At 40.7% G+C, this 57671-nt stretch carries 50 protein-coding genes and 2 pseudogenes; 19 read left to right on the top strand and 33 right to left on the bottom strand.

Annotated features, from left to right (window positions below; all coding sequences use genetic code 11):
* Positions 1-49: 49 nt before the first annotated feature.
* Positions 50-310: pseudogene (locus DC487_RS15965) on the bottom strand (transposase); the annotation flags it as partial.
* Positions 311-690: 380 nt separating this feature from the next.
* On the opposite strand from DC487_RS15965, the gene DC487_RS15970 reads away from it, so the two are divergent.
* From DC487_RS15970 to DC487_RS15990, 6 genes are all read left to right on the top strand, one after another.
* On the top strand, positions 691-1353 hold the full coding sequence (locus DC487_RS15970; protein ID WP_116776980.1) for a WD40 repeat domain-containing protein: 663 nt from the start codon (positions 691-693) through the stop codon (positions 1351-1353).
* A 43-nt stretch (positions 1354-1396) separates the two neighbouring features.
* Positions 1397-1957 carry a hypothetical protein gene (locus DC487_RS15975; protein ID WP_262508164.1) on the top strand — a complete coding sequence of 187 codons (561 nt, stop codon included), beginning with the start codon at positions 1397-1399 and terminating at the stop codon, positions 1955-1957.
* A gap of 161 nt (positions 1958-2118) precedes the next feature.
* Positions 2119-3051 carry a hypothetical protein gene (locus tag DC487_RS15980; RefSeq protein WP_116776982.1) on the top strand — a complete coding sequence of 311 codons (933 nt, stop codon included), beginning with the start codon at positions 2119-2121 and terminating at the stop codon, positions 3049-3051.
* A 3-nt stretch (positions 3052-3054) separates the two neighbouring features.
* The gene (locus tag DC487_RS15985) at positions 3055-3801 is read left to right on the top strand and encodes a hypothetical protein (RefSeq protein WP_116776983.1); all 747 of its coding nucleotides are present in this window, start codon (positions 3055-3057) and stop codon (positions 3799-3801) included.
* Positions 3802-3895: 94 nt separating this feature from the next.
* On the top strand, positions 3896-4024 hold the full coding sequence (locus DC487_RS17445; protein ID WP_394341844.1) for a DUF6713 family protein: 129 nt from the start codon (positions 3896-3898) through the stop codon (positions 4022-4024).
* 115 nt (positions 4025-4139) lie between these two features.
* Positions 4140-4895 (top strand): hypothetical protein, encoded by a 756-nt coding sequence (locus DC487_RS15990; RefSeq protein ID WP_116776984.1) that lies wholly within the window; start codon positions 4140-4142, stop codon positions 4893-4895.
* A 188-nt stretch (positions 4896-5083) separates the two neighbouring features.
* On the opposite strand, the gene DC487_RS15995 is transcribed toward DC487_RS15990, so the two are convergent.
* Together DC487_RS15995 and DC487_RS17380 are read right to left on the bottom strand one after the other, a co-directional pair.
* On the bottom strand, positions 5084-6850 hold the full coding sequence (locus DC487_RS15995; RefSeq protein ID WP_165799117.1) for a hypothetical protein: 1767 nt from the start codon (positions 6848-6850) through the stop codon (positions 5084-5086).
* Between the two features lie 31 nt (positions 6851-6881).
* Positions 6882-7004, bottom strand: a complete 123-nt coding sequence (locus tag DC487_RS17380; RefSeq protein ID WP_262508163.1) for a hypothetical protein — start codon at positions 7002-7004, stop codon at positions 6882-6884.
* A 930-nt stretch (positions 7005-7934) separates the two neighbouring features.
* Here DC487_RS17380 and DC487_RS16005 point away from each other — a divergent pair.
* The 4 genes from DC487_RS16005 to DC487_RS16020 all read left to right on the top strand — a co-directional run bounded on the left by DC487_RS16005 (position 7935) and on the right by DC487_RS16020 (position 12950).
* Positions 7935-8399, top strand: coding sequence for a 2-dehydro-3-deoxyphosphooctonate aldolase (locus DC487_RS16005; protein WP_116776987.1), 465 nt, complete (start codon positions 7935-7937; stop codon positions 8397-8399).
* Positions 8400-8497: 98 nt separating this feature from the next.
* Positions 8498-9568: a hypothetical protein gene (locus DC487_RS16010; protein ID WP_133228667.1), complete on the top strand. Its 1071-nt coding sequence runs from the start codon at positions 8498-8500 to the stop codon at positions 9566-9568.
* A gap of 101 nt (positions 9569-9669) precedes the next feature.
* Positions 9670-10632, top strand: a complete 963-nt coding sequence (locus DC487_RS16015) for an SRPBCC family protein (RefSeq protein ID WP_116776989.1) — start codon at positions 9670-9672, stop codon at positions 10630-10632.
* 113 nt (positions 10633-10745) lie between these two features.
* Entirely contained in the window at positions 10746-12950 is a 2205-nt protein-coding gene (locus tag DC487_RS16020) for a S41 family peptidase (protein ID WP_116776990.1), read from the top strand.
* Positions 12951-13034: 84 nt separating this feature from the next.
* On the opposite strand, the gene DC487_RS16025 is transcribed toward DC487_RS16020, so the two are convergent.
* The gene (locus tag DC487_RS16025) at positions 13035-14969 is read right to left on the bottom strand and encodes a DUF4153 domain-containing protein (protein ID WP_116776991.1); all 1935 of its coding nucleotides are present in this window, start codon (positions 14967-14969) and stop codon (positions 13035-13037) included.
* 369 nt (positions 14970-15338) lie between these two features.
* Between DC487_RS16025 and DC487_RS16030 the strand changes: the two genes are divergently transcribed.
* The 6 genes and pseudogenes from DC487_RS16030 (at position 15339) to DC487_RS16055 (ending at position 19371) form a co-directional block, all read left to right on the top strand.
* Entirely contained in the window at positions 15339-15797 is a 459-nt protein-coding gene (locus DC487_RS16030) for an acyltransferase family protein (RefSeq protein WP_116776992.1), read from the top strand.
* 18 nt (positions 15798-15815) lie between these two features.
* Positions 15816-16565, top strand: a complete 750-nt coding sequence (locus DC487_RS16035; protein WP_116776993.1) for a DeoR/GlpR family DNA-binding transcription regulator — start codon at positions 15816-15818, stop codon at positions 16563-16565.
* A 130-nt stretch (positions 16566-16695) separates the two neighbouring features.
* A pseudogene (locus DC487_RS16040) lies at positions 16696-16857 on the top strand (hypothetical protein); the annotation flags it as partial.
* Between the two features lie 57 nt (positions 16858-16914).
* Complete coding sequence (locus DC487_RS16045; RefSeq protein WP_116776994.1) at positions 16915-17109, top strand: hypothetical protein; 195 nt, start codon at positions 16915-16917, stop codon at positions 17107-17109.
* A gap of 37 nt (positions 17110-17146) precedes the next feature.
* Entirely contained in the window at positions 17147-17803 is a 657-nt protein-coding gene (locus tag DC487_RS16050) for a DNA alkylation repair protein (protein ID WP_116776995.1), read from the top strand.
* A 50-nt stretch (positions 17804-17853) separates the two neighbouring features.
* Positions 17854-19371 carry a glycosyltransferase family 39 protein gene (locus DC487_RS16055; RefSeq protein WP_116776996.1) on the top strand — a complete coding sequence of 506 codons (1518 nt, stop codon included), beginning with the start codon at positions 17854-17856 and terminating at the stop codon, positions 19369-19371.
* A 43-nt stretch (positions 19372-19414) separates the two neighbouring features.
* Here the strand turns inward: DC487_RS16055 and DC487_RS16060 are convergent, their stop codons facing one another.
* Positions 19415-20023, bottom strand: coding sequence for a hypothetical protein (locus DC487_RS16060; RefSeq protein ID WP_116776997.1), 609 nt, complete (start codon positions 20021-20023; stop codon positions 19415-19417).
* A gap of 91 nt (positions 20024-20114) precedes the next feature.
* Positions 20115-21467 (bottom strand): amidohydrolase, encoded by a 1353-nt coding sequence (locus DC487_RS16065; protein ID WP_239016407.1) that lies wholly within the window; start codon positions 21465-21467, stop codon positions 20115-20117.
* 298 nt (positions 21468-21765) lie between these two features.
* On the opposite strand from DC487_RS16065, the gene DC487_RS16070 reads away from it, so the two are divergent.
* Entirely contained in the window at positions 21766-22617 is an 852-nt protein-coding gene (locus DC487_RS16070; RefSeq protein ID WP_116776998.1) for an AraC family transcriptional regulator, read from the top strand.
* A gap of 8 nt (positions 22618-22625) precedes the next feature.
* On the opposite strand, the gene DC487_RS16075 is transcribed toward DC487_RS16070, so the two are convergent.
* The 16 genes from DC487_RS16075 to DC487_RS16150 all read right to left on the bottom strand — a co-directional run bounded on the left by DC487_RS16075 (position 22626) and on the right by DC487_RS16150 (position 43766).
* Positions 22626-23474, bottom strand: a complete 849-nt coding sequence (locus DC487_RS16075) for an alpha/beta hydrolase (RefSeq protein WP_116776999.1) — start codon at positions 23472-23474, stop codon at positions 22626-22628.
* A gap of 151 nt (positions 23475-23625) precedes the next feature.
* The gene (locus DC487_RS16080) at positions 23626-24753 is read right to left on the bottom strand and encodes a clostripain-related cysteine peptidase (RefSeq protein ID WP_116777000.1); all 1128 of its coding nucleotides are present in this window, start codon (positions 24751-24753) and stop codon (positions 23626-23628) included.
* Between the two features lie 15 nt (positions 24754-24768).
* Entirely contained in the window at positions 24769-25746 is a 978-nt protein-coding gene (locus tag DC487_RS16085) for an endonuclease/exonuclease/phosphatase family protein (protein ID WP_239016408.1), read from the bottom strand.
* A gap of 77 nt (positions 25747-25823) precedes the next feature.
* Complete coding sequence (locus DC487_RS16090; protein ID WP_207774446.1) at positions 25824-27197, bottom strand: DUF5689 domain-containing protein; 1374 nt, start codon at positions 27195-27197, stop codon at positions 25824-25826.
* A gap of 12 nt (positions 27198-27209) precedes the next feature.
* Complete coding sequence (locus tag DC487_RS16095) at positions 27210-29960, bottom strand: TonB-dependent receptor (RefSeq protein ID WP_116777002.1); 2751 nt, start codon at positions 29958-29960, stop codon at positions 27210-27212.
* 86 nt (positions 29961-30046) lie between these two features.
* Complete coding sequence (locus DC487_RS16100; protein ID WP_116777003.1) at positions 30047-31492, bottom strand: fimbrillin family protein; 1446 nt, start codon at positions 31490-31492, stop codon at positions 30047-30049.
* Positions 31493-31540: 48 nt separating this feature from the next.
* Complete coding sequence (locus DC487_RS16105) at positions 31541-33136, bottom strand: DNA/RNA non-specific endonuclease (RefSeq protein ID WP_239016409.1); 1596 nt, start codon at positions 33134-33136, stop codon at positions 31541-31543.
* Between the two features lie 638 nt (positions 33137-33774).
* The gene (locus tag DC487_RS16110; RefSeq protein WP_116777004.1) at positions 33775-34401 is read right to left on the bottom strand and encodes a response regulator transcription factor; all 627 of its coding nucleotides are present in this window, start codon (positions 34399-34401) and stop codon (positions 33775-33777) included.
* A gap of 923 nt (positions 34402-35324) precedes the next feature.
* On the bottom strand, positions 35325-36770 hold the full coding sequence (locus DC487_RS16115; protein WP_116777005.1) for a TolC family protein: 1446 nt from the start codon (positions 36768-36770) through the stop codon (positions 35325-35327).
* A gap of 11 nt (positions 36771-36781) precedes the next feature.
* Complete coding sequence (locus DC487_RS16120) at positions 36782-38143, bottom strand: HlyD family secretion protein (protein ID WP_116777006.1); 1362 nt, start codon at positions 38141-38143, stop codon at positions 36782-36784.
* On the bottom strand, positions 38133-39134 hold the full coding sequence (locus DC487_RS16125; protein WP_116777007.1) for an ABC transporter transmembrane domain-containing protein: 1002 nt from the start codon (positions 39132-39134) through the stop codon (positions 38133-38135). The genes DC487_RS16120 and DC487_RS16125 overlap by 11 nt, the downstream gene beginning before the upstream one ends.
* A 208-nt stretch (positions 39135-39342) precedes the next feature.
* Positions 39343-40203 carry an alpha/beta hydrolase gene (locus DC487_RS16130; RefSeq protein ID WP_116777008.1) on the bottom strand — a complete coding sequence of 287 codons (861 nt, stop codon included), beginning with the start codon at positions 40201-40203 and terminating at the stop codon, positions 39343-39345.
* A gap of 192 nt (positions 40204-40395) precedes the next feature.
* Positions 40396-41220 carry an AMP nucleosidase gene (locus tag DC487_RS16135; protein WP_116777009.1) on the bottom strand — a complete coding sequence of 275 codons (825 nt, stop codon included), beginning with the start codon at positions 41218-41220 and terminating at the stop codon, positions 40396-40398.
* A gap of 68 nt (positions 41221-41288) precedes the next feature.
* The gene (gene clpX, locus DC487_RS16140; RefSeq protein WP_116777010.1) at positions 41289-42539 is read right to left on the bottom strand and encodes an ATP-dependent Clp protease ATP-binding subunit ClpX; all 1251 of its coding nucleotides are present in this window, start codon (positions 42537-42539) and stop codon (positions 41289-41291) included.
* Between the two features lie 4 nt (positions 42540-42543).
* Complete coding sequence (clpP, locus tag DC487_RS16145; protein ID WP_116777011.1) at positions 42544-43242, bottom strand: ATP-dependent Clp endopeptidase proteolytic subunit ClpP; 699 nt, start codon at positions 43240-43242, stop codon at positions 42544-42546.
* 53 nt (positions 43243-43295) lie between these two features.
* Complete coding sequence (locus tag DC487_RS16150) at positions 43296-43766, bottom strand: type I restriction enzyme HsdR N-terminal domain-containing protein (RefSeq protein ID WP_116777012.1); 471 nt, start codon at positions 43764-43766, stop codon at positions 43296-43298.
* 83 nt (positions 43767-43849) lie between these two features.
* On the opposite strand from DC487_RS16150, the gene holA reads away from it, so the two are divergent.
* Positions 43850-44857 (top strand): DNA polymerase III subunit delta, encoded by a 1008-nt coding sequence (holA, locus tag DC487_RS16155; protein ID WP_116777013.1) that lies wholly within the window; start codon positions 43850-43852, stop codon positions 44855-44857.
* Between the two features lie 245 nt (positions 44858-45102).
* On the opposite strand, the gene DC487_RS16160 is transcribed toward holA, so the two are convergent.
* The 11 genes from DC487_RS16160 to DC487_RS16210 all read right to left on the bottom strand — a co-directional run bounded on the left by DC487_RS16160 (position 45103) and on the right by DC487_RS16210 (position 56022).
* A complete protein-coding gene (locus DC487_RS16160) occupies positions 45103-48273 on the bottom strand; it encodes an efflux RND transporter permease subunit (protein ID WP_116777014.1) in 3171 nt (1056 codons plus the stop codon).
* A gap of 25 nt (positions 48274-48298) precedes the next feature.
* The gene (locus DC487_RS16165) at positions 48299-49402 is read right to left on the bottom strand and encodes an efflux RND transporter periplasmic adaptor subunit (RefSeq protein ID WP_116777015.1); all 1104 of its coding nucleotides are present in this window, start codon (positions 49400-49402) and stop codon (positions 48299-48301) included.
* Positions 49403-49413: 11 nt separating this feature from the next.
* A complete protein-coding gene (locus DC487_RS16170) occupies positions 49414-50742 on the bottom strand; it encodes a TolC family protein (protein WP_116777016.1) in 1329 nt (442 codons plus the stop codon).
* Positions 50739-51332 (bottom strand): TetR/AcrR family transcriptional regulator, encoded by a 594-nt coding sequence (locus DC487_RS16175; RefSeq protein WP_116777017.1) that lies wholly within the window; start codon positions 51330-51332, stop codon positions 50739-50741. Before DC487_RS16175 ends, DC487_RS16170 begins: the two co-directional genes overlap by 4 nt.
* A gap of 118 nt (positions 51333-51450) precedes the next feature.
* Positions 51451-51888 carry a c-type cytochrome gene (locus DC487_RS16180; protein WP_116777018.1) on the bottom strand — a complete coding sequence of 146 codons (438 nt, stop codon included), beginning with the start codon at positions 51886-51888 and terminating at the stop codon, positions 51451-51453.
* Entirely contained in the window at positions 51888-52556 is a 669-nt protein-coding gene (locus DC487_RS16185; protein ID WP_116777019.1) for an SCO family protein, read from the bottom strand. Before DC487_RS16185 ends, DC487_RS16180 begins: the two co-directional genes overlap by 1 nt.
* Entirely contained in the window at positions 52546-52998 is a 453-nt protein-coding gene (locus DC487_RS16190; protein ID WP_133228670.1) for a transposase, read from the bottom strand. The genes DC487_RS16185 and DC487_RS16190 overlap by 11 nt, the downstream gene beginning before the upstream one ends.
* 10 nt (positions 52999-53008) lie before the next feature.
* Positions 53009-53506: a DUF4442 domain-containing protein gene (locus DC487_RS16195; RefSeq protein WP_116777021.1), complete on the bottom strand. Its 498-nt coding sequence runs from the start codon at positions 53504-53506 to the stop codon at positions 53009-53011.
* Positions 53507-53756: 250 nt separating this feature from the next.
* Positions 53757-54392, bottom strand: a complete 636-nt coding sequence (locus DC487_RS16200) for a uridine kinase family protein (protein ID WP_116777022.1) — start codon at positions 54390-54392, stop codon at positions 53757-53759.
* Between the two features lie 4 nt (positions 54393-54396).
* Entirely contained in the window at positions 54397-55260 is an 864-nt protein-coding gene (locus tag DC487_RS16205) for a LysM peptidoglycan-binding domain-containing protein (RefSeq protein WP_116777023.1), read from the bottom strand.
* A gap of 9 nt (positions 55261-55269) precedes the next feature.
* Positions 55270-56022: a hypothetical protein gene (locus tag DC487_RS16210; RefSeq protein WP_133228673.1), complete on the bottom strand. Its 753-nt coding sequence runs from the start codon at positions 56020-56022 to the stop codon at positions 55270-55272.
* Positions 56023-56061: 39 nt separating this feature from the next.
* On the opposite strand from DC487_RS16210, the gene DC487_RS16215 reads away from it, so the two are divergent.
* Positions 56062-57417: an NfeD family protein gene (locus tag DC487_RS16215; protein WP_116777025.1), complete on the top strand. Its 1356-nt coding sequence runs from the start codon at positions 56062-56064 to the stop codon at positions 57415-57417.
* The last annotated feature ends 254 nt before the right edge of the window (positions 57418-57671 follow it).

A 57671-nucleotide genomic window follows, 5' to 3' on the forward strand; every position in this document is an offset into this window, starting at 1 on the left:
TCCAAGATTAGTTCCTGGGTTAACTGTTTTTGTTCCCGGAGCCCCAGCCTTTTTTTGTGATGACCTCCTTTAAAATCTCATGATTAACGCTCAAATCAGCAAACATCCTTTTAAGACGAGAATTCTCTTCCTCCAGTTCTTTTAAACGCTGCACATCCGATACTTCCATGCCTCCGTAGCGGCTTTTCCAGTTGTAAAAAGTGCCCTTGCTAATGCCTAGTTCCCGACAGATATCTTCTGCTCTACGTCCTTCTTCACCCTCTTTAAGGGCACGGACAATCTGGGTTTCTGTAAAACGTGTCTTCTTCATTTTCAACTTAAATTTAAACATTGTAGTTCAGTTTTAAGCTGTCTGTTTTTTGGGGACACTTACAAAACTAATCGAACAGCTATAATAAACTTCAGAAAGCAAATTGTTTCTGTGATGTCTGAAAATAAGTATTATTCAAACTCATTCGAAAAACTCAACAAACAATATGGGAAAATTGAAAAGTATGAATTGTTTTATAGTCATCTTGTGTTAAGTAATTTTAGACAATTGACAGGAACGCAATGGTTAACGAAGATCTAAAATAATCACATGACATAAAAGCACGATGGCCTAACAAGGTATTGCCAAAAGTGGAGGATCAGTGCTCCGCATCAACATTATTGGCGAAATCCCCACCTTCGCCAGATCCCCAAAACCTTATGAAAACCACCGTTGCCGACAAAATATCTCTTTTCTTATTTTCAGTTGTCATTTTGATAGTTGGGTATATGTGCTATGCAGGCATAACTGGACAATTTGAAAAACACAAATCTTGGGTTTTACCCATGGACAGTAATAAGCAGGGCATTGTTGTAAGTGCAAGCGAAAACGAATTATTCCTTTGGAATAAACGAAAGTGTACGAACAAATTCGTTGGACATACCGACGCTATTAAGACCGTAGCTTTTTCGCATAGCGGTCAACAAATTGCTAGTGGCAGTATTGACAAATCAGTTAAAGTCTGGTCATCAACAGACAAAAATGCAATTAAAACCCTAAATGGTCATACAAAAGGCGTAAATAAAGTTGCATTCAGTAATATAGACAAATACATAATTAGTGCTGGCTATGACAACAAAATGTTTATTTGGGATTGGACGAAAAATAAAGTCATAAAGGAACTTAACGTAGACCATACCCACTTTTCAATTAACAATCAAGATGTTTTAGCGTACGTAGATAGCGCTTGTTCACTCACACTTTTTGACTTAAAATCATTGTCAGAGATAAAAGTACTTGGACATTTTTGTGGTGTACCCCTTTTTAGCCCACAAAAAAACGTTATTGCAACAGAGGATAGTGTTTTTACTTTTATAGATTGATGGTGGTGATATTGAAATATGGGATTGGCAGAAAAAACAAATCATACGAACACTGCAAGGACACATTATGAACTCTGTTGATGATTTATCATTTGATAAGACAAATCAACTAATTAGTGCTTCAGGCGATGGGTCTTTAAAATATTGGGACTTGAATACGGGTGATTTAAAAATGATTGTAGGGAATGGATTATTTCAATCAAAATTAAATGGGCTTTTATCAATCGCTGTTCTCCTGAATTTAATTGTAGGATTTTGTGCGTTAGCAGAAAGCATAGAGAATAAGTTTTCCTCTTATATCTTACTTTCGATCTTGACAGTTTGGAGTTTAGGATTGGGCTTGGTTTTATATTTCTTCAGGAAAGCGCTATTTAAATTGGCTATGCCAATTGTCTGGACGACAACTATATTTTCAGGAATATTCTTTTTGTCTGCTTATACCAGCTGGCTTAGTTTTTATACCGTTCCAGTTTCTTTGCTTTTTTGTCTCATCAAGATGACAAGCAGTAATGACAGGGAAAATATATATTTGCCTTTAATTGCCAACCTAGTAATTTGCGGAATACTTTGTTCATTTGTATTATCGGCAGGGCTCTTGAAATAATAATAGGGTATTACCAAACCGAGCTTGCGAGCTCAACGAAGTTAACGCAGGGTTGAACGCCTTTGATTGAACTTTTGTGTAAAAATGTCCTCCCAAACCGCCAAACCCAAACTTGATGTGCCATTTTAGGAGCATCGCTATAAAGACAATAACCGAAAATAATGAAAGGACTTGCCGACAAATTAAGGCTTATTTACAAACCGTTTTTGCTAATAACAATCGGTTTCATGGTGACATATACCTTTTTGCATTGGGTATTATTTATAAAAGCAGGAATACCACTCAAAGAGAATATCTTAAAATTTTGGTTCCCATTTACACTGCCATTTATTCCAGTTTATATTTGGCTACGTCCAAGACTAAAGTTGTTGCAATTCAAAGATGACAAAGGATCTTTTGGTTATCAGTTTTTAGCGTGTATGGCTATGGCAGTTCCGACCATCATTGCGCAAGAATATTTAGCAACAGCAACAGGCAAATTAACGGAACTTGAAAACATTGCTCAAATTTCGCAACACGACAGAACAAAATACTATTCTCTAAAAAAATATTACATTGACAAGCAGCATTTTGCTGTTCAAAATAAGCTATCTGTTACAGGTAGACATAACGAAAACCTCAATATGTTCATCTATGTGATCATGCCACTTTTAGAAAGTCAAGATAACCCATTCTTTTCCAGTAATAAATATTGGCTTGGACAAAAATATCAACGACAAATTAGTAACAGGCTTTCAAATCAGGAAAAGGACGACAGATACAAAGCATTTGCTGAACAAGCACAAAAGGAATTTTATAAAACGAACTTTGAGAATTTCACTTACTTAGAAGTCATTGGAAATACGGATGACCGTGAGGAGTTTAATAAAGCCAAAAGAAGATTAGGGCAGAAATCAACCGCTGAAAATATTATTTTTAAGGCAAACACAGAGCCATTTGAAGCGAGAAACGGGAATAAACTTCCGTGGGTTTTTGGTTCATTGGGGATTGGACTTCTAGCGTATTTGGTCTTTTTATTATTCCCTAAACTTAAAGGAGAAGAAGAACATCATCAATTCACAAGTGGAGATTCGTCAGGCATTTCAAAGTTATAAACCGTGGACAAAAGAGCAAAGAATATACTATTTAAAACTTACTGGACGTCGGCAGGTTGGCTACGGGAAGAAAACCGTAAAATTGAAGAAGCGGACTTTAATTATGCCAAAGAAAAAGGCGTGATGTTTGACCCTTTGACAATCACAAAAGCGGCGTTAATTTCAAAACTTGACAATGTAATCCAGACAATTTCGAAGAAAATGATTACTGACGCATTTCTTTGTAGCTTAAGTAGTAGACGACTGGACTGGCGTTCTGGGCTAGGAAGTTATGCAAATGCCAACCGAGTTTTGACAGGAAAGGATTTACACGACTGTTACTACGGAAATGGAGATCACGAAGATTTGAATGTCCTCAATTTTGAAAGGATAAAATGGGGTGGCGTAAGACATCATAGCGGACTATACAACTGGCTTGACTTGAGCTTACTTGAAAAAGAAAATATTGCGACACCAACAAAAGATGACATGGACATCTTTAGAAATATTCTCAAAGTCATAGACGATTCAGAATATGGTGAAACCCCGAGTAAACTTCGGGAAAGATTACGTACAGCATTTAAGGGTTCGAAAAATGAACGACACATTTTATTGGAAATACTTGGATGTGCAGACATTCTAAAACCTTTACGTTTTGACAGAAAAGAACCTGGAAAACACGACTGGACTTTTGTGCTACATTGGCGTGGAGAAGACAAATATGATAGACAAAAAGTAAAAGAATATTTTGGAGAATATGGTATTGAATAGAGGGCAAATGCTTTATGGATCGGGTTTACTTTTGATGCTACTTGGCGATGGTTGCGCTAGACTGGCTGCTGAGCTATAACCTTAAGTGAGCATTATGGCAGGACATGTTTTCTTTTATTTAGGGCTGTCACTTTTGATAATGCACGAAATGGACGCTATACGTTGCAGAGAATGGCGGATTTTTCCGGGGCTATTTAAGCTTGAAGCCATATTGGCGAGCTAGTAGTCTTTATGATCAGTACTTTAAATAAATTATACTGAATAGATGTTTGTGCTTTACAGTCCGTTCGTCTGAGAAGCCTTCAAATACTTTAATTTTTCTATCCAACCAATCAAAAATGAAGAGAATTTTCGCCTTTTTATTCTTAATAATTGCGCTAAATTCCCTTGCGCAAAATGCTGATACCATTAGGCTTTCCGACTTTCAATTTTGTGAATTAACTCTTGAGGGCTTAAAGCAAAAAGATCCAAGCATAAAGAAGGTCAAAGTCGAAGAGATGGATCTATGTCCTGATGGATTTGTGGAAGACGGTAGGTTTGAAAATCGAGTTGGTTATATAAGTAAATTATATCCTGGGGTAATATTTCAAAAGTATCAATCTGACGTAGATATGATTGCAAAAATACATTTGACTAAGGCCTTCAAAGGATATTTGCCGAACGGAAACTATATAGATATGAGTGCGCTAAAAGCGGTTGACATTTTAACAAGGCAAGCCGGTTTGAATGCTTGGACTTCGCGAGGATGTTCTGATTACTGGGGGATAAAGGAAGGTGAACAGATCTATTACTACGTTAAAATCAATAAAGATAAAAAACCTCAATATCCAGTTGATGAAAAGTACTATTCAGAACAACCAATAGTAGGAATAGATATTATCGCAGATTGTTATTCGTATTATGAAGATGATTCACAAAGAAATAAACCATTGTTCATTTTAGATGGTAAAGAAGTGAGCGAGGCAGCAATGCAATCTATCAAACCAGATGATGTAGACTCTATCAATGTGATCAAAGACAAAAATGCAACTGATAAGTATGGCGAAAAAGGGAAAAATGGTGTAATTGAGATTTTTCTAAAAAAGAAGAGATAACACAGAAGTTTTGTGCTTCGAGATTAGCTTATTTACTGAGCCTCAAGCCATGGATAGTATTTGTAAACGGACAACAATGAATCTAAAATGAAATGCATCAAAAAACTCGAACAGTTATTAGTTTGTTCGAGTTTTTATCAATCTTGAATATCAGAAAACAATCGACCCATTTCAAGATCGACCCCAGACTAGTAGTCTGCAGCAGGAAGAGCTGGTATAGCGGCGGGCGTCCAGCTGTTGTTGTGTACACATCTCACGTTAAAACCATTCATCGTGTTCTGTGCGACTAAAGTGACGGTTCCATTATTTGCATTTGGAAAGTTTCCCATCATTCTTAATGCCATTGCGTTTGTGCCATTAGCGGTTGAAGTCCAATGGTAACTGTATGCTGGGTTTAGTGACGAGTTGTTAAACTCGGATATCTCATAATTGCCTTGGTTTCTTCTACCATAACTTAGAAAGGTGATCCAATTCATTATGTAGGGATCGTTAGGGATGTTATCACCTGTGATATAGGCGGTATAGCGGATTGTCTCTGTATCTGAGCTTTGTCTCTCAAAGCGACGTCTGGGGTAGCCTGATGTTGCATTCACATTTGCCAATAATTGAGCCTCTGCTTGTGTAGGCATTTTCCATCTACCTCGGGGATATACCTCATTGCATGGATCTATTTGGTTTGGAGTATCATTAAATAATGCTGTTCTCGCGCGCCAATTGAAAAACTCTCCATTATCAGCGGAAGTAGTCAACGGATTACCGCCGACTGTTCCATAGAAATGAGAACTATTGTGTCTAAATCTATAGCCACCATCTGATGGGCGGTAAAACAGATTTGCTCTTGCCCAATTCACGTTGTTTATGTTTTTAGCGCTCGTTATCAATGTGATAGTAATTCGGTATCGTTTTCCCAATTGCGGTGATATAGTAGTGCCAGTCGAAAATGTAAGTTCACTAAAGTTTCTCGTGCCGCCAAAATCAAGATCAATATTTGCGTTGGTGAGGATGATTTGAAGATTTTGTATTGGGCTTTGCGAGTCTGTTGTGTAGATTTGAGCGCGCTTTACGGAATCCAATAGATTGACATTGTATCGAACGAAACTAGCATTACTGACCGTGTTGTCTGAACTATTGGCGTGACCTACATATTGACCTGTATTTAGATCAAATGTTCCAGTTTTTAGAGCGTTGGTACTATTTGTTCTTGCATTTATATTATTTATTGTGCTAAACAACCCTCGCGCATCGACAACAATTTCAATGGCCGCGACTTTCCGCTGAAAAATAATATTCAACTGATTGTCTCCATTTGCGACATTGCTAGTTGTAAAAACTCCGGACGCATAAAGTAGGCCATTTTCGGTCGGTGATACTGTAATTTGTGGGTTTCCAACATTAAACTCTCCCATATAGGGCATTGTTACATGTTGTGAATAAGCAAACCAGCGATAATTTGTGTTCCTGTTTGCTTCTGTAAAAGTGAAAGAAGTGCCAGATATTGCACTTATAGTAGCTACATAAGCACCAGTTGTGTTGTTAAACAGAACCAATCGATATGCTATCCCTTTAGGAATATCTCCGAGAGTAGCCGCTCTAGATGATATGCCATTATTTGTTGCGTTTTTCGCAGAATTTTGTGTTAAATTTAGGGGAGTATTGGAGATTTCTGAAAATCTTACTACGGCTTCTGTCCCATCTTCCAGCTCAACCTTCTGTTCTTCAAGCAGTATGTCTGAATCTACAGTAGCACTAGTGGTCGGTTTCTTATCACCATTTTTAGTAATATTTGCCTTACTAAGACTTGGGGCTTCATCCATAACGGTATCATCCACCCCTATCAAATTGAGTGTGATGCGTGTTCCGTCTCCTTGGACAGTGAGTTCTGTGGACGCTTTTTTACAGCTAACTAAGAAGAGCGATAAGACAGTGAAATATATCACTAAGTGAGATGCTGTCATGTATTTCGAAGTATATCCGAATAGTCGTTCGTTACGCATCGATTGTGCCATTTATACCACCAATATTTTCCCAGTTTTCTACCTGCGGCTGAAAATCAGAATTTGCTCCACCGGGAGTTATTCTTGAGGAGCCTGCTGCGAAAGTTGACTCCATTATGATGTGTCTAACAGATATGACAGGCGACAAATAGAGTTCCTTCTTTAATGTTTTGGTAATGTTTATTTTTTTTGTGTTTAAATCCATGTCGTAATTAAATTAATTGTGAAAAAACAAATGGAGGATCATTATATTTCCAAATTCCGTTTGCTTTCATGCAGTGTCAAGAATCGTGTTTTATTAAAATATTAATAGTTTAAAAATTTTCAATATCATTACATTATTTGTTTGCAAATATCTGTAGTTTGATGATAATATTTATCGATTTGGGGATGTGTAATTTCAAATTGTAGGGCTCGAGCTACATCGTAAAAACACTTATTAAATGTGTTTAAACGTGTAAAAGTCGATTCTCTAATATGTGAAAAAATAAAATTTTTATAATTTGATATATTTAAATTTTCTAATATATGTATCAATACTATGCGTTTATTAAAATGAAATAGCCTTAATTATATTCTGTACCTAAAATTAATGGCGAAGTTGTTATTCATAAAAATCTCAAACATGGGTTTATTTCTTGAAATTTAACTGTTATTAGCATTATGTATTTTAAAGAATTTCGAGATAATACTTTTGTGTAATTAAATGTTGTCGAGAAGAGTTTTTTACAAAATTGTGTTAAAAAGGTGTTTTTAAAATTATAGTCAAAATGACAATTATTTCATTTTAATTAAGTTTCGCGCTGCGGGGATCGGCCTTGATAACGATGGTGGCGTAGTAATTAGTAACCAAATTTATTGATGAAATACCGACTACAATCTAACTTGGTGGCAAGCTAGTTTTTTTACAATTTCTTCTTACATGTGTGAATTATGTGGGATTTTTTAGTAGTTTGGTTCTGTGAAAAATGCTTGCCTAAAAATATTTTAAACACATTTCCGAATAACTTTTAAAAGACTTTATCTCCAATCCAAACCCAATACAATGAAAAAAGTACTATTTGTAGTTGCATCATTATGCATGTTTTCCTGCTCAACGAAAAAGCAAGTGACACAACAAGAAACATACGAAACACCGCAAGAGGTAATCAAGGTAAGTTTGAAAGATGATAATACCTTCGTGTTGCATGAGATTTCAAGTGATGCTACATATGGATTATCTGAAAAAAATCCAATACAGGTAGGCGGTGTCTCCACGAACGAAGGACCAAAAAACGAACGCAGATTTTTAAATGCTTTAGCGGGTCCAAACGGAGAAAAAGTTACGTATCATAGAGCAGGCAGCTGTTGTGCGATCAAGAGCAAAAATGATCCGTTGGGCACTGGCAGAGTAATGCTAGACAACTATCGCGTCACATGGGAAGGTTCTAAAGATACTACGTCAATCTATATCAATATGTATGATGCTGGGCCATTAAAAGCACCAAAAGGATTTACGATAAAAGACTAGTTCTTCAAGAAGAATGAAATCTCAAGCTGTTTTTCACAATGATGAAGAATTAGTGCCGTGTGTTTACTGATTGACTAATTAACAATCTTCTAGAAGCTATGAAACACCTTATATTAATCGCCATATTGACGAATATAACTTTAAATATGTTTGCTCAACACAGGGTACTTAGTCCTCAAAATAACCAAGATATTGCAGGGCAATACGGTAGTAGTGATGGTGTTTTACTGTTTGAAAATGGACGTTTTGCACTCTATGGATATGCTACGTTTGTGCTAGGAAGTTATGCGATTACAAAAAATGGAATTGATTTTACGCCAGATGTTCCGCCATTATTTGCTGTCTACGGATTCCATAATCCAGCATTGGGCGATGGGGTGCAAATGATGTTTCAAGGCTTTGAAGAAGGCGGTACGTATGTGATGTTTGATGATGAAAAGCCACAACCAATCTTCAATCAAGATGCAAACTGTTTTGATTGGCCATTTGTCTATCATCGAGAAAATAAACCTCATAGTATCACATTTAATCTTAACAAGGATGAATATGACGATGCTTTTGGAGATTTAACTATTGATAACCATTGGCAGTTTGCCAATGATCAATACAACGATTTTATTTTCGTGTTCAACAAACCTACTCGTTACTATTTACCATTTAAAGGACTACTGCAAGAAACAACAGAAGAAGTTAAATTTTTGCAAGTATCCGCCAATTTTGGAGACCGTCTTTTGCCATTTACACCAAAAGAAGAAGTGAATGAATGGGCGGAAATTGTACAAATGGAAAATAGGTCTGATATTTCCGCACAAGATCAAGAGGCCGTTTATGCCAATGAAAGATACAATATGGTTGGTTTAGAGTCAGAAAATTATGCGTGGGATGAGAATTCAAACCTGCTTGTAGATACATTGAATACGGAAGAAGAAAGTGAATTTCGCGCAACAACTTATCACGACACACGCTTTCTCAAAAAATACGTGAGTATAAAGGCAACACGTAAAACCAATTTGGATATCAGTAGTCTGCAGCCCAGCACCAACAGTATTTTCTTTACTAGCTGTGAAGAATCTGAGAAATCGTATAAAAATCCTTACAATCAAGTAGAAGCCGAAGAAAATACCCAATTAGATACTATACCACCCATTCCTGTACCAGATAAGAAATAAAAGAAGTGTCAATTTTAAAACCTTATTTTGAAGGTTTTTAGACGAAACTATCAAAACTCCTTGCGTATTATAGCGTTTAGGTTTTCGACCACCAACCAGCTATGAATAAAAAAAAACTACTAACCACGTTAAAAATCATCACGATTCCGATAATTTACGCCTTATTATTACGCTTTGTTTTCGGTGTGTCCACGTGGGAAAACGTGTTTACAATGATGTCTACAACATTCTTGTTTTTATTGCCATTTATTGTTGGCGCATTAACTGTGTATCTCTCTGATCGAGAAAAAGTGCAGAAGTTTTCCTATCGCTTTTTTGCTCCTTGGTTACCGATTTTTGGGTTCTTAGTCATCACCTTCATCTTTGCAATTGAAGGGTGGCCTTGCTTATTGATGATCTTGCCTATTTTCTTACTCGCATCATCCATTGGTGGATTGATCGGTGGATATTTCAAGCTCAGGAAAAAAGATACTAAAGTATACCTCTCTATTTTGGCGCTTTTGCCATTCGTTATTTCGCCGTTGGAGAATTACATCGGAGCCCATACCTCTGCATATAAAGCATACACCTATATCGATATTGATGCACCGGCAGACAAAATCTGGGATAATGTAACGCGTGTGAAAGAGATTCCCAAAGAACAGGATAAAGGTTGGTTGACCAATATGTTGCATTTCCCAAGACCTGTAAAAGCGGAACTAAACTATGAAGGCGTAGGAGCATACCGAGAAGCCATATTTACCAATGGTTTGGTATTCCATGAGACGGTTACGGAGTATGTGGATAATCAGAAAATGTCGTTCACCATACAAGCATTGCCACACGAAATCCCATTAACCACGATGGATGAGCATTTGGTGGTTGGTGGTAAGTATTTTGATGTGCTCAATGGTACTTACGAGCTCGAAGCGTTAAACGATAAAACCTATAGATTGCACTTGTGGAGTAATTTTAAATTGACCACCACTTTTAATCTTTATGCGAGCTGGTGGGCCAATAGTATAATGAAAGACATTCAAAATAATATCTTGCAGGTTCAAAAGCTACGCGCAGAAAGTGATTAGCTTTTTCTTGTTCAATAGAAATTTGTATTTTAGGAGATGTTTGGTGAACTCACTAATAGCTGCGCCTTACCAACATAAAACCATCTTCTGAAAATTACAAACTAAACCAACTAATGAACAAGTTAGTATTAATCTGCCTCACCATTTTTTCTCTAGGCTGTAAAGCCCAAACAACCGAAAAGTACAACCTTGGATTTGAGCAGCACAAAGACGACAAAGCACTTTCTGACGGATGGTTTAAATGGGGTGATTATGTGCTGACGATAGATAGTTTGGTTCATTCGGGCGCAAAATCTGGAAAGATCACATCAGACAGTTCTGGCAATTCATTTGGAAGTATTGCTTATAGCATTCCAGCCAATTATAAAGGCAAGACGATTAAGCTGGAAGGTTTTATGAAAATCACGAATGTAGAGAATGGATTCGCGGGTCTGATGCTGCGTATAGATGGTGCCGCAGGTACGCTTGCTTTTGACAATATGCAAAGCCAACAAATAACTGGGACGAGAGATTGGCAGGAGTATAATATCACGCTTCCCTATCCTGAGGGAGCAAAGAATATTTTGATAGCGGGAATCCTTGCTGGAAAGGGAGAAGCTTGGTTTGATGATTTTACGGTTTCTATTGATGGCAAAGATGTTCAAACCTTAGCAGAAGAAAAAATCATATTACCAAAGGCGCAAACTGACTCCGTGTTTGATAAAGGTTCTGGGATAGCGTTGGAGAGTTTATCTAACGAACAGATCACCAATCTTGAATTATTGGGTAGAGTTTGGGGGTTTCTGAAATACTATCATCCTCAAATTGCCCAAGGGAATTATAATTGGGATTACGAACTATTTCGGTTTTTACCAAAATACGTGAACGTGAAAACGGCGCAAGATAGAGAACAGTTGCTGGTTGATTGGATCAGTTCATTGGGTGACGTCGCTGTTTGTCAGTCCTGCCAACCAACTCATAAAGATGCTAAGCTGAAACCCGATTTAGCGTGGGTGGATAAGCAAAGTGCTAGCTTGAAGGATAAGTTGCTCTATATTTATAGTAATCGCAGCCAAGGCGATCACTATTATTTAGATATGGTTGCGGGAGTTGGGAATCCAGTGTTTAAAAACGAGAATGCCTATTCGAAAATGAGCTATCCAGATGCAGGTTTTAGATTGCTATCTCTTTACCGATATTGGAATATGATCCAGTATTTTTTTCCGTACAAGAAGTTAATGGATGAAGATTGGAATAAGAAGCTAGCAGAGTATATACCGGTATTTGTGCAGGCGAAAGATGAACTGAGTTATGAATTGGTCGCCTTGCAGATTATCGGGGATATTCAAGATACGCACGCTAACCTTTGGAGTGGAGGCGATAAAATCGAAGCTTGGAAGGGTACGAATTATGCTCCGATACGCGTGGGCTTTGTAGAAGATCAATTGGTGGTGACCGATTATTACAAAGATGATTTAAAAAGTGACTTAGGTATAAAAATTGGTGACGTGATCACCGAGATTAATGGTCAATCTATTGAAGCTATTATTAAAGAAAAGTCCAAATATTATCCAGCATCCAATAAGCCTACACGATTACGAAATCTATCTGCAGATCTTTTACGTTCTACTATTGATCAAATGACAATAGAATATAGAACCGATCGCAACGACAATGGGACGAAAACAATTCAATTGTATCCCCGAGATAGCCTGAGTATGTATGGTTCGTATAAACCGAGCAAAGAAAAGTCGTACAAAATGCTTGAGGATAATATAGGGTATGTGACATTGCAAACCATTCAGGATGCCGATGTTCCACAAATCAAGCGTGAATTTGAAAATACGAAAGGGATCATTATTGACATTCGCAACTATCCGTCGGCTTTCGTGCCCTTTAGTTTGGGTTCTTATTTTGTAGCTCTTAAAACACCATTTGTGCGATTCACTGCTGGGAATATAAATAACCCAGGAGAATTTACCGTAAGCCAAAGTGCTTTCATAGATCGGCAAGGCCAAACTTATACCGGAAAGCTCATTGTGCTAGTGAATGAGCTGACGCAAAGTCAAGCCGAGTATACAGCCATGGCTTTTAGAGCTGGGAAAAATACAACCATAATTGGCAGCACTACAGCAGGAGCGGACGGAAATGTATCCATCATTGACTTGCCAGGCGGTCTCAGAACGATGATCTCGGGAATAGGTGTCTATTATCCAGACGGTACAGAAACGCAGCGCGTTGGTATTGTGCCTGATATCGAAGTGAAGCCAACCATCAATGGGATAAAAGCAGGAAGAGACGAATTGCTCGAAAAAGCTATTGAATTGATTAAGAACTAGAATTGCTTCGTTTTTGCACCACTCGCCTACAATCACACGATAGCTCTTTCAGATGCTTAAATACATAGATTCAACAACATGCAATTAGTTGACGTCTCCGTTAAATTTGAGCAGGTATGCGCCACGTGCCGAATGAATGGTGATTTCTTTGTTCTTCTTGTAATCAAAAGAAATGTCTTGAAGTTGCAGCATTACTTCCAACTGGCCAATCTTCTGGCTTAGCCTAAGTGATGAGCTAGGAATAGCATATTGCTTAGTAAAACCTTGGTCAGGTGTGCTAATTTCATAACTCTTCAACTGATCCGGCTGTTTTTCGACAATCTGGCGGATAAATTCTGCGACAACAAACTTATAATCCACGCCTCCTACACGAAGTGTTACTGTAGAAGCTTGGGCATCTTTGCTTTGGCGGTACGGCAAATTATTTACCGTGTCGATTTGTGTGGAGTCGGGGTAGGGGCGTTGCTCTATTACATATTGAAAATCACGGATGTCTATCGTGGATGATGATGATTTGAAGTGGTAACTCATCGTTAGCAAATCGGAATCATCTTGATTGAATCTTCCGTAATAAGCAAACTTGTCCAGATGGAGATCGCGTTTTATCTGGTTGTTTAGCTCATACCTTGCGTTGCGGTAAGTGTTCGTATTATTTGCAGCTAGTACCTGATCTTTGCTGATCCGATCTCGTTGTTTTTCCAGATCGATTGGCAAAATGGATTGTAGTACCTCCGGATGATAATTATCTAGAATATACATGAGTGAGCTGGCCATGCGCACGGCTGTAGGTACTGCAATGCTGTCTTCAGCAACTGGTTGCAAAAATCCATCGCTCACTAATCCTTCGCTTTCAAAAAGGCGCAATAAAATCTTTTTTTGCGATGCTAAGCTGACGGACATGGCGCTTTGCGGACCATAATTGATCAAAAGTGCCAACAGAAACAATGATATCGGAATGGCTTTGATGGTAGCACGCTTGTAAGCTAGGAAATAAATAATCTGGAACAGCAGCCAAGCAGCAATGGCTAGCAAAAGATAGCGTTGGTAGGTAATCCCATACGTGCTTACTCGTTTCAGTACGGCTAGCATTAAAAGCACGAATAGTGGGGTCAAAAACACGTAAAAGTATGTGCTGTAAGATCTGATCCATGCATTTTCATGGTTATTTCTGATCGGATAGATCAATAGTAAGCTTAAAATGCCGATGCCAGAATAGCCTAATATCAACGCTGAAACCATTCCGTCTGGTAGTTGCCATTGTACGAGAATTTTGAATTCGTATACCAATAAAATCATCAAATACACGAATGCCAACGGGATCAGGACATATTGGCTAAAGTATTTGAGTCCTCGTGGGTAATGCTGTATCAACAGCGAAGCATCAAATCGTTTTGGTACACCTGAAAGAAAATATAATGGGAAAAATACGGTGAAAATAAACACCCACATGTAGCGTAGGTATACCCAATCCATTTCAATGAGTAGCTTATCGACAGTAGCAAATGCCGCGCTCAAACCTGCCCCTAATACCACGCTGTAAAGTGCGCCAGTAAGCAGCCGAATAATTAGAATTTTGTTGAAATGCCACCACGCTAGTGTATCGCCATCCTGAAGATATGCTGCAAATGAAACGAGCAAAACGACTGCAATAAATAGCAACCAGAAATGCACGAAATCCTGTGGATACGATTCGGGATCTAATACAAAAAAGAAAACGATGCTCCCCATGGCGATGAGCGACTTTATTATCCAAAACTGTCCTAGCGAACACGTTTTTCTTCTGGCGAGTAGCAGGGAAATAGAAAGGTTTAGGGGAAATGCTATGGCAGCTAGCATAAGTAAACGAATCCAATAAATGCCATTGCCAGAGTCCAATACATCATCTCTGACTAATTGTAGTGCCGCAAATGCGCCGATCAAAGCATAGACACATTCGGCAGGAAAGCGTTTTGTACTTATCATCAATTCAGTGAAGATGCTGCTGATACTGGGAAGCCTATTTTTTAAAGTCAGTTTCATGCGGATTCGAATCTAGAGGTGCTTATTGGTTTAGCTCATTGAAGATGAGGTATTTGTTTGTGGCAATATAAATGAAATTTGCGGTAACCTAGCAATAAAAAATCGAATTACTTCCCTGTAGTGTCAAGGACGTAATTCGATCCGAAATAGCTGTAAAAACAAAAGCTACAGCGGCTTGATTTTTAGGTTTCTGAAAGAAACACCTCGCGTCCAATCTTGTAAGCCGATTTTGCCTTTTCTGTTTTTACCATAATCCGCAAAACCTTTCGTGAAATGGCTGCTTGCCAACATATCCGACCACTCATTCGAGTTGTAGTCTATTTCTGCCGTTTTCTTTTTATGAAAAATTGAAGTGTATCGCCATTCTGTATGATGATCGACTCATTCCATTCGTCGGCTGGTCTATTCACTACCTCATTTTGTTGCGGTAGTTTGCTGTTGTTGGTCCTTTTGTTTGTGCCTAGATTAGGAGGTGATGACGCAATTTGGATGAATGGAGTTTATGAAACCTTTGTAATCACCGTCATGTTTCCGCTCATCATCTACATCGGTGCCAGTGCGGTCTCAGCAGAAAATGTGCTAAGTACCGTTTGTAAGTTTCTGGGCGATCTATCGTACCCAATCTACATCACACACTTTCCTATTATCTATTTGTATAGTGCTTGGATCAGTGACCATCGTGGGGAGAGTGATTTCCAGTTGTGGACGGTAGTGTACGGATTGCTGACGTTCGGCTTGTCTATCGCATTGGGTTACGCAGCCTTAAAATGCTATGATGAACCGGTGCGAAAATATATTAGGAGAAAAATCTTTGTAAGCAATCAATAAAAACGCTTGTTTTGACATATGCTAAGAGAACGGAGATTTGAATATATCATTAAAGGTCTGGAAACAAAAGATCTTTTGACCTACGAGGATATGGCTTTGGGAACAGGCGTTTCTGAAGATACCATTCGTCGGGATGTAGACTTACTTCATAAAAATGGCCTCTTATCTAAAGTACGCGGCGGAGCGATGAAAAGATCCAAAAACCCGCTTACTTTCCAAGATCGGAATACCCATCTTAAAGATGAAAAAAGAATCATAGCCCTGAAATCCCAGCAGTTCATCCATGATGGTATGACCATTTTCATGGATGGTGGTACTACGATCTGTGCTATTGTCAATTATTTGCCGATCAACTCCAGATTGCGCATCGTCACGAGTAATGTGATGCTGGTGCCAATATTGGCCAATTATCCGAATGTAGAATTGGTATTGCTGGGCGGACAATTGAATAAAGAAACAGCAAGTACAGTCGGCGCAGCCGCTGCTGCTCAAGTCGAAGACTATGTGGCCGATTTGTATCTGATGGGTACTTGTGGCGTAGATACCGCCTTCGGTGTATCTGCCGTCGTGGCAGAAGATGCGGTGGTAAAGCGAGCCATGGTCAAATCTGCAAAGCTAATCGTGGCACTGGCCAATCAAGAACGATTAGGACTAGGCGAACCCTTCAAAATTTGTCCGCTCGATAAGGTGGATGTACTTATTACCAATTTGGATACGACCGACGAGATACTCGATCCCTTTCGTAATCAATCCCTTACCCTAATATAAAGGCAAGATATCAACCTCATTCTGGAGAGATACATGGCTGCCTCCGTGTAACACCTTGCTTTCCTATTGTACAAATACTTGCACAATAAAATCATTATGTGCAAATTGAAAAGATAATGTTTATGACGCTATCGTCATAGGGTCGGGTATTAGCGGCGGTTGGGCTGCGAAAGAGCTGACCGAGAAAGGTTTAAAAACCATCATGCTCGAGCGTGGGAGAAATATCGAGCACGTAAAAGATTATAAATCAACTGCTTTAGAGCCGCATCTTATGAATGTCTTTGGAAAACTTTTGTATATTCGTTTCATGTAACTATTTATAAGCAAATCATCTAGCTATTCAAATATTATGACACAATCTGAAATGGAAGAGGCTGTTACTAAAGTAGGCGGCGTAGGCGGTATGACAGTTAACGAAAGGTTATATATTACCGGATTGATGGATGAATATGATAATGCAATCAAAAGAGACAAGCACAAAGCGAAGACCATATTAACACTTCTAGGCGTGGATAGAGATTCTGTCGATGAAATAGTAACTTAAGTTGCCAATAAGGCCATTAACCAATACCGATATCACTATGAAACGATCCTCAAAAGCTGAAAATATCCTAACGCAGATTGCCGCCAAGCATACCAAACTCGGTGATTTGCGCGCTATCGCCAAAGAGGTGAAGAAAGATCATGCTTTAGCGTTAGAGCTTTGGGCATCGAAAAATGCACACGCTCGGCAATTGGCTATTTTGATCATGGACAAAAAGCTTCTGACGGAAGAGTTGGTAGATAGTTTGATCGATGATATGGCTGAAAATAGTGCTAGCGAACAAATTCATCTCATCGATTGGCTGTTTGCCAATCAACTGGCGAAAGACAAGAAGACTATTGCCATGATCGAAAGTTGGCAGCATAGCAAATCCTCCTTAAAAAGGCGAACATACTATTATTACCAAGCGCGTTTGCGCTGGGTTGGCCAGACACCACCGCCCAACAGCGAAGCATTGCTTTCCACCATTGAAAAAGATATCGAGAAGGAAGTTGGGGAAGTACAATGGATCATGAATTTCCTGGCCGGACAAATCGGAATTTTTGAAGAGAAATATAGAGCACGCTGCATCGATCTCGGAGAACGTACGGGGTTGTATAAAGATGAGATGGTAGCAAAAAATTGTACACCCAATTACTTGCCTCAATTAATAGCCATTCAAGTTGAAAAGGAAAAGCAGCGGAAGCGATTGTAAACGCGATCTCTAAAAATAAGACTATCCAATCTCAATAAATCATTAAAAACATGCGTAATAATCTTATTCTGATTGGATTCATCCTACTGAAATTCATTATTCAGTATACGCTGATCGGATCAGAATACGAATTGCAGCGTGATGAATTTCTACATCTTGATCAAGCGAATCACTTGGCTTGGGGATATACTTCAGTTCCGCCTGTTACTTCTTGGATTTCTTATTTGGTTCAGTTGCTTGGCAATTCAGTGTTTTGGATCAAATTTTTTCCAACACTTTTTGGCGCACTTACCATTTTGGTCGTGGGTCGAACTATTGAAGCATTAAAAGGTAACCTTTTAGCCCTGCTGCTCGGGGCGGGTTGTATCACCTTTTCAGTTTTATTTCGGCTAAATATCCTTTATCAGCCCAACTCTTTAGATGTGCTATGCTGGACGGCAAGCTATTTTTTCTTTATCAAATACTTGCAGCATCACCAGGGGAAATGGCTCTACGCACTAGCAGTCACATTTGCCATCGGTTTTCTAAATAAGTATAACATCGCCTTTCTACTTTTGGGTATTCTACCAGCTATCATAGCAAGCCGGGATTGGAAAATATTTACCGATCGCAGGTTGTATTACAGCGCGGCGATTGCTTTTGTATTGATCCTTCCTAATCTCATTTGGCAGTATACACATGAGTTTCCGGTGTTTCAGCATATGAAGGAGCTTGCTGAGACGCATCTTGTTCATGTGAATAGGTGGAATTTCATGCGTTCACAGTTTTTATTCTTCCCAGCAACTTTTCCCATCATCTTAGTAGGTTTATACGCGTTAATGAGGTATGTTCCTTTTCGAAAATATCGCTCACTCTTTTGCTCATTTATTTTCACGCTGATCATCTTTCTCTTTTTTAGAGCCAAGGACTATTACGCGATTGGACTTTATCCTATTTATTTCGCCTTTGGATCTGTCTATATATCATCACTACTTAGCAGTAGAGTTGGTCGCCTGATTCAAATAAGCTTGATCGTGCTTGCTGCGGTTTGCTTCTTACCTATCTATGATGTCGCTTTTCCCAACAAAAGTCCGGAGTACATCGTGCACAATCCAGAAAAGTATAGCAGGTTTGGCTTATTGACTTGGGAAGATGGCAAAGAGCATTCTCTTCCCCAAGATTTTGCAGACATGCTGGGTTGGAAAGAATTAGCTAGCAAAGTCGATAGCATTTACAGTATTATTCCAAACGCAAGCAATAGCTTGATTCTCTGTGATAATTATGGACAGGCGGGAGCAATTAATTACTATTCTGAACTGGGCATTCGTGCGGTATCTTTCAATGCTGATTATCTATACTGGTTTGATTTTTCCACGCCATATTACAACTATATTCGCGTAAAAAGTGGTTGGGAAGCTAAAGAAGAGTTAGAAAAAACTGCGCCTTACTTTGAGCAATCCATCGAAGTTGGCTCTGTCACCAATGTGCATTCCAGAGAATTTGGAACGACGATCTTGTGCTTTATCGACGCTAAAATTGATCTTAATCAGCAAATCAAGAAGGAAGTGGAAGAGCATAAAAGGCGCTGATAACAAGTTCTGTAATGTAACTATTTGTTAGGCGACTATTGCATTATCTTGGTTTAATGTCAATAATGTGTATGCCGAAGAAACAATCGTCCATACATCCTTCTGGAACGAAGCCGACAGAAGAGATTATACCATTATTTTTTGTTTCAAAAGAAAAATTGGCATCCTTGCGTTTCGCTAGCCATTGATTTTTTGCAAGCTCATATACGTCATCCATAGTGATTAGTTCCGCCGCAGGACTAATTTCATGGATACCTAATTCATGATCTTTTTCTGTCCAGCGTAATTTACTAAGCAATTCTTCTGGCGTTTGCGAATTGAAGATTGCTTGACCAGTAAGCGAATCGACAATCTCGGTTGCTTCCTTTATCGTCCATCCGCCAGTGGGTATTTCAAAACTATTGAATACGAGATAATGAAAATCCCTGCTGACGATGCGACCTTGATCTACTGAGATGCTAGTCTGCCAAGACGAACCTGTCCAAGTGCTATTACGCACGGTATAGGAGTAGGAGTTATTGTTGCTCTGCTTGAAGTCTTGCCAGGCTCGGTAACTACGCTCATAAGCAGCTTGATACTCGAATTCGCTTTTCGAACAGGCGCTTAAACCTATTAATAAGGATAATAAGAGGGTGTAAGTCGTCATTTTCATGTTTCAAGCTTCAGTTGGTTCTCTGACAGAACGACAATAAGCCAAAGAAAGCTACTTTTATTATTATTTTTGGTTTACATTTTAATCGATTTTAGTAAACAATAGTACCTTGATGGATCAGCGATTCCACAGGAGAAATACGCGAAACGGCTTCTGCGGAACAACTAGCATCTACAAGCACGATATTGGCAGGATCACCCACTTTTGGCCATTGCTGCATGCCATTATCATCTAATGGAAGTACGTTGCCTGTCGCGAGTTTGAGGCTTCGGGATAGTAGAAATTCTGTAGAATAGCCGTAGAGTTGTGCCATTACATTGGCTTTCTGCAACACACTACCGCTTCCAAATGTGTTCCAATGATCAATAATACTATCATTTCCGGTTAATACGGTCACGTTGTGCTTGTACAAAGTTGGGATCGGCATGATCAATTTTCCAAAAGGAATGGTTGATACTATACCTATTTGCGCCGCACCGAGCTGTTCTGCAATAGCTTCTTGCTTAGAAGCCTCGATATTGGCCAACACAAAACAATGACTTAGATAAGTTTTATTTTTTAATACTGGATTTTCATTTACTTTTTGGATCAGGTATTCCACAGTCTTCAATCCCGACTCTCCCGATTCATGCAGATGGATGTCGATACCTTTTTTGTTATCCAGTGCCAATTGTACGGTAAAGTCCATTGTTTTTTCGATGGCGCCATCAAGTGAATAGGGATCTACACCACCAATAAAATCAATGTCCATCTGTGCGGCTTCCTTCATATACGGAACAGAGTTGGTATAGAAAACGCCGTGTTGGGGAAATGCCACCAATTCGGCTCCGAAACCACTTGCTTTGTTTTCCAACGCTTGTTGTAGGTTGATGAGCGACTGTAATTTAGAAGTTGGCTCGATGTTCACATGACTTCTTGCAAAGCTGGTGCCCTGTGATTGGAGTAGTTCTATTAGCTTTTCGGCACGCTGTGTCGATGTCGCTAACATCTCTGGTAAGATTTGCTGCTCCAGGTCGATCATGCCCTTAACACCGCCTGTTCTTTTTCGGACGGCTTGCCACTCGCCACCGTAAAAAGTTTTATCCAGATGAATGTGCATATCCTTGAAAGCAGGAAGCATTAGAAATCCTTTTGCATCTATGGCAGTGGTGGTATTAGGTTCATTGGCTGCAATGTTAGTGATCTTACCATCAGTAATCGTTACACAGAATAATTCGGTCTTGGTATGAGCAACCTCTTTGTCATCATACTCAAAACCTGTTTCCAATAATACATTTTTCAGTGTGTAACTGCTTTGGTTAGAGCGTCCCGATTTATTTTCTATTGCATGGCTTATTGTTGCAGTAGAACTCAATAGTTCAGGTGTGATTGACATCCCCATAAGTCCTAAACTGGATTTTTTCAAAAAATCCATGCGTGATATATCAAAGTGCTTCATTTCCATTAAATCTAATTATACAAAGATATTTTTTCTAAAGCTGTGCGTTGTGTAAAAATCATTCCATCACTTGTAATATTGATAATTTTGGCATAATAGCATGCTCAAAGAAGAGGTCGTACAAAAAATAGTGAAACTATTAGCGAAGTAAGGTTTAAGACCATTCTTTGTCTACACAAATTATAAATCCGAGCAGACGTATTATTAAGAAGCATATCTTGGTTTCATCATATTTAGGTGCAAAATATTATATCATCTTTGCTTATATTGCTAAGGATAAGCAATTGTACTACAGCGAATAAAGATGAGTTCTGAAAGTAAATCTGTACCTATACTTGGTATACAAGAGTTCAGAAATGGACAGGCTGCTGGCCGCAAGGGATTGCTATATAATGAATTGCATGGTGAAAGGCACATTCTCAAACCGCATAAGCACGATTTCTTTATCATTATTTTGTTCGATCAGGCTAAGGGAGTTCATACGATCGATTTTCAGGAATATGCTATTGGCGATCGACAAATACATGTTCTCTTTCCCAATCAAGTGCACACTTGGCGTATTGAGCCAGATACGACTGGGTATCAATTAATGATTGATAAACTGTTTTTCGAACGGTTTTCACCGTATTTACGTTTTTCACCTTCCAATTACATCAATCATCCAGTCATTCCATTGTCCCAAGAAAATTTTGATTTGCTGCAGTATGAGTTTGATGCGATTAAACAGGAGTTGAGAGCGACGTATTCACTGCAAGATGTGATTAGCGCACGAGCAGCGGTAATTGCGGCAATTGTCAGTAAGGCCGCCGAATCCCTTTTTACAGAAGCGAAGGTTTATCAAGCTAACCCGAGATTAGTTCAATTCTCGATGCTTATTGATCAACATTTTAAAGAAGAAAAACAGGTTTCTTATTATGCTTCGCGACTGAATATATCAGCTAATTATCTCAATGTCCTTTGCAAGAAAAGTCTCCACATATCTGCTACGCAGCTGATTCAACAACGAATCTTGCTCGAGGCAAAACGCCTATTACAGGCTACGGATCTTTCTATCAAAGAAATTGCTTTTGAGCTGGGATTTGTAGACCACGCTTATTTTTCAAATTTTTTTAAAAATCAAACAAATCTAACCCCTAGATCGTTTAGAGAGCACTAAATTGGCTACTATGTTTTCGAGAAGACTTCTTCGATAGCTGCTGGACTTTTCAAAATGTTATAATGACCTACCTCGTCTAAAAGACGAACATCTCTTTCTAAGTCTAATCGCCATTCTTTCGCTAGCGATAAAATAGCATCGGTCGTGATGACGTCGTCATTTTTGCCGTGTATTAATGTTAAGTTAGCCAAATGGTCTGGAATTGATTTCTTGCGCCAATTGTCTGCACTAAAATCGAGCTTGATTTTGTTTTTGACAAAGGAGTCTATCTTTGATGCGTCTTGAGCAGATACATTCATCAGTGTGATATAATCATCAAAGATCTTTCTTAGATCCGACGGAGCTGCCAATGAAAACAGATGTTCTACCTTGATTTCTGGAGATTCCATAATAGCCAACGTTGCTGCTGCTGCGCCTAGCGAATGTCCAACAACGATGATTTGCTCGTAATCTTTAACCTCGTTCAAGCAGTATTTGACCGTGTCTTTAAATTCGAGGATATGTGTCCTCTTGCCTGTGGAAGCGCCGTGTGCTGGCGCGTCGTATCCTATCATGCTGAGGCCCCGATCAAGCGCTGGCTGAAAGAAGTACTTGTAGTTTTGCATGCTTCCACCCCAGCCATGCGCAAAAATAATAACCGAACGTGAAGCCAACTTTTTATACATGGTAAAACGGGTTTCTTTGGCATATTCTTCCAACTTTACACTAGTTGCGTCGAAGGTTATATCGGAAGCCGGCGGCAAAGTTTTACTTTTGGGTGGTGTAGAAAATATATTCAATAAGAAGTCGTAGTAGGCTTTTTTGTTAACTATACGTATTGCTTTCCCAATAAACTGAGCTGTTTTGATTCGGTTCATATGTCTATCGTATCAAGGTAGCAAAATCTAATCTACTACACCACCAATATTTCTTGTAAATATAATGAACATAATTTTCTTTGTTGGAAATAATTGTTTGATATGATTGATTGAACGTAAATGAAGGCATTATGAAAATGCTACAATAGTTCTACTTCAACAACTGCTCATAGCCCGCTGCGCTGACCCATTCTAAGCTGGAGTAGAAGGGGAAAAGTTGTGCTTCTTCGGTAACTGGAATATAAGTCGAAAGACCAGAAAATGCGCGAATAGGCTGCCCTAAGAAGTTTTGAGTATGCGCTTTGTACAAGACAGCACGATTAATCGCGGATTCTAATTTTGATAAGTCAAAGGCTTGTCCTTGCTGTTGTTGGAACATATCTAGAAAATCGAATGCCATCACAGGACTACTACGGTCCAAATCTAGTCGCTGTACACCACTGCGGCTGAATCGAAGATTTGGGTGCGTCAATAATATTTCTTTGGTCACTTCTGCCAAGACTGAAAGCGCTTTGGTGTCGATCAGAGAAAATGTGGCCGACTGCTCCAAGCCCGATTTCTGATTATAATAGTCGATGTAGCTTCGTGCAATCTCCTGCAATCCGAATTTGACATCAGGATAATACAACATTTGGTTGATCTCGTGATAAGGCATGCCTACGCTGAGCACTTCGGTTGGTGAAGCCAAAATATAAGGAGCAATATGCCGTAGCTCGTACAGCACTTCGACAGAAGCCATGGAACAGGCATCAAAAATCAAGAAATCTAAGTTGATTGGCAAAGCTTTCTTCAAAGCCTGCACATCCATACTTCGGAAGTTGTCGTCGCCGAAAGATCGGGTCACGATGGTCGCTTTGCGCGGCAGCTCGGCAGGTGCCCAATTCGTGGCGTGCGACCAAAGGATCGCGCCGTAAGAATGCGCAGGTGCCAGGCTTTGCATATCGGTAAATACCATGCGCATAATATCCGGATCAGAAGAATCGTGATCTGCATATGTTTTTAGCACACGACTCCTAATCTCTGTACTGGTATCGTGTACGATCTGGTAAATTTTGGGCTGCTGTCCGAAGATGCGTGCGTATACAATCATTTCGCCATCAATCCCGGTAAAACCTGCTTCCATCTGATTCAGGTTATTATAGGCATCAGCTGCCAACGAATTGTTGGCCGCCATATACACCATCACCGTCCGCGTAGCAGGAAGCACCTCGTCTGTCGCCTTTTGGCAAGCAAACAAGGTGCTTAATACAAGTAGGATATATCGGTGCCGTAGCATCATTCGCTTTAAGTGGTATTACTTTAAATCTTTTACCAAATAAATCAAGGTCGGAAAGTGATCCGAATAACCATTTTGAAATACATTTCCCGCAAAAGTACGGAAAGGATATCCTTTGTAACGCCCTTCTTGTGTGATCAAAAACTCTTGATTGAAGATCTCGGATTTCCAATAGGAAAGGTTGGCGCGATCTTCGGATAACAATGGTTTTGAGATGATGATTTGATCGAAAAGATTCCATTTACCTTGATAACCTAGTGAACCTACACCACGATCATAATGTTGCCACATGGTATTGTACAATCCACCTTCACTTACTTGATCAGGATATTTTTTTGCATCTAGTACAACGCGCACGCTCTTATCAATCGGATCATCGTTCAAATCGCCCATGATAATGATCTTGGCAGTTGGCTTTTGCGCGTATAAAGAATCCACGGCAGATTTTACTATTGAGGCAGCGTGCTCACGTAATTCCGATGATTTGCCACCATAACGCGAAGGCCAGTGATTCACCAATACATGAATCTCTTCACCCGCAAGCTCACCGGTGACCAACAATATATCGCGCGTGGTATAATCTGGTAAGCGCTCCAAATGATATGGCAGCACTTTGCTGTGCAATACCTTAAACACTTTCGGGTTATACAAAAGCGCCACATCCACACCGCGACGATCGGGTGAATCATGGTGTACGATACCGTAATTGCGATTTGCGATTGCCGGCTGTTCTACTAGATCTTGCAAGACTTGGCGATTTTCCAGCTCGCATAGGCCGATAAGTGCTGGCCCTTCCGGACAGTATTTTTTGCCCAATCGCGAAAGCACTTTGGCCATGTTTTGCTGTTTCTTCTGGTATTTGCCCGGCGTCCATCGGTTCGCCCCGCGAGGCGTAAATTCCACATCGTTGATACTGGTATCCTGCACCGTGTCAAAGAGGTTTTCTAAGTTATAGAATGCCAATGCGTAGACCTGATATTGTTTTTGTTGCGCCATCGACAAAGTCGATAGCACAACAAAAAAGTAAACCAATGAAATGCTTCTTATATTCTTCCAATTCATACTTGTAGCCCTTAGTTAGGTTTTACAATGATTGGCTGGCCATTGCCACCGGTGTTGCCACCCGAAGATGAACCGTTACTGCCGCTCAATTCGATATTGTCCAATCGGAATCCAGCGGTGTTGACTGCTGCGGACGAAACAAACTCGATGGTCAAGTTTTCCGACGCAACAATGTTTGGAATCGTGACAGTATAAAATTTACCATTATCACCAGCGGCATTGGTTACCACCTGCGATGGTACAGTTACCGAAGTGCCATTTACTTTCAGCTGAATCTGGTTGAGGTTGGCCGAAGTACCTGCGTCAAATAAGTTGGCCGCTAGCTGATAGGTCAACGTCACCGTGCCTTTGTTGGCGGAGTTGATGCCTGTAATCTTCAAGCCCGATTCGCGGTTGGCTGGCAACCAGATATGCGCGCCATTGTCGCCAGATACACTGCGAATATCTGCCCATGCTTCTGCCGTAAGATCTGCATAAACGATCGGAGCTTTCATGTCAAAATCGGTAAATGCTGCTATTTTTGGGCGATTTCCAGAAGGATACGTTCCCGATCCGAAAGTTTCTTTAAAGAATGATCCGACTTGTGGTTGCTCTGGTTGTGGCTCTTGGCCGTCAAATTCTTTCACATCCGCTTTGGTGCGTAATAATAATTGCCAACCACCATTAAAGCGGCCTAATATCCCGACAATCGACCCTTTGCCTACAGGCAACATATCTTTAGCAAACGTAGAGAAATTGCTCGAGCGCACATCCAACACATTGCCACTCGCATTTTTGATTTGTTCATTGGTTGTTGCGTCACCGGTGGTGAATGCTTTCTTGCCGCCATTTGTGAAGGTGATATCTTTGATCTCGACTAGGCGATGCACCATATCTGCTGTCAAGGCATTCAATTCGACCACCTCAGGTACCACATTCGTAGCATTTGGCCAAGAATTTAAAAAGGCTTTCGCCTGAAACATTTCCCAGCTGATGCGGTTGGCGTTGGTAGATCCCATACCGATCTGAAGCTCGCCACCGTATTTCACGACAAAAAGATCTTTCAACTGGATGAAGACTTCTTGTCCGACTTGGTACGTGCCGAAGATGGCATTTTGGTCTACACCCAAATTGATGGCGCCTGAGGCGTCCTGCACATAAATCTGTTTGTAGATATTGCCCGATTCATCATTGCCCGTCACCATACCTCGAATAATCAGATTATCTTCGATAAGCTGAGGTGTAGTGATATCGGCATAACGTTGTTTCAATTGCGCAATCGTAATATTGTCCAAATTACCCTCGTACTTCGGTTCGCCGAGGGGAGGAGCAGCATATTCGCGTTCACAACCTATATTCAATAGCAGCATACATAATGCTAGCACGGTATATTTAATGGTATTCATAGTACTCATATTTTAAAAACGGTAACTGACGTTAAGAAAGACATTGGCGCCTTGCATGTAGAAATACCGCGACGCGAAACGATTTGGATACGTGGTGTCAAGACGTCCTTGTTCAAAACCACCTGTCCGGATATTTTTATTATTTAAGAGGTTGATGACAGAAAAATTTAGATTGATCGAACGACGATCTTTCAGGTAAAATAGTTTCCCGATCGACGCATCCAAAGTCACCACATCATCCAAACGTTCTTGACTGGTCAAAGTCTTATAAGCGTCAAATTGTGCCTCGTCATAAGGATTTATGCCCGCATAGTTTGATGCTTGACGACGTAACGGTGCTGCTGTCAGGTAATTACGACCAATTGCATTGGCCGAAACTTCGAAAAACCAGTAATCGTAGAAATAGCGTGCAGCTAATACACCCGCAAATTGCGGTGTGCCAGATACATAAAGATCTTTCATGTACACGGTTTCTTCGACATCGACCAGCTTGCCATTTTCCGAGTTCATGATGCCCAATGGATTGTTGGCATAGTAATATTCGGCCATCGTACCGATGAAATCAAAATTCCAGTTGTCGTCTAAGCGATAGGTAAGCGCTGCTTCTATACCGCGGTGCACTTTATTCACGCCTGTTAGATTATGGAATACGAAGGTTCTTTCAGAATCGTGGTAATACGCCATACGCTCCAGTTGGTCGTAGAAATTGGTCTGGAAAGCCGAAATTCGTCCAGCCAAGCGCGGCATGGAAAACGTGTAATTGATGTCGGATGCGAATATTTTGCTGCTGGTTAAGCCTTTCACCACCTGATCGGATACACGTGACATAGCATAAGCGCGATCTGGAATCGGTGCTTCAGTAATGTAACCGGTATTGGCAGAAAGGTAATGTCTTCCATCGAATTTATACGTGACACCACCTTTCAGCGTGTAATCAAAGAAATGATGTTTGACACCTCTGCCAAAAGAATTATTCGGGAAGCGACCATTCTTCATGTTTCCGTTTCGCTGGAAATCGGTGTAGGTTAGTTTGGTGCCGTAAAAGAAATCGACATTGCCAGTTTGGTGCGTATTGGTTACCCAAGCATTCACCGATTGTACATCGATATCAAAGTCATAGCCAAAGATATCACCCACATATGCACGACGATTCGGGAAGTTCAAATCATTCTGATTGATGATGCTATTGCCCCGGTTATCGCGCTCTGCAAACTTGTCAATGTCCAATACGAAGTCTGATCCAAGTAGATCATCGACTGTTTTATATTGGAAAGAACGGGTTTTGCGCGCTTCTACGCCTGCGGTCAACCGAACATTATTGTCATACAACTTGTTGAATGTACTGTTGATGGTCGCTTCCAATAAATCAGAATGCCGTTTTTCGACCATATACAGGGCTGCACCCAGATTCTTGCGACGGTGCTCTGGATCCATATTCTGGCGGTACATTTCTGCCCAATTTACCTGTGTGATCGCCGGATTGTTGGACATCCAAAGATCACGGTAATAGTCGTACGTCGTCTGATCGGTGTTGGCTGGATCCATCGCAAAGTACGATGGCAGGTAGCGATAATAATCTGGTCGTGGATCCGACGCATCGTACCAGTTGAGTGCCGAGCTGGAATAACGTCCGTAGTGCAATAATCCACCCGATGTCAACGAAGTTTTCTCATCGATCTTCCAGATGTGCGATAGTACGGCCGTCGGGTCGAATGCGTTGACCATGCGTGAATTTCGGGCTTTGCCATCTTGAAAACCCCAGTTTGGGTTGTACAGATTGTTGCCCACTAGATCGTATACTTCTTGGAAGGAAGAACCTTGCTGTCCGCGAACCACGGGCGAACCGTAGGTGACTAAGGAAATAGAATGATCACCTTCAGCCCATTGTTTCTCCAAAGACAAGGCGTAGGAAAAGTTATTGTACGAAGTACCTTGTATAAATCCCTTGTCGGCATAGCGACCGCCGATCGCTCCGGTAACTGCCCAACCATTGTCCATCAATCCGGTGGAATAGCTGAACATGCCGCGCGCATAATAATTACGATTGGTATAAGAACCGGTTACTTTGCCACCTTTGGCATAAGAACTGGCTCGCATATTGATATTTTCGGCACCACCAATGGAACCGAAACTGAAGTTGCCAGCGTTGTTGTAGTTGATGACATCCCCGTTACGCGTCAAATCATTCAAAGCGCCGATAGAGGCAAAGTTGAATACGCGGCGGTATTGATCATTGGCCAATACACCGTTGACATAGGTTTGCTCAAAAAATAAGTCGTATCCCCGTACGCGGAACCGAAATGGAGATAACTTGAATCCCACCTTATTGAGGTAAAGATCGTTGGATAAGATGACCGATGTGCGGATATCCTGTCCGTGGAGGTCGCCATCTTCACTCAATACATCATCGTCGATTACGCCCAGAATGGTTTGTACATCAATTTGATTTTCTTGTATTAGTGCGATAGCTGGTAAAGATTTTGATTCGCCGGAGGCAATGGAAATCGGTAGGCGAACGCTGCGAATTCCGGCAGATTGAATCACTAAAAAGTCGTCACCTGCTTCGAGGTTGACAAAGATGAATGCACCTTCTGCATCGGTCGTAGCGGTCTGCTTATTGTTCTCAAGCGACAGAACTACTCCAGCAATAGGTGTTTTATTTTTCTCGTCGATCAGTGTACCACTGAGCTGTGCTTTTTCTTGCGCAAAAAGCGCCTGATAGCAGCCGAGGAAAATAAATAACACGTATAACGTATTACGCATAGTAGGGGATGAGTTTATTGGAAATAAGCAAGAGGAGGATTACCTCCTCTTGCCTGTTGTAAGGTTGGTTTGGTTTGTTCGGATAATTATTTTGTGCCGACAAGTTTTACGTCGTCTAAACGAAATCCTGCTGTATTAGTACCCGTCGTTTTAAATAAGATCGAAGTAGTAGCTGATGCAGTTACGCCCGTTAGTGTCAACTCGATAGGGTGTACTTCGTCTCTACTTGAGGAAGCCTTGCTTGGTACAGCGAATTTTTGTCCGTTGACGTATACTTCAAATACATTAAGATTGATTACATCGTTTGCTACTAAGTTGAATGATAATTTAAGGTCGCTATATCCTTCTGTATTAATTCCAGCAATGGTCAATGTAGCATCTGTTCCGATATTACCACCTGTAGCAGCTGCCGCTGGAAACCATATGTTGTTACTTCCGGTAGCGCCTGTACCTCTTACATCTGAACGAGTCGTAGCGTCGGAGTATTGTAAACTTGGGTTGTCCCAGCCAGTGAAAGATGCAATTTTGGTGTTAGATGTTACTTTTGTTGCACCAAAAGTCTCCAAGAAAATAGTAGATTCTTCGCCAGTTCCAGGTACTTCTGGCTCTTCGCCACCACCTTGCTCATCTAGACCTAAGTTTACCGATCCACCCGGTACAGTAGTCCAGTCTTCTATAGTTGCCGCTCCAGTAACTACCACTTCGTTACCGCCAGCTTCTGTTTGCAATACGATATCGTACGTGTACTTTTTACCTGCCTCAAACTGAAGACTTGCTGGCAATGTCCAAGTGAATGAAGAACCAGCTACGGTAAATGCTACTTGTTTAGCACCGTAGTTTCCTGGGATCACAATCGCTTCTACCAATTGAGATGCTGTAGCTGTTTGAGCAGTTGTTTTTGCCGTAAGATTTTGAGATCCTGCAGCAATAGTCATCGCGCCAGTTGATAAATCAAAAGTAGCTGTCGTGTTTACGCTATTATATGCTACTGATAATCCAGAAACAGAAGGAATGCCAGTTCCAGCTTTTACGTTAAGCTCTACTTTTGCTAATTGGTGCTTGAACGCCAAGTTAGCAGTACCCGAAGTTTTTGATAATCCAGTTGCGTTATTAGAGTACAAGATGTCAATCGCCGCTTGATTGGATTGATCCGCCACGTTGACAGGCAATGTCGTGCCTGTTAAGCCTGCTGCATAAGGATAGTAAGCAATGAAATCTACACTACCTGTCTCTGGGTAGTTGATGATATCTGCACCTTCTGCACTGAAATTACCGTTTCCGGCAGTGGTGTATTTCTTATTCATCGCTAATGCGCTGCCTAAGTTTGCACCTTGTTTCATGAAAACGCCGATCGCATCGTTGTTGTCCCATTTGTTGCCTGTAACGCGTGTGCTCACGTCGCCACCAATGCTGGAGGTAAATTGTACCTGTCCATTGCCTTCTGGCACTAAGTCACGGTACGCATCATTCTTACACGAATGACCGAAAACTAGCAGAGCTACTGCTGCTCCTAATAATTGATTTTTTTTCACGGTAATTTAATTAAAATGGTTTTTTTAGATAGTATTTATGAATAGGTATTAACGCCATATTTGGGTGTTGATGGTGGATTTCACTGCATCTGGCAAAGCTGGGAAGAATGTGAAACCTGTTTCTTTTTCTAGTTCAGCTACGGAAGCCGTATAGTTCATGTAGTTGACATTGCTGGCATGGGCGACGTTGTTAAATCGGAATCCGATCGTGTAGTAGGTGGTACCGCGCTTCATAGCCAATACTTTGTAATAATACTTTGGCTTAACTACATTTCTACCCGAGTTATCGCTTACATATTCCAGTGTTGTGTTGCTAGCGGAAGTGGCCATCCCGCCCGTCACGACATAGACGGTATCTACTCCGGATTCGGTTGCCCAGCTACGCACTTTATCTTCCAGCCTAGCCCACACATTTTGGTTTAGTGTTTTTGCCTGCGGTGTCATGTTCGTGTAGTAGAACGTTTGCTCGTTTTCGCTGCGATTTGCTGTACGATCACCACTTGGTAATTGATGTCCACGATCAATACCTAAAGAAGCGTTGTTAGGATATCCACTTGATAAATCGGCTTGAAACAGACGTTGGATTTTTGGATCAGGATCATAAGCCCAGCGATCTGTACGGCTCAGGCCGCCCAGGTAAGCATCGCATAATGGATAAGCTACCCATTCCGCTAGTTTGTAATCGTTGTTGTATAGCATGGAATAATTACGACGGCCAGATCCCATTTTGAGACTGTATACTTCATTCGCGCCAGCGGCTATAATCGGTAACTCCATGTAGCTAGCTGTCGGCGTAGGCGTCACTTCACCGCCCGTGCCCAAGGTCAAATCGTACTGATAGCGATGTCCTTTGGCAAATTCAATGTTTGGCGTGATGTTCCAAGTGTACGCGTTGCCATTGGCTTTAGTAAAAACAATTTTTTGTGGAGCGGTGCTTTGTCCGGGAAATATAGTCCAGCTGATAACCGTTTCGTTTAGCTCATTTTTGGTGATATGAGCAGGCACATTGATCGGCGTTTGTGCGGCTTCAAAGGTGCTAGACGCCAAGTTAAATACAGCGGAAGAGGCTAAGCCGATCCATTCGGCACGGATACCGTTTAGGTCACTGCCCGCCACTTTAAATTCGAGTTTGGCCATCTGTCTTTCGAAGGAAAGTACCACAGGCGCACCTGAAATCGGCGATGTTCCTGTACGAGCGCTCACCATAAAATCAAGTGCTTCAGGCTTGCTTTGGTCCGCAATGTCTACCAAAGGCGCTACATTATTTAATCGGCGATAAGGATAGTAAGCCAGAAAATCTACCTCTGTGCCGCTTGGCATGATGAGTCTGTCTGCGGCTTGCTTCGCCACGAAATTACCATTGCCATTAGTTTGGTAAGCTTTGTTGAAACCTTCATTGACGATGCTACTACCATCTAATGTAGCTCCTTTGCGGTACATGAAAATACCGATGCTATCCTGCGCATCCCACTGTGTGCCTTGGGCACGGGTACGCGGTAGTCCTGAAATTTCGCTCGAAAAATAAATGGTTTCATCTTGCTGCCCTTGCAGCACATTGGATTCCTTTTTACAGGAAGAAAAGAATAGGACACTCACAAATCCTAGGCATACCCATCCTCGGGTATCTGCTTTAAAAATCTTCAATCGCTCTAGTTTTTTTTACACACTTGCTAATAAAAGGAAGGAAGTCGTTTGGTTACTTCCAGCATTTCATTAAGTAGATTAACAGGACAAAACTATGGTTGTTATAACACCTAAAAATTACCGGTTTGTGAACTTTTTGTTAACAATTCAAAAGGTGAATAGCTTCAGGTTTTGATTTAAAAGTGAATTTAAATCTGTTTAAAGGAAGATTTGCATTTGTTGAGAGGATGAAATGTTAATGGCAGTTGATGCTTAGAAGGGAGGAGCTTGCTAAGGACTTTAGGACTTTGGTGTACAGGTTTTTGAGAGGGATTTGTGGTTCTTTGTTGACACCTTTAAACTAATAGTTCCGATTGCATAAACAGAAGTCCTAAAATGTAAAAAGACATTCTGATTAATTGTGGTAAAATTGCTACCAAACATGAGAAATACGGTTTTTGTGAAAGTTTTTGATTGCTAACTCACTTAATACACTAATGACGCAATCGTTCTATAGGACGATTTGTTTTAGATTACCAAGTACATTTTGGCAGACTATCTTGCTAAGTCTTTCAGTGAAGATTGGCTTCAGTTGCCATGTACTTGGCGATAGATTAATAAAAAGATATAGTTGTACCGTAGTATCGAATTAGTCAAGATTAGCTCGCCATACTCATTAGATCGGTCAATTCTCTTTGATTTACCACACCTAATTTTGTGTAAATTCTATTTTTGTATGTGGAAACCGTAGACGGCTTGATCGATAGTAATCTTGCAATTTCAATTAGTGGAAGACCATTACGAAGAAAAGTTAAAACGGTACGTTCGCGTTCTGAAAACTTCTCAAAAAGCCATTGTCCAGAAGCATGATCTGGATAACTTGCTAACGGCCTACTGCTTTCTAATGCGGGTGGAGACGATTTGCTTTCCGCAAAAAACTTTACCAGCACCTCCTTCATATGATCTAATTTTGAGCATGCATTTATAAATGCATCCGCTCCCGCGTCTAGTAAGCGAGCTGCAAATGCCCGCTCTGTGTAGTGCGAAAAAAGCAATATTCTAATTTCAGGGCGAATACTTCTAAACTTCGCAATCGCAGAGATCGAATGATCTCCACACATGTCTGTATTTAGTATTAATACATCAATATTTTCATTTCGAAGGATAGTACAAGTCTGATGGTGATTGCTAGCTTCAAAGATTCGAATCTCTGGTTTAATGCTCTTAACAAGATGTATTGATCCAAAACGTACGACTCCTTGACTATCGGCAAATAATGTGTTCATAGTGATGTTGGTTAAGTTGCTATATTGAAGAAAATATAATCTTTTCCTTTTCTGCTCAGCGTATTGCTGCAGTAGAAAATTTCCTATTTAATTCATTAGCGATCATGTTTTGTAATTGTAGGTTGGTTTACTAGCTAAAATAAATGGTGTTTCCTTTTCTATGCATCTAATATCACATGATAATAAGAACTTTGGTATAATCCGTCACAATTATCCTTATCGGCAGATTCCAATAGCGACCTTCATAATCGCAGCTTTTGTGTAGGTAATACTGATTTATCATATTCTAATCTTATAATCACATATTTGTTAATAAATCGACCCTAAAACGAGTGTAAATTATTTGATTAATTCCTTTGGTGAAGAATAAAATTGTCCGTACCCCAGTTCGAAGTGGGGTAAGTTACTTAATTCGCAGGACGTCAAATTCTTGTGCACTTTCATTTTGGACATTGTGATTTGGTTGTAACGTCTCATCGGTATGATGTTAGCTTAATTTCTAATGTAATATTACTGTCTTTAAGACAGTTATTTGCCATAGATCGAATTCATAATTTTTTTTTGTAGACGAAACACTACAAGCGTTTTGCTCTTATTATTTTTGCGATATTTTATTAAAATGACACTAAATAATATTTTTTAAATAAAATATTGAATCATTTATTAGTATTAATGCAATTTAGTTGCGTGCGCGACATGAGAAAAAAAGCTGAACAACCGTAGAGTTTGATTTCGCACGTCAAGATATACACTGCAACGCCTCCGGCTACCTTAACGTAGGATCGGAAAGTTTGTAAATTTTGATGGCAATGGTAAAGTTTTACTTTGTTCTGAACTATGACGGTAAGTGCACAATTGTATCAAAAATACCCAAAACATGTATCATGCAATGGGTTAAGCAAAGAATAGATAAATAAAAAAGATTAAAACTCTGTGGTGCGCGTGCCAGCTTTGTAGTACAACCCAGCTAGTGCTTTTTGATATGCAGCAATGAGATTTTCGCGCTGGCGCTGCATATCTATCAAAGTTGTCTCTCGATTATTGATGATGAATAAGGTGCTTTCTCCAAGTTCGAATTTTTGCAATTCGCCTGCCAATAATATCTCCTGATTGGCAATGCTTTTTACCTGTAGTCTCAGTTGCTGTGTATAGGCTGTGAGATCGTTATAGGTAGTATTAATATCATTACGGATATTTCGTCCTACAATTACTTGATCGTACCGGAGTTGATCTTGCTTAATGCGAACTTCCCGCAATTTTCCACGCTCACCACGTAAGAAAAGTGGAAAAGCAAAGGACATTCCTAACTTATAATTGCCCCAATTAAAGTCATAAATTGATGGTATGGATTCGCCGAAGTTGCGCCGGCTCGATATCAGGGTACCCGAAATATCCAATCGAGGCTTTAACATTTCGCGCCTGTATCGCTCTTCAATACTGAGCTGTAGTCCCTTACTTTCTAACATTAGTAATTCTGGGTGTTGCTGTTCAGCCACTTCCAACAAATGCGATAAAAGTTGGGCATCGGCTGTTAAATCACTGATGTTTATGGCAGAAGGTCTTGCGCGATCTGGTAACTCCACTGGTAACTCTTCTGCATTCCAAAGATGATTGGACAAGATCAATTTTCTGTTGCGAAATTCGATGGCGTATTTCGCTAATTGCATCTCTCGCTCTTGTAGTGTAATGGCCGCTTCTACCGAGTCAATCGGAGGCCGATCGCCAAGAACAGTTTGTGCGCTAATTGCTCGAAATCGTGTGTCGGCTAGGCGAACTCCTTCTTCAAGCAATCGAAATTGCCGGTAAGCATAATACCAATCCCAATAATCTGATACCGCTTGATACCAAAGACCATTAATCTGCTTTACCTGGTCTGCCTCGGCATATTCTACCATGGCGCGCGCTTGCTTTAACGTGTTTCTGCGACTATCAATTAACAATCCTTGCCCCAGTGGGATGCTAAGACCGATGCCAGAAAGACCAGTATTAGGTGTGCGACTTTGTGGATTGGTAAACATACCCACATTACGATCATAACCTACCTTCAAGTCGGCGCCCGCTAACCATAGTGGTACTTTTAGTTCGCTGCTCCAGTCATTGTAATAGTCTGTTTCCCCAAAATATTTGCTTTGAAAATCAGCGTACAATGCGGGGTCAAATTTCCCTAATGCTTGCGTTACCGAAGCACGTGCAGACTCGCTTAATAAGTTAATTTGCTTTAAAACCGGGTGATTGCTGAATAAGAAATCTTCCAAGTCTTGCAATGAAAATTCTTCCGTCAACGATGCGGTTGTATCTGTCTGGCCATAGGCCGCAAAGCGAGCAGATGACGATAAGCCAATAAGGATGAGTAGTATTAGTCTAATCATGATTATTGAAATTAATCTAAAGCGTGTCCGCCTTGCTCTTGTTCCAAACTAGGTGGGAAACCATTCAATTGTCTCCAGATCTCATACCATAGTGGCACCGGGCCTAGGATAATTCGTGCATATACACCAGAGCCTACACGTAACTGTATTGGCCAATCATCATCCCCATTTGGGACAGGATTAGCTGGACGAATGAGTACTCTGTACTTACCATTTGTACTGCTGACTTTGTCAATGACTGTTACGCTTCCTGCAAACGTACCTACAGCTACCGAAGGCCATCCGGAAAACTGAATGGAAGGCCAACCGTCAAATTGTAGACGCGTATCATTTTCTAGGCCAATAAGTGGTACATCCATCGCATTGACATAGATCTCCGCAGCCAAGAGTGGTTTCTTCGATTGCAATGTAGCAACCGATTCACCTTCTTTTATTGTCTCTCCGATACCCGCTTTCAATGTTTTGACAATGAAACCATCTTGCGGTGCGCGTACCACATACAATCCGCGGCGTACATCAATATTGGCGATCTCATTTCTTAATTTTGATATATCACCTTGCGCAGATGCCTTAGTTGATAAGGCAGAACCTAAATCCGACTGCGCTTTTGCCAGAGATTCGTTGTATCGAGCGCGAATATTGTTTAGTTCAATCTTGGCATTAATATAAGCTTGCCGAGAGTTGGATAATTTATTCTCTGCACTTATCACTTTAGCGCGATCGTTCTGTAGATTCAATCGACGCGTCTCGATATCCGTTAGCGAAAACAATCCATCGCGATAGCCTTGTTCATAGCGTTCCAGTCGTGCTACACTGGTTTCTAGAAAACTCTTAGTAGCTACAAGATCTGCACTATCAATTTTCACGACATTTCGGGCCTGCTCAACGGAGTTGGTTGCCGACTCTAATTGATATTGAAGTCCATTTCTCAATGCCGCAATTTGCGCTTCTGTTGCGATCATTTTCTGATCGGCAGCATCTTCGCTGCTGCGTTTGGCTTCGAGTTGCTCGTCTAAGCGAAGTGGCAATTCGGGGTCGAAATACATTTGTGCAATCTCGGAAACTACTAACAACGTATCTCCCTTTTTAACTTCATCGCCGTCTTTTACAGCCCAATGCTCAATTCTGCCACCAATTTGGTTTTGAATCGTCTGAGGGCGATCTTCCGGCCGTAGCGCAGAAATGGTTCCTCGCCCAGGAATCGTTTGCCGCCAAGGCAAGAACAATAGGGCCAAGAATATAACACCTGCGACCATGAGTACGCGTCCTATAAATATAGGGCCACGGTTCGGGATCAGCTTCTCTTCGCTTTCTCTGGTTAAATCGTGCCAGTTGACCACTTCAGGATCTACAGGTCTGAATCTAGTAGCCATAAGGTACAGCGTCCTCCTCTAACGCCAAATCAGTTACCGCACCTAGCTTTACACTACCAGTAAGCATATCGAAAATAGTATTTAGATTGGTGAAAAGTTTCTCTATAGCATAGCCCACCTGTACGATCAGGACTTCGGCGGCGACAAACTGTCCGAAAGTCATTTGTCGCTCTACGACAAAATACGATCCTAACAATAGCATCGATCCGAACAATAAAGTTCTCAGTATGAGCGAAGCACTAAAGAAACGTTTTAGGATTCGAAAATGTAAATTTCGGGCAGTAAGATACTTACCCGTAATTATATCTGTGTCGGTAATGATTTCCTGCATTTTTGCTTTATCTCCTCGATATTGTTCGATGTTAGCGGCGACATTTTCTAGATAAGCTACCGTTTCATACTTGTGCTCAGACTCTTGGATACTCGCATTAAGTCCGTTACGATAGTAGATGGCGATTACGATAGCAATAAGTGCGATAACGACCACACTGAGCACGATAAACAACGGATGATAGAATGATAAAAGCACCAGACTAGAGAATATGGTTACCGCTGCGGCAATTAAATCAATCAATAATTTGATAATTCCCTTTTGGATCACGATAACGTCAAAAAAACGATTCACTAATTCGACTGGATTTTTGTCTTTTAATTCCGAAGGTTGAATGCGGGGTAAGCGGTAGGCAAACTCTAAAGAAGAACGGAGGAAAATTTTTTGCTCCAAATATTCCACTAAACTAAGCTGTCCTATCAATAGTAAGCCCGCCACAACGACACCTGTCAATACGAAAGCAATCAATATATACGTCGAGCTGTACATGGCGCCGTTTGTCAAAAAGTTGAACACAGCAGATATTCCCAATGGTATGCTCAGGCTGAATACGCCGATCACCACGGCGTATAAAAATATGTAATTGATGGTTTTCCGTTCTGGATGCAATAGCCTAAATAGTCTTTGCATCGGAGTAGGAGCTCCAGGTTTGCTAGCCATAATTAGTAAATAAGTAAAATTTTGTTAATCCCTTCTAATCGAAAAGAACCCTTTTCTGAATAGATGTAGCGATCATACAGAAGGTTCAGATCTTGCTCATTAAAGCGGTTCAGCATGTTACAAAAATAAAAATAACATTAGAAATCTATCAATTAAGCGTCTCGACTTTGCGAATTATTGAAAATTTGACATTAATATTGGGAAATTTCTATTTTGCTAGAAAGGATTTAATCTTGTTAAATACATTTTCCATGTCTGGTGTAGAAATACTGTCTTTTACGCTATCGTAGCTAATGAATTCATGATCGATTCCGTTAGCAATTAAACGCTGACCAAATGCTTCTGCTTGAGTAATGGGATATTTAGAATTATTTGTATCATGAATGATCAAAAATGATGGGCTCCTCGCAGAAATGTGTTGAATAGGTGATGCATTTTCATAATGAGAAGCTTGATTATGAGGGGCTCCTCCAATGTAAGCATGTAAAGCATATTTCATTGCTGCAGTAGATTCATTGTGGATAGCCAATAGATCAAATGCGCCAGAAAAAGCAATGCTACCCTTTACTCGTGTCGATGTTTCTGCGCTCTTGAGCGCATACAAAGAGGCTAGTTGCGCTCCAGACTCTAAGCCAGCCATGTACGTATCTGTCGAGATCTGATAGGTATGTGCTTGCTCGTAGATGAAATCCATTGCCTGCAAGACGTCTTTTTCAGCATCTATTGCCGTTATGCCATTACTATCTGTAGCTAGACGGTAATTCATTGTAAATAATGCGTAATCAGGGAAATAAGCTTTCAAAAGGTCCACAGAATTATCGTTAAGACCAACATCATCTTTGTCGCCCGAAGACCAATCGCCAGCATGCAGGTATACAATTAACTTGGTATGATCTACACTTCTCTTTGCCGGCAAGTATACGTCCATGCTTTGCAGTTCATGCTCGCCGTATTTTACGTTGCGCAAAACCAGATCCTGATCCACGGGGTAATAGGCCATTACTTCCTCTTTTGCACAAGAAGTAATTAGGAATATGGTAGCAAAAAGAAGTAGTAGCGCACTTTTCATTGTATTCAGGTCGACACAATAAGCGTTGAATACGCTCTGTATCGAGTCCTAAGTTACATGAAAAATTTGAGATATAAAATTCAGGATTAGGTGGTTAGCCTAAAAAAGTGCAAACGGATTGTTATCAACGACTTGCCGTAAGCAAGTACATTGATACATCCGAGAGGTAGATGTTTGTTTTAGTGTGTTGGGTTAGAATTGGAGGTGTTTTACCGTCAATCCGTTGTTTATGAGTTGTTTGAGCGCGTCGATACCGATAGTGATGTGCTTCTCTACATATTTGGCGGTGACAGATACATCTGATTGTGCTGTTTTTACACCTTCGGGAATCATAGGCTGATCTGATACGAGCAGTAAAGCGCCGGTAGGAATCTTATTAGCGAAGCCTACGCTAAAAATAGTAGCTGTCTCCATATCTACACACATAGCACGTATAGATTTCAAGTATTTCTTAAATGCTTTGTCGTGCTCCCACACACGCCTGTTGGTAGTGTACACCGTACCAGTCCAGTAATCAGAGGAGTGATCACGAATTGTAGTCGAGATGGCTTTTTGTAATGCAAAGGCTGGTAATGCTGGTACTTCTGGTGGGAAATAATCATTAGACGTTCCTTCTCCACGAATGGCCGCAATAGGCAGTACTAAATCACCAATGTTGTTGTTTTTCTTCAAGCCGCCTGCTTTTCCTAAAAAAAGTACAGCTTTTGGTTTGATCGCTGATAGCAAATCCATGATAGTGGCCGCCATTGGGCTTCCCATTCCAAAGTTGATGATGGTGATGCCGCCAGCAGTACAAGTCTGCATCGGTTTATCTAGGCCAAGAATAGGAGCGTGGTCGTTCATTTCGGAGAAGATCCGCACATAATTAGAGAAGTTGGTCAATAATATATATTCCCCAAATTCTTCCAGCGGTCTGCCTGTGTATCGTGGCAGCCAATTGATGACAATGTCCTCTTTACTTTTCAGTCCTGGAATGACCGGTGAGTTTTCAAGTTTTGATTTTTTGGTTTTGCTCATAGAGTCCTTTCGTTTTTAAATTTATGATGTGAATAAAAACCCCCGCACGAAGGCGAGGGTTGGATGTCTTAAGCGACTTGCATCTTTTTGATATCCGATTTGGCTATCTTCTTCTTCGCGTAGTCGAGCGTGACATGTAATGTTTTATCGCTTTCGTATTCTTTACTGGTAGGTATTTCAAACATAGCATCCAGCATTATCGCTTCGCAGATACTTCGCAGTCCACGTGCTCCTAGCTTAAACTCCCAAGCTTTTTCGACAATGAAATCGAAAACTTCGGGTTCGAACTGTAGTTCGACACCTTCATATTCGAATAGTTTAGTATACTGCTTCGTTAGCGCGTTTTTAGGTTTTGTAAGAATGCTCAATAGTGTTTCTTTATCCAATGGATCTAGATAAGTTAGTACCGGCAAGCGACCGATCAACTCGGGAATCAATCCAAAGTTCTTGAGATCCTGTGGTGTAATATACTTGTACAGGTTCTTTAAATCGATGTCTTGCTCATCATCCTTCATCTTATAACCAACAGTTTGCGTACGCAAACGATCTGCAATCTTCTTTTGGATACCATCGAAGGCGCCACCACAAATAAATAGAATGTTGCTGGTGTTTACCGAGATCATCTTTTGATCAGGGTGTTTACGTCCACCTTGCGGTGGTACATTTACGTTAGTACCTTCTAGTATTTTCAACAAGGCTTGCTGTACACCTTCGCCAGACACATCGCGTGTGATGGAAGGGTTGTCGCTTTTGCGTGCAATCTTATCAATCTCATCGATGTAGATAATTCCGCGCTCGGCTGCTGCCACATCGTAATCGGCTGCTTGCAACAATCGTGTAAGTATACTTTCCACATCTTCGCCCACGTAGCCAGCCTCTGTTAATACCGTAGCATCCACTATACAGAAAGGTACGTTCAGAATCTTGGCAACCGTTTTGGCAAGAAGCGTTTTTCCAGTACCCGTCTCGCCGACTACAATTAAGTTCGATTTTTCGATCTCAATTTCATCTGGATCTACACGCTGGTTTAATCTTTTGTAGTGATTATATACCGCTACAGAGATCACTTTCTTGGCATCATCTTGTCCGATCACATATTGATCAAGGTGTTCCTTGATCTCCACCGGCTTGATCAATTTCAAGACTGTTTGCAAGTTTTTACTTTTGCGTTGTTTGAGTTCTTCAGCGAGTATTTCGCTAGCCTGTTGTACACATCGATCGCAGATATGTGCGCCATCTCCGGCGATCAGCATCTGTGCTTCGCTTTTGCTTATACCGCAGAAAGAACAATGTATATCTTTTTGGTTCGACTTACTCATCTTCTTATTTAATTTCCTTTTTTGGCATCAAAATCTCATCGATCATGCCATATTCTTTAGCTTCTGCCGAACGCATCCAGTAGTCACGATCGGATGATTTCTCAACCCAGTCATACGTTTGTCCGGAGTGCTCGGCGATAATTTTGTAAAGCTCTTCTTTCAACTTCAGCATTTCTCTCAAGTTGATCTCCATATCAGAAGCAACACCTTGCGCACCACCAGAAGGTTGGTGAATCATTACGCGAGAATGGCGTAATGTCGCACGTTTTCCTTTTGCTCCAGCTACCAATAATACGGCTCCCATAGATGCTGCCATACCAGTACAAATTGTAGCTACATCTGGAGCGATGTATTGCATGGTGTCATAGATGCCCAAGCCGGCATATACACTGCCACCAGGCGAATTGATATAGATCTGGATGTCGCGTTGTGCATCCGTAGATTGTAAAAACAACAATTGCGCTTGTACAATATTGGCTACCTGATCATTGATCGCATCGCCCAAGAAGATGATTCGATCCATCATCAAACGGGAAAAAACATCCATTTGTGCCACATTCATCTGACGCTCTTCAATGATATAAGGCGTAAGGTTGGTTGGCATATTGCTTTCTACACGACCGATAAAACTATCGACATGTTGGCTGCCAATACGGTGATGCTTGATAGCGTATTTTCTGAATTCGTTTTTATCTATATTCATATACTTAACCTTTATCGGAATATTTGTGTTTTAAATTACGTTTTTTTTGTTGCTTAAACACGTTGACTACTGTTTTGAAAAGTGGGAAGCTCTTCTAGAAAAGTAAAATCTTCACGTTCAAAGTCTATTGTACAATAATAATGCTCAATTCCATTACTGACTAAAAGTAAGGGTATTTTGTGAATTTTATTATAATTTGCGATTTGAGAAAATGTTTTTTCGGAAATTTTGACAGTCGGCGCTTTGAATTCTGCCAGCAAGATCTTTGCGCCTGCCGTATTATAAATCAGTAAATCGCTGCGCTTTTGTAGGGTGTTCAGTACTAGACCACCTTCAATTTGCATGAGACTTTTAGGGTAATTCTTGTAATTATGCAGGTAATGAATCCAATGTTGGCGTACCCATTCTTCCGGCGTAAGAACTAATTTTTTCTTCCGCAACTCATCGTACACATAGGTACAATTATCACCTTTGGTCAATTTTAATGAGCAGGGAGGAAGATTCAATGGAATAGGTGCGAACATTTGCAAAAATACGGATAAACAGAGAAATCTACAACCGATGGCTTATTGGCCGGTAGGCCGATAAAAAATCGTATTTTCGTACAGTGGATGTTAAAGCAATTCTAGGAGATATAAAACGTAAAAAATTCAGTCCGGTGTATTTACTACATGGGGATGAATCGCATTTCATTGATATCGTGTCTGACGCGCTGGAAGATACAGTACTCAATGATGCACAAAAGGGATTTGACCAGACTATATTATATGGGAAGGAGACTGACTTTATGGCGATCGTCAACGTAGCAAAACGCTACCCGATGATGAGCGACTATCAGCTGGTACTAGTTAAGGAAGCTCAAAACCTAAAATGGAAAGACGATGACCTGCTGCAAAAATATTTAGAAGCTCCGACGCCAACTACCATCTTGGTGTTGGCGCATAAGTATGGCTTGGTTGATAAGCGAAAAAAAACCTACAAATTGTTGGATAAAGCAGGTGTAGTGCTAGAATCCAAAAAGCTGTACGATGATAAGGTGGCTCCCTGGATCGCCGATCAGTTTCAATCAGTCGGTCGAGAAATACATCCGCAAGCATCTGCAATGATGGCCGATTATTTGGGCACTGATCTCTCGAAGGTGGCCAATGAGATTGAAAAGTTATTATTGAACGTTCCCTTGGAAAAGGAAGTTACCGCTGACGATATAGAAAGAAATATTGGGATTAGTAAAGATTTCAATGTCTTTGAACTGAACACGGCGCTGACCAAAAAAAATGTGTTCAAAGCTTTTCAGATCGTAGATTACTTTGCCGCCAATCCTAAATCTAACCCAATTCCGGTCGTGATTGGTTCTTTGGGAAGTTATTTTACCAAAGTATTGAAGTACCATTATCTGCCCGACAAATCTTCGCAAGCAGCGGCCAAAGAACTTGGAGTACACCCGTTTTTCACCAAAGATTATGAGTTGGCGGCGCGCAATTACTCGCGCCGGAAGACTTTTGATGTAATCAACCTACTGAAGGATTATGATCTGAAATCGAAGGGAATGCATGTGGGACCCAATACCACGCCGGGTGAGCTTTTGCGCGAGCTGGTGTATAAAATATTGCATTAAGCAAATAACAATCGTATGCCACAGATATGGATATGTGCAAATCAACCTTCACCTGCTCATTTGTTGAGCCTTTGGTCGTGAGTGTATCGGCGCAGAAATACTATTATTCTCGGCTTCACTTTGATGCTGTTCTATGAATGTTGAAAATAGTAAAAAAAATACCCGGCAAATCAGTTGATTTGCCGGGTGGACTTAAATATTAACTAGTACAGGTTCGCAAGACACAAGTGTCTAATTTTCGAAGCTTAGTGCGCACTAAGTTTGCTTTTCTTCTCTTCATCAAAACCAGCCTCTAATTCAGCCAATTTCTTTTTGCCGTAGGCCATCCGGGTAATCACCACGAACAAGACAGGTACGATGAAAATGGCAAGAAATGTTGCTGCAGCCATACCCCCAAAAACTGTCCAGCCAATCGTCTGTCTTGAAACGGCACCCGCACCTGTTGAAATCATCAGTGGGATGATACCTAGAATAAAAGCTAGGGAAGTCATTACAATCGGACGTAAACGTAGTTTTACAGCCTCGAGTGTGGCTTCGATTAAGTTCATGCCTACATCTACGCGTTCTTTAGCAAATTCTACAATGAGGATGGCGTTTTTCGCGGCCAATCCGATAATTGTAATCAAACCTATCTGAGCAAAAATATTGTTTTCGATGCTTGGCAATAATGTTAGAGCCAGTATAGATCCGAAAACACCCAGTGGTACCGATAATAGGATGGAAAATGGAACGGACCAACTTTCATACAAGGCCGCTAGTAGGAGAAATACAAATACGATACAAAGGGCAAAAATGATGACGGTTTGCGAACCAGACTCTTTCTCTTGTAATGAAGTGCCCGAAAAATCGTACGAAAAACCTTCTGTTAATACCTCTTGGGCTACTTCTTCTAGCGCGTTGAGTGCTTGTCCAGAGCTGTATCCTTCTGCAGCATCGCCCATGACCTCAATAGCACGGTACAAATTGAAGTGACTGACCATCGCTGGCGATTGAACTAGATCATAAGAAATCAATGCTGACATGGGCACCGGCAATCCCTGTTCATTTCGTACATACAATTTTCTCAAATCCTCGATTTGCATTCTATAAGCCGTGTCTGCCTGTGATACTACTCTAAAATTACGTCCATATAGTGTGAAATCGTTTATGTAGCTACTTCCCATATATGCCGATAATGTCGTGTATATGCTAGAAATAGGCACACCCATCGATTTTGCTTGTTCACGTTTTACTTCCAATTTGTAGTTTGGCGTATTGGTGTTGAACAAAGTATATGCACGCGCAATTTCAGGTCTTTGATTGGCTGCTGCAATAAATTTGCGAGCCACTGCTTCAAAATCCTTGATATCAGTACTGCGTTCGTCCTGTATCATCATGGAAAAGCCACCTGCGGAGCCTAACCCCGGTATAGGTGGTGGCGTAGCTGCCATGACTGTGGCTTTGTTATACCTTGCAAACATAGCGACTACCTGCTCCAATATGTCGTTATTGGTGAGTTTCCGCTCGTTCCACGGTTTAAGAAATACGAAGAACGAACCATTATTAGGCTTTGCCGCACGATTTAGAATATTCATACCTGAGATTTGCGTCATGTATTGAATTTCTGGAATCGAATCGATAATGCGATTCTGAATTTCTTCTAAAACTTCATTCGTCCGCGAGTTAGACGATCCTTCAGGTAACGTAATGCCAATAAAAAACGAACCATTGTCCTCTTTCGGTACAAATCCCGTAGGTTTTTCAACAAACATAAATCCGGTACCCACAAATATGCATACCAAGATGATAAGTACTAAAGGGGTTGCTTTTATCGATTTTTGTACACCATTAGAATAATTCTGGGTAAGGTTTTCAAACCACATATTGAACTTGTAGAACAAGCGATTTAGTCCCTTTGCATCTTTATTTATTGACGATGGTCGGAGCATGATGGAGCACAAGGCCGGTGTTAGCGTAAGCGCGATAAAAGCGGACAATAAGACGGATACTGCAATAGTGATGGCAAACTGTTGATATAGTTGCCCAACCATCCCAGGAATAAATCCTACTGGAATAAATACAGCAGCTAAGATCAAACCAATCGCGATCACCGGTGCGGTAATGTCACTCATTGCTCTACGTGTCGCTTCTTTGGCGTCTAATTTCTCGTGGTCTATATAATGTTGCACAGCTTCCACAACCACAATGGCATCATCCACCACGATACCAATGGCCAAAACAAAAGCTAACATGGTTAGATTGTTGATTGAAAAGCCAAATAGGTTAAAAAAGATAAATGTACCCACAATGGAAACAGGGATTGCGATGACTGGGATCAATGTGGCACGCCAACTCTGCAAGAAAAAGAATACAACTACAGTAACTAAGACTAAGGCTTCTACTAAAGTATGTAACACAGATTCGATGGAAGCATCAACCACAGAGACGGTTTCATAACTTACTACATAATCCACATCGTTAGGAAATGATTTTTTCATTTGCTCTAACTTGGCATAGATACCTTCAGCGGTTTCTACCGCGTTACTTCCAGGCATTTGGTTCACCATCATACCGCTAGAAACAACGCCGTTTACTTTGGTCGTCGTACTGTACATAAATTGTCCTAGCTCTACACGCGCAACGTCTTTAAGTAAGACAATTGATCCGTCTGAGTTGGTTTTTACCACAATATTTTCAAAGTCTTCTTCGGTACTTAAATCACTATCTGTCACGATGGAGTACTCAAAAACTGTGGAAGAAGATTGAGGTTTGCCACCAACGCTACCTCCGGGAATTCGGGAGTTTTGTTCTTGTACGGCGGTGCTAACATCTGCTGGGGTAAGTCCTAAGTTGGATAATTTATTGGCATCCAGCCATACACGCATAGCGAATGGTTGTCCAAATGCCATAACGTCACCCACACCTTTCACCCGCAAAATAGCTTCTCTTACATACATGTAAGCGTAGTTAGCCAAAAACTTTGGGTCGCGTGTGCCCTTCGGAGAGACCAGATGTACCATCATCAATACGTCGGGATTCGCCTTCCGAGTAATAACTCCCAATCTACGCACAGTCTCGGGCAACACAGGTTCTGCAATACCTACACGGTTTTGTACATCCAATGTAGCAATGTCGATATCGGTACCTACTTCAAATGTTACGGTGATCCTTGACGAACCGTCTGAGGTACTATTGGATTGTAAGTAAAGCATACCTGGAGTTCCGTTGATCTGGCTCTCTATAGGTGTAGTCACAGTCTGTTCCACGGTTTGTGCATCGGCACCGGTATAGGTTGCTTGTACACTTACCGTAGGCGGTGCAATATTTGGATACTGACTGATCGGTAAAGTGATGATAGAAATAACCCCAATGATACAGATCAGTATGGATATAACTATCGCGGTAACAGGTCTACGTATAAAAACTTCTGAAATCATATTTGTTTCTTAAGGCAAAAATGAATTATTTCTCTTCAATTGATAATTTGTCCCCTTCTGATATGCCACTTGCACCATCTACTACAACACGATCTCCCGCCTTCAGGCCTGTACGTACTACGACTTTGTCATTAAACTTCGTTCCCAGCTGGATAGTGTTGAATACGGCGGTGCTACTATCACTTACTGTGTATACGTTAGATGCTCCTAATTGTTCCAAAACCGCTTTTAAGGGAATTACTAATTGCTTTTCTCGAGAAGTGTTGGCTAGTCGCATCGTGAGATTCATTCCGGCGCGTAAACGGTTATCTTTGTTAGCAAAGCTTGCGCGCACACGTAGGGTTCCAGTGGTTCTGTCTACTGCACGGTCAATGACTGCTATTTGACCGGATTCGGGATAAATAGTGCCATCAGGCATGCGAACCGTGATTGTACCTTCACCACCTTTTCTTTGTAGTTCTATGATACGTTCAATATCAATTTCATTTACTTGAAACTCGACGGCAATCGGGCTTGTGGTAGAGATCACGTTCAATAATGTGTTGCCCGCGTTAACTAACGCGCCATTACGTACCTGTGATATCCCGAGGTTGCCCGTAAATGGAGCGTAGATGGTAGATCGAGTAAGGTTCGTATTAGCTGTTTCTAAAGCGGCTTTCGCGGCCTGCACTTGTGCTTTTTGGTTTTGAAGATCAGTTGCAGCATAATCTAATGTTTGGCGCGCAATCGCATCATTTTTAGCCAAATTTTCATATCGTTCCAAATCTTTTTGAACTCTAGCATATTCGGATTCAGCGATCGCTACATTGGCCTTGGCTTGCTCTACTTCCGCTCCATACCGTGTACGATCAATCTCATATAGCTTCTGGCCTTTGGTTACAAATGCACCATCGCTCACCGCGATATTGGTGATGTATCCAGATACTTCCGCCAAGAGTTCCGTTTCTTGCAAAGGAACTACATATGCCGGGTACTCTTGATATCCTGTAACAATTTGTTCTTCTACAGAAGTAACACTTACAGTTTTCTCTGTTGGTGTGCTGCCACCTACTTCCTTTTTATCGCTACTGCACGACTGCCAAGTAGTTGTCGACCCAATTAATAGCAAATAGTATATTGTTCTAGTCATGTGTTAAGTTGTTATTGAATTTGGATATTTCCGAGTGCTCTTTCTACATCTATTTTACTAGCTAATAAAATGTATAACGCGTTTAGATAATTGAGTTGGCTGGTACGCAGATCGGTTTCAGAAGTCATCAAATCTAAGTAGGTTTTGATACCTTCATCATACTGCAATTTAATAATATCATACACTTCTTTAGATAGAGTTACATTTTCTTGGCTCACTTTCCACTCGTTCATGTAAGCTCTATAATTTGTGATCGCCTCTGAGTATTCGGCACTGATCATATTTTTCATGTCAATCATATCCCACTCCAGTTGCTTCTCTAGCAACTGTGACTTGCGAATCTCATGTTGGCGTTTGAATCCCGTAAAGACTGGTACAGAGAGAGTAAGACCTATTGCTGAAGTTGGAAATCCGCGTCTGTATAATTCGCTGAATTCAGAATTGAAATAGTTGATCTGATAATTAGCAGCGGCGCTCACCGTAGGCAGAAATTGCCATTTTTGAAACTGGGTATTCAATTCTTGCTCTCGTTTCATATTGGCGAGTTGACGGTATTCAATACGGCGCTCTTCTTGCAATACTTCCGTGGTATCCATCATCACTTTTGCTTCCAAATTCTCCTTGTTAAATGATAAGTCGATCGGGTACGAGAGCGGCAATGCGAGCAACTGTTTTAGAAAATCATATTTATATTTTCTGAATTCGTGCGTTCTCTTGAGCTCCGCCTGTGAATTATTTAGAGAGATTTGTGCTCTTTTGTAGTCGGTCTTATCTACCAAGCCTACTTCGTATTGCATTTGGGCATCAGTAAACTGACGTTTGATACGAGCAATGTCTTCCTGAATAATCTTGATTTGCTCTTCAGTCGTGAGGATGTCGAAATAGGCTTTACTGACGTCCACCACGGCACTGATTTTCTGTTCTTCGACCGTTTGCTTATAGCGTTCTCGAATTACACTAGCAGATCTAGATGCAAGCATTAATTCTGGGTTAAGTAGCGCTTGACTGGCCTGAGCACCGACGTTGCTGGTGTTTCGCTGGCCCATTTGAATTAGATTTCCTCCGATAATATTGGTCGGAATCTGTAAGAAATGATTCAATGCACCAGTCGCTGTGATTTGAGGGAAATACCCTGATAAGGCGGATTTGATTTCTTTCTCACCAATTTCAACACCCAGATGAGCTTTTCTAATAGAGATCCGGTTTTCTAAGGCGTAGTCTAAAAGCTCCTGCAAAGTTGGCGTGGCAGGTAAGTCTGATTTGGACTCCTGCGCATGAAGTAGCAGGGATGCGGTACTGAAGCATGTTGATAAGATAAAATATTTTATAGCGCGGATCATACTTTTTCTTTTTTAATTGATTTCCAAACAAGATCTATCATTTCATCTAATTGCTGTTGCTCCATCGATACTTTTCCAAAGATGATCGATTTCACATATGATACGGCCATCCCTGTAAAGGCGCAATTTAAGATTTGAATGCTGGTGTCTCGCAGTTGGTTAAGCTCTATTCCACGAGCTAGAAAACTTTGAATACTGGTAGTATCCTCTCCAGGTTGCTGTAATTTTCGCAATCTCTCCATTTCGTGGAATGGGGAGGAATAAAACTGATTCATAAAGCGAAAATAAGAGGGATAATCAGTGTTGAAAAGCACAAATCGCTTCCACACTACTCTAAATTCTTGTTCATACTGGTCTTCCGTTAGTGTTGTTTCTTCGAAAAGATACCCCATAAGCTTCGCTTTGCAGTAAGAAAACAATTCCATTATCAAAGCCTCTTTGGATTCGAAATAGTGATAGATGGTGCCAACTGATATTTTTGCTTGTTGAGCGATTTGGCTCATAGGCGTTCCGTGAAAGCCGTTGTCTTGTAGGAGAACTAGCGTACTCTGAAAAATTGCCTCTCTTTTGTCTGTAGATTGAACGTTCATTTGATGGTCTCAAAGGTAGTGTTTTTAACTACAGGTTGATTGTCAAATTCTCGTTATACTTGTTCGATAGAAATGATACGGATACCAGAGAATCACTTACTCTCGGTTAAAAGAAAATTTATTTGGTGCTATGTGAGGATAGTGATTTTTTAACTTCTTCTAGCGTATATCTTTCTTTGGCGTCGCCAAATCGTATAGTTACATAGGTAAGTACATAGGCAATATCAACATCAGTCAACTCTGGAATGCCAGGCATGACCTCCGAAAAATGTTGATTGGATACCAGAATAGTATCTTTTAGTCCGAAACGAACTATTCTTGGTAACAGATCCCAATTGTGTTTAAGATAATCGGGATCCGTCAATGGGGGATATAATTTACCTAATCCTTCTCCTTGCGCACCGTGACAGTTTTGGCAGTGTGCTCGATATACCTTTTCGCCATTGGTTACATATTGCATAGTCTTGATATCATACGTAGACTGACAACTGTGTGCTAGCTGCATCAGTAGTATCATTACCGATATCAACGTGAATACAATGGCGGTATTTCGCATTAAGAACCTGGGTTTTGCTCTTTCAATAATATTTTGAGGTCGGCTTGCAATTTGCTTACTTGCTCGTCGTCCGTACCATCGTATGCTCCTCTGATACGGCGATCTTTATCGATCAATACGAGATATCCTTGGTGATCATAACCGCCTGGTGCATTGGTATCTTCGGCAGTGTATACCAGATACTTTTCGGATATTCCATAAATATCGGCTTTGCTACCATTAACAAATTGCCATTGGTCATTGTCCACTCCTAATTTAGTAGCATATGCCTTTAATATATGCGGTTGATCGTATTTAAAATCGATGCTGTGCGATAGAAACGCAATTCGGTCATCACCTTTGTATTCTTGATAAATCTTCAGCATGTTCCGCTGCATAGTCGGACAAATACTGGGACAATGCGTAAAGAAAAAGTTAGCTACGTAAATCTTATCGTCAAAGAAGGCTTGCGTAAGCGTGGCACTATCCTGATTGATGAAATTAAAATCGGGAATGGTTTGGTAAATCGTGTCGATCACGGTCTTACCGTCGACGTTGCGTTCAACTGGCTCCCGATGGCCATAAATAGGTAGTGTGCTAGTGGCTTGATCACAAGAAGCTAGACAAATGCCTAGTATGACGTACAAACTAGACCATTTGATGGCTCTCTTTCCTCTGTTAGTTGGCATAGACTCTCATTTTGGTTTCAATCTGCTGATTGACTTTTTCGAATTCCGCACGCATTAATTTGATACGCTCCACTTCACTTTGCTGATAAGTTACATCGAGGCTATCCAGTCTATAATTGCGCATCCAGTCCATCATACCATCGGTAGCAGATTCAATATCGCTTTTGAGAGCCACTAGTTCTGTACGAATTGCGGCAGTATCTAATTCAGCATCTTGATCTTTCGACATAGGAAGGCCATTCAATATTGAATCAATCTTTACAGATGTCTTATCAAACTTACTGATCTGCGGCATGATCTCGTCGTGCACTTCGATCGCTTGTGCTGATAAGGCTTTTGGGTCAGTATTATTGTCGGTCGTTTTGTTTTCATTGTTCTGACAAGCGGTCATCATTACCGTTGTAAGGCCAAGGGCTGCCACCCATAAAAGAGTTTTGTTCATAATGCTTTAATTATGTTTCTGTTGTTGTATTAATCGAGTTAAAATCAAATTGTAAATTACGAATGTAAATCTCATTGCGCACGGTGGCGCAATGAAGACCGTCGACATCAAAAATATCTGTACAAAATGTCTTTATAACTTTTCCATCGGTGAGTAAAGTTTCTAGAGCACTCTGCATGTCGGCGGGCTCAAGTTTTACGGAAAAATGTAGACTACGGTAGCCCGGTTTTTTATAATCGATCTGAGCAGATTTTAACCAAGATACGGTTTTTCGTAGCCCTTTGCTTCGTACATAGGCATTTATTAATAAAGGGTATATGGGGTCGATCGACGAAAAAATAGTTCCTCCAAAGATGGAGCGATTGCCATTGATATTGAGGAGGCTTTTGCGGATAGTTACATCAGCGCCAGTATAACCCTCGCGAATGCTTTTAACCCATATTCGCTGAAAAAAGAAAGGAGGGTAAAAGCGAAGCACCCATTTTAGCCTATTTGGTGTGACCTTCATGCTGCAAAAGTAACCTTTTATAAATTACATTACGCGTAAAATTTTTTTTACCGATCAGGACATTTTTTGCATCGCTTGCCTTTTTTATACTTTTTACAACATTTTTTGAAGTCGTACATACTACACGATCCATAAGGATTTATGCCTTTGGAATTCATTTGTGGTATATCTGTTGTATTTAATACCGGTAGTAAGATCAAGCTATCCTCGCTGTACATGATGCAAAGTTATAATTAATCTGTCGAATAGATTACAAACCCTCAAGTTTGACTTTCAGTTCGTTCACGATATCTCGAGTATAGTTATCGATGATTTGTGGATTGTCAGTATTATTATGAATCACCAAGTTACATGCTTCTTTATAAGGAGCCAAGTACGTGTTGAACGAGGGCATCACGTGATTAATCCACTTATACATGACATCATCATGGTCATATCCGCGTTCTTCCAAATCTCTTTTTAAGCGGCGCTTCAAAGCAATTTGCTCATTAGCATCAATAAAAATGCGGTAATCCAATAAATTATTGACCTCTTCGTAGTGAAAAATAAATAGACCTTCAACCACTAATATGGGAGCTGGCTCTATCTTCAACATTTTAGGTTTGATGTTTGGATTATTGAACGTATACTCTTCCTTTAGAATGCTTTTTCCTTCAAATAGCGCATTTATATCATGGTAGAATGCCTTTCGATCAATGGAGGTAGGCACATCAAAATTATACAAACGATTTTCTTCCTGCGTTTTAGTGTTGGCAGGAATATAGTAATCATCCTGAGAAATCAAGGTTACACTTTGTTTTGCAAAATGATTTAAAAAACTGTTTAGGAAGAATGTTTTTCCAGATCCGCTACTACCTGCGATACCAATTACATAAGGTTTTTCCATGGGATTATTCTGTAGGGATTCCGTAAGTAATTTCGATCAGAAAACGTTTGTCTATCGCTCCGATATACGCTGCTGCGGATTTTGACACAACAACAATCGCATCTTGTGTTTCCGTATTTTCGGAGAATTTACCAACGACTTTGGCGTAGGTTACACTTTTAGAAATTGGATTGGTAATCTTCAATATTGTACCGACAGGTGCTGTTTTGTGCAGAGCTAGATTGCTATTGTTCTTTGTTTCCAAATTTTCCATCCATACAGCGATTCCTTTTTCAGAAGTTTCTCGTACACCATACCTTCCAGCTTGTATATTACGTACAGGCACATCATCAATCTTCTCTATCGCTGCAGGTGGTTCGGGAGCTGCGACAGGCTCGGGTGGTAGGTTTCCATCAGGAATTCGCAAGATTTGTCCTTCTTTCAGATTGTCAGATGTCAAATTATTAAGACGCTTGATATCCTCTACATTGGTCTGAAATTTTTTTGCGATGGCGTATAATGTCTCCTTAGATCCCACCTTGTAATCTGTAAGAATGTCTTCTGGTGATACGACAGGGGTAGTAGTTGTCGTCCTAAGTGGCTGGCGCTCTACGGTGATCATGCTTGGAATACGTACAGTATCACCGACACGTAGGCTTTTTTTATTGTTGGCGGCCATAATGTCGTTGACCGGAATACTATAAATACGACTTAACGCATAGTAAGTTTCCTTTGCCTTTATTTGGTGAATAATATATGTTTTACCATCTATTGTTTCTGTCTTTTGTTCGCTCGCCGTTTGCGCTTGCACTGCGGTAGAACCAATAAGTAGGCCTATACACAGCAATAAAAGGCTACTTATTCTCCGCTTTACTATCAATGCCATCATATTTTGCAATTATACTAAATACGAAACAATTTCATGTTTATTATCTGCCATAAAGAATATTTGATTGCCAACACGAAAGTAGGGTTGCGGGAACATTTTAGGAATAGCTGATTGTATAATGGTCTCGTCAAGGATGCGCTCCAAGTTGCTTACCGCTATATGGAGATCATAACCGTCATTTTGCTGTGTGTGATAACACCACAGGTAGGTGTCCGATAATTTGCTCACCCACAGATCTTTTTGCTTGTCGCGCTGCGTCAAAAATTCGGGCGGATTGTCATATGGCAATGGAAAACAAACACGATTTTTGGGATAGCGCGCTATAATGTTGTCGCTCACTGGAAATTCTTCGCCGGTTGTAAGGGTAATCAACTTTTCTCCACCAGAAGTGAAGCTACGATGGCGCACGTGTAGATAATCTTCACAAACATCGAGCAATACATATTCGTAACTCGTGAATAAAGGTTTCTGCGTACGGATATCTATAATTTGAATTCCTTCTTTAGTAGGCGTTTGCTCACCTACTTTTTTTAGGATGAGGTAATCCTTCTGAACTCCTTCAATTGTCCAGTCTTTCTCGCCCGGACGATATTGCATAATTTCTGCCCCGTCCTCGAATCGAAGAATATGATAAGTCGGCTCGGTCGTCTGCGAATCTCGGATCTCTACTGCAATTTGATCTCGATATCCATTTACCTCTATCTTCCAGATATTCTCTATAAAATCTTTCTGAAACGCTTTTTTTATTGTATTTTTAAGCATGTGTATGTCCTCCATTGCACGGTAAAAACGAATAATCTTATGAACAAATTTATGAAATTGACCTCGTTGATGATAATTTTCTTTAGTATCATCAGTGCGAATGCCTATGGACAGCGAGTGTATGAATTCAGTGTAAAAGATGAAATCGGTCCAGGGGCGTGGTATATTACTAAGAGCGCTTACACCAAGGCACGTGCAGCAGATGCACAATATCTTTTGATGGAACTAAATACCTTTGGCGGAGCGGTGAACTTTGCGGATAGTATCCGTACGCTGCTCCTGAATACGGATATGAAGACCATTGTTTATATCAATAATAATGCGGCATCAGCCGGGGCATTGATCTCTTTGGCTACAGATCACATATTTATGCATTCGGGCGCCAGTCTAGGTGCTGCCACCGTAGTAGATGGGTCGGGCGAAGTGCTGCCAGAGAAATACCAATCGTATATGCGTGGGCTCATGCGTGCCACTGCTGAAGCTAAAGGTCGCAACGCGCGAATGGCCGAAGCATTCGTGGATCCAAGCATTTCTGTTCCCAGCTTAAAGGAGGATGGGAAATTGCTAACACTCACTGCTTCTGAATCGGTCAAAGCTGGGTTGGCGGATGCGGAGGTAAAATCTACCGAACAGATTTACGAAAAATTAGGTATTACCAACCCTGAAATTACAGTGCATCAAACCACGTTGGTAGATCGTATTATTGGTTTTCTAATCAACCCTTTGGTGAGCGGATTTCTGATTATGGGAATTATCGGAGGTATCTACATGGAGTTGCAAACACCAGGGCTTGGTTTTGCGGGAGTATTGGCCGTAATTTGTGGCGGATTATTCTTTGCCCCTTTATACTTGCAGGGATTGGCAGATCACTGGGAGATTTTAATTTTTGTGATAGGAGTAATTCTCATGGCGCTGGAGGTATTTGTCATTCCGGGGTTTGGCGTAGCCGGAATCTTGGGGATTATCCTTATGTTGTGTGGATTGGCATTCTCTATGGTAGCCAATGACTTTTTAGATTTTCAACTTTCAAAACCTGGATTATTAATGGATGCATTTTTGGTGGTAGTAGGAGCAATGGTGTTGTCCATCATCCTCATTGTTATTTTTGGGAAAAATGTGCTGCGCTCTCCAGCATTCCGAAAATTGGTGCTGGCAGACGAGCAGCTGGCAGAAGGTGGTTATACCTCGTCCGTGCCCAAATTAAATTTGATTAATCAAATTGGTGTCGCAAAGACGGTATTGCGCCCATCGGGCAAGATAGAAATAGAAGGCAATTGGTACGAGGCTGTCGCTATGGATGGCTTCATCGATCTTGGTGAGAAGGTCTGTGTTATCAAACATGAGAACTATACCTTGTTTGTGCGTAAGTATATAGAGCCAACTGCAATAGCGTAGCTGGTGATATAGCTTTTTTTAAGCGGACTATACAATTACTATTTGCTATGGAATACTAGGGGCGGTTTTTAGAAGAATTTCTAAAATACCGCTTTTGTACATTTAGAAGGTTTGATTGATGATGTAACCGACTTGGTAGATACGACATTCATCAGATACCCTTCAAGGAGAAGTATTATTATAAACCGTCTTCACCTTGCCGAGGCACCACATCGATATCGCTACTATTTAAAGATGTTACTTTAGTATTGATT

Source organism: Sphingobacterium corticibacter (assembly GCF_003076635.1).
Classification (GTDB): Bacteria; Bacteroidota; Bacteroidia; order Sphingobacteriales; family Sphingobacteriaceae; genus Sphingobacterium; species Sphingobacterium corticibacter.

Bases quoted from the DNA above. Each gene is read 5' to 3' on its own strand.
- DC487_RS15970 (WP_116776980.1), top strand. From the start codon at position 691: ATGAAAACCACCGTTGCCGACAAAATATCTCTTTTCTTATTTTCAGTT.
- DC487_RS15980 (WP_116776982.1), top strand. From the start codon at position 2,119: ATGAAAGGACTTGCCGACAAATTAAGGCTTATTTACAAACCGTTTTTG.
- DC487_RS17445 (WP_394341844.1), top strand. From the start codon at position 3,896: ATGGCAGGACATGTTTTCTTTTATTTAGGGCTGTCACTTTTGATAATG.
- DC487_RS15990 (WP_116776984.1), top strand. From the start codon at position 4,140: ATGAAGAGAATTTTCGCCTTTTTATTCTTAATAATTGCGCTAAATTCC.
- DC487_RS15995 (WP_165799117.1), bottom strand. From the start codon at position 6,850: ATGACAGCATCTCACTTAGTGATATATTTCACTGTCTTATCGCTCTTC.
- DC487_RS17380 (WP_262508163.1), bottom strand. From the start codon at position 7,004: ATGGAGTCAACTTTCGCAGCAGGCTCCTCAAGAATAACTCCCGGTGGA.
- DC487_RS16005 (WP_116776987.1), top strand. From the start codon at position 7,935: ATGAAAAAAGTACTATTTGTAGTTGCATCATTATGCATGTTTTCCTGC.
- DC487_RS16010 (WP_133228667.1), top strand. From the start codon at position 8,498: ATGAAACACCTTATATTAATCGCCATATTGACGAATATAACTTTAAAT.
- DC487_RS16015 (WP_116776989.1), top strand. From the start codon at position 9,670: ATGAATAAAAAAAAACTACTAACCACGTTAAAAATCATCACGATTCCG.
- DC487_RS16020 (WP_116776990.1), top strand. From the start codon at position 10,746: ATGAACAAGTTAGTATTAATCTGCCTCACCATTTTTTCTCTAGGCTGT.
- DC487_RS16025 (WP_116776991.1), bottom strand. From the start codon at position 14,969: ATGAAACTGACTTTAAAAAATAGGCTTCCCAGTATCAGCAGCATCTTC.
- DC487_RS16030 (WP_116776992.1), top strand. From the start codon at position 15,339: ATGATGATCGACTCATTCCATTCGTCGGCTGGTCTATTCACTACCTCA.
- DC487_RS16035 (WP_116776993.1), top strand. From the start codon at position 15,816: ATGCTAAGAGAACGGAGATTTGAATATATCATTAAAGGTCTGGAAACA.
- DC487_RS16045 (WP_116776994.1), top strand. From the start codon at position 16,915: ATGACACAATCTGAAATGGAAGAGGCTGTTACTAAAGTAGGCGGCGTA.
- DC487_RS16050 (WP_116776995.1), top strand. From the start codon at position 17,147: ATGAAACGATCCTCAAAAGCTGAAAATATCCTAACGCAGATTGCCGCC.
- DC487_RS16055 (WP_116776996.1), top strand. From the start codon at position 17,854: ATGCGTAATAATCTTATTCTGATTGGATTCATCCTACTGAAATTCATT.
- DC487_RS16060 (WP_116776997.1), bottom strand. From the start codon at position 20,023: ATGAAAATGACGACTTACACCCTCTTATTATCCTTATTAATAGGTTTA.
- DC487_RS16065 (WP_239016407.1), bottom strand. From the start codon at position 21,467: ATGGAAATGAAGCACTTTGATATATCACGCATGGATTTTTTGAAAAAA.
- DC487_RS16070 (WP_116776998.1), top strand. From the start codon at position 21,766: ATGAGTTCTGAAAGTAAATCTGTACCTATACTTGGTATACAAGAGTTC.
- DC487_RS16075 (WP_116776999.1), bottom strand. From the start codon at position 23,474: ATGAACCGAATCAAAACAGCTCAGTTTATTGGGAAAGCAATACGTATA.
- DC487_RS16080 (WP_116777000.1), bottom strand. From the start codon at position 24,753: ATGATGCTACGGCACCGATATATCCTACTTGTATTAAGCACCTTGTTT.
- DC487_RS16085 (WP_239016408.1), bottom strand. From the start codon at position 25,746: ATGGCGCAACAAAAACAATATCAGGTCTACGCATTGGCATTCTATAAC.
- DC487_RS16090 (WP_207774446.1), bottom strand. From the start codon at position 27,197: ATGAATACCATTAAATATACCGTGCTAGCATTATGTATGCTGCTATTG.
- DC487_RS16095 (WP_116777002.1), bottom strand. From the start codon at position 29,960: ATGCGTAATACGTTATACGTGTTATTTATTTTCCTCGGCTGCTATCAG.
- DC487_RS16110 (WP_116777004.1), bottom strand. From the start codon at position 34,401: ATGAACACATTATTTGCCGATAGTCAAGGAGTCGTACGTTTTGGATCA.
- DC487_RS16115 (WP_116777005.1), bottom strand. From the start codon at position 36,770: ATGATTAGACTAATACTACTCATCCTTATTGGCTTATCGTCATCTGCT.
- DC487_RS16120 (WP_116777006.1), bottom strand. From the start codon at position 38,143: ATGGCTACTAGATTCAGACCTGTAGATCCTGAAGTGGTCAACTGGCAC.
- DC487_RS16125 (WP_116777007.1), bottom strand. From the start codon at position 39,134: ATGGCTAGCAAACCTGGAGCTCCTACTCCGATGCAAAGACTATTTAGG.
- DC487_RS16130 (WP_116777008.1), bottom strand. From the start codon at position 40,203: ATGAAAAGTGCGCTACTACTTCTTTTTGCTACCATATTCCTAATTACT.
- DC487_RS16135 (WP_116777009.1), bottom strand. From the start codon at position 41,220: ATGAGCAAAACCAAAAAATCAAAACTTGAAAACTCACCGGTCATTCCA.
- clpX (WP_116777010.1), bottom strand. From the start codon at position 42,539: ATGAGTAAGTCGAACCAAAAAGATATACATTGTTCTTTCTGCGGTATA.
- clpP (WP_116777011.1), bottom strand. From the start codon at position 43,242: ATGAATATAGATAAAAACGAATTCAGAAAATACGCTATCAAGCATCAC.
- DC487_RS16150 (WP_116777012.1), bottom strand. From the start codon at position 43,766: ATGTTCGCACCTATTCCATTGAATCTTCCTCCCTGCTCATTAAAATTG.
- DC487_RS16160 (WP_116777014.1), bottom strand. From the start codon at position 48,273: ATGATTTCAGAAGTTTTTATACGTAGACCTGTTACCGCGATAGTTATA.
- DC487_RS16165 (WP_116777015.1), bottom strand. From the start codon at position 49,402: ATGACTAGAACAATATACTATTTGCTATTAATTGGGTCGACAACTACT.
- DC487_RS16170 (WP_116777016.1), bottom strand. From the start codon at position 50,742: ATGATCCGCGCTATAAAATATTTTATCTTATCAACATGCTTCAGTACC.
- DC487_RS16175 (WP_116777017.1), bottom strand. From the start codon at position 51,332: ATGAACGTTCAATCTACAGACAAAAGAGAGGCAATTTTTCAGAGTACG.
- DC487_RS16180 (WP_116777018.1), bottom strand. From the start codon at position 51,888: ATGCGAAATACCGCCATTGTATTCACGTTGATATCGGTAATGATACTA.
- DC487_RS16185 (WP_116777019.1), bottom strand. From the start codon at position 52,556: ATGCCAACTAACAGAGGAAAGAGAGCCATCAAATGGTCTAGTTTGTAC.
- DC487_RS16190 (WP_133228670.1), bottom strand. From the start codon at position 52,998: ATGAACAAAACTCTTTTATGGGTGGCAGCCCTTGGCCTTACAACGGTA.
- DC487_RS16195 (WP_116777021.1), bottom strand. From the start codon at position 53,506: ATGAAGGTCACACCAAATAGGCTAAAATGGGTGCTTCGCTTTTACCCT.
- DC487_RS16200 (WP_116777022.1), bottom strand. From the start codon at position 54,392: ATGGAAAAACCTTATGTAATTGGTATCGCAGGTAGTAGCGGATCTGGA.
- DC487_RS16205 (WP_116777023.1), bottom strand. From the start codon at position 55,260: ATGATGGCATTGATAGTAAAGCGGAGAATAAGTAGCCTTTTATTGCTG.
- DC487_RS16210 (WP_133228673.1), bottom strand. From the start codon at position 56,022: ATGCTTAAAAATACAATAAAAAAAGCGTTTCAGAAAGATTTTATAGAG.
- DC487_RS16215 (WP_116777025.1), top strand. From the start codon at position 56,062: ATGAACAAATTTATGAAATTGACCTCGTTGATGATAATTTTCTTTAGT.